The sequence below is a fragment of the Flavobacterium channae genome, from assembly GCF_021172165.1.
Lineage (GTDB): Bacteria > Bacteroidota > Bacteroidia > Flavobacteriales > Flavobacteriaceae > Flavobacterium > Flavobacterium channae.
Genome location: NZ_CP089096.1, coordinates 57,672 through 115,342, shown reverse-complemented (window position 1 = coordinate 115,342; position 57,671 = coordinate 57,672). Strand labels below are relative to the sequence as shown.

Annotated in this window: 55 protein-coding genes (2 of these 55 cut by a window edge); 24 read left to right on the top strand and 31 right to left on the bottom strand. The window is 32.5% G+C overall.

The genetic code is table 11. From position 1 onward, the window contains the following. Positions 1-481, bottom strand: partial view of an excinuclease ABC subunit UvrC gene (uvrC, locus tag LOS89_RS00530; protein WP_231835783.1) — the start only. Its footprint begins 1,328 nt before the window's first position; only the first 481 of its 1,809 coding nucleotides appear in the window; it begins with the start codon at positions 479-481; its stop codon lies off the left edge, out of view. A gap of 168 nt (positions 482-649) precedes the next feature. On the opposite strand from uvrC, the gene LOS89_RS00525 reads away from it, so the two are divergent. The 3 genes from LOS89_RS00525 to LOS89_RS00515 all read left to right on the top strand — a co-directional run bounded on the left by LOS89_RS00525 (position 650) and on the right by LOS89_RS00515 (position 3,474). Beyond that, positions 650-1,615, top strand: a complete 966-nt coding sequence (locus LOS89_RS00525; protein WP_231835782.1) for a succinylglutamate desuccinylase/aspartoacylase family protein — start codon at positions 650-652, stop codon at positions 1,613-1,615. 64 nt (positions 1,616-1,679) lie between these two features. Further along, on the top strand, positions 1,680-2,918 hold the full coding sequence (locus LOS89_RS00520) for a pyridoxal-dependent decarboxylase (RefSeq protein WP_231835781.1): 1,239 nt from the start codon (positions 1,680-1,682) through the stop codon (positions 2,916-2,918). Further along, positions 2,911-3,474 (top strand): 5-formyltetrahydrofolate cyclo-ligase, encoded by a 564-nt coding sequence (locus tag LOS89_RS00515; protein ID WP_231835780.1) that lies wholly within the window; start codon positions 2,911-2,913, stop codon positions 3,472-3,474. The genes LOS89_RS00520 and LOS89_RS00515 overlap by 8 nt, the downstream gene beginning before the upstream one ends. On the opposite strand, the gene LOS89_RS00510 is transcribed toward LOS89_RS00515, so the two are convergent. The 6 genes from LOS89_RS00510 to gdhA all read right to left on the bottom strand — a co-directional run bounded on the left by LOS89_RS00510 (position 3,471) and on the right by gdhA (position 12,589). After that, on the bottom strand, positions 3,471-4,103 hold the full coding sequence (locus LOS89_RS00510) for a lipoprotein signal peptidase (protein ID WP_231835779.1): 633 nt from the start codon (positions 4,101-4,103) through the stop codon (positions 3,471-3,473). The two genes, LOS89_RS00515 and LOS89_RS00510, sit on opposite strands and share 4 nt — an antisense overlap. An 82-nt stretch (positions 4,104-4,185) precedes the next feature. Next, entirely contained in the window at positions 4,186-4,566 is a 381-nt protein-coding gene (locus tag LOS89_RS00505; protein WP_073581819.1) for a TraR/DksA family transcriptional regulator, read from the bottom strand. Positions 4,567-4,615: 49 nt separating this feature from the next. After that, complete coding sequence (ileS, locus tag LOS89_RS00500; RefSeq protein WP_231835778.1) at positions 4,616-8,017, bottom strand: isoleucine--tRNA ligase; 3,402 nt, start codon at positions 8,015-8,017, stop codon at positions 4,616-4,618. A gap of 79 nt (positions 8,018-8,096) precedes the next feature. Next, positions 8,097-8,810, bottom strand: a complete 714-nt coding sequence (gene recO / locus LOS89_RS00495) for a DNA repair protein RecO (protein WP_231835777.1) — start codon at positions 8,808-8,810, stop codon at positions 8,097-8,099. A 26-nt stretch (positions 8,811-8,836) separates the two neighbouring features. Next, on the bottom strand, positions 8,837-11,125 hold the full coding sequence (porZ, locus tag LOS89_RS00490) for a type IX secretion system anionic LPS delivery protein PorZ (protein ID WP_231835776.1): 2,289 nt from the start codon (positions 11,123-11,125) through the stop codon (positions 8,837-8,839). A gap of 120 nt (positions 11,126-11,245) precedes the next feature. After that, positions 11,246-12,589 (bottom strand): NADP-specific glutamate dehydrogenase, encoded by a 1,344-nt coding sequence (gdhA, locus tag LOS89_RS00485; protein ID WP_231835775.1) that lies wholly within the window; start codon positions 12,587-12,589, stop codon positions 11,246-11,248. 258 nt (positions 12,590-12,847) lie between these two features. Between gdhA and LOS89_RS00480 the strand changes: the two genes are divergently transcribed. Next, positions 12,848-13,624 (top strand): THC0290_0291 family protein, encoded by a 777-nt coding sequence (locus LOS89_RS00480; protein WP_231835774.1) that lies wholly within the window; start codon positions 12,848-12,850, stop codon positions 13,622-13,624. 68 nt (positions 13,625-13,692) lie between these two features. Here the strand turns inward: LOS89_RS00480 and LOS89_RS00475 are convergent, their stop codons facing one another. Both LOS89_RS00475 and LOS89_RS00470 read right to left on the bottom strand, forming a co-directional pair. Then, complete coding sequence (locus LOS89_RS00475; RefSeq protein ID WP_231835773.1) at positions 13,693-14,835, bottom strand: cystathionine gamma-synthase; 1,143 nt, start codon at positions 14,833-14,835, stop codon at positions 13,693-13,695. A gap of 30 nt (positions 14,836-14,865) precedes the next feature. Next, complete coding sequence (locus LOS89_RS00470; protein WP_231835772.1) at positions 14,866-15,321, bottom strand: DinB family protein; 456 nt, start codon at positions 15,319-15,321, stop codon at positions 14,866-14,868. A gap of 77 nt (positions 15,322-15,398) precedes the next feature. On the opposite strand from LOS89_RS00470, the gene LOS89_RS00465 reads away from it, so the two are divergent. The 10 genes from LOS89_RS00465 (at position 15,399) to LOS89_RS00420 (ending at position 23,370) form a co-directional block, all read left to right on the top strand. Next, positions 15,399-15,749, top strand: coding sequence for an arsenate reductase family protein (locus LOS89_RS00465; RefSeq protein WP_231835771.1), 351 nt, complete (start codon positions 15,399-15,401; stop codon positions 15,747-15,749). Beyond that, complete coding sequence (locus tag LOS89_RS00460; protein WP_231835770.1) at positions 15,749-16,636, top strand: DMT family transporter; 888 nt, start codon at positions 15,749-15,751, stop codon at positions 16,634-16,636. The genes LOS89_RS00465 and LOS89_RS00460 overlap by 1 nt, the downstream gene beginning before the upstream one ends. A 77-nt stretch (positions 16,637-16,713) precedes the next feature. Beyond that, a complete protein-coding gene (locus tag LOS89_RS00455) occupies positions 16,714-17,574 on the top strand; it encodes a YicC/YloC family endoribonuclease (RefSeq protein WP_231835769.1) in 861 nt (286 codons plus the stop codon). Positions 17,575-17,593: 19 nt separating this feature from the next. Next, positions 17,594-18,289, top strand: coding sequence for a hypothetical protein (locus tag LOS89_RS00450; RefSeq protein ID WP_231835768.1), 696 nt, complete (start codon positions 17,594-17,596; stop codon positions 18,287-18,289). After that, on the top strand, positions 18,282-18,857 hold the full coding sequence (gmk, locus tag LOS89_RS00445; RefSeq protein ID WP_231835767.1) for a guanylate kinase: 576 nt from the start codon (positions 18,282-18,284) through the stop codon (positions 18,855-18,857). Before LOS89_RS00450 ends, gmk begins: the two co-directional genes overlap by 8 nt. Before the next feature lie 7 nt (positions 18,858-18,864). Beyond that, positions 18,865-19,446, top strand: a complete 582-nt coding sequence (gene nadD, locus LOS89_RS00440; RefSeq protein ID WP_231835766.1) for a nicotinate (nicotinamide) nucleotide adenylyltransferase — start codon at positions 18,865-18,867, stop codon at positions 19,444-19,446. A 12-nt stretch (positions 19,447-19,458) separates the two neighbouring features. Then, the gene (locus tag LOS89_RS00435) at positions 19,459-20,007 is read left to right on the top strand and encodes a hypothetical protein (RefSeq protein WP_231835765.1); all 549 of its coding nucleotides are present in this window, start codon (positions 19,459-19,461) and stop codon (positions 20,005-20,007) included. Between the two features lie 63 nt (positions 20,008-20,070). After that, on the top strand, positions 20,071-21,237 hold the full coding sequence (locus tag LOS89_RS00430; RefSeq protein ID WP_231835764.1) for an iron-containing alcohol dehydrogenase: 1,167 nt from the start codon (positions 20,071-20,073) through the stop codon (positions 21,235-21,237). Positions 21,238-21,366: 129 nt separating this feature from the next. After that, the gene (locus LOS89_RS00425; RefSeq protein WP_231835763.1) at positions 21,367-22,362 is read left to right on the top strand and encodes an NAD(P)H-dependent glycerol-3-phosphate dehydrogenase; all 996 of its coding nucleotides are present in this window, start codon (positions 21,367-21,369) and stop codon (positions 22,360-22,362) included. A 30-nt stretch (positions 22,363-22,392) separates the two neighbouring features. Then, on the top strand, positions 22,393-23,370 hold the full coding sequence (locus tag LOS89_RS00420; RefSeq protein WP_231837089.1) for a TerC family protein: 978 nt from the start codon (positions 22,393-22,395) through the stop codon (positions 23,368-23,370). Between the two features lie 79 nt (positions 23,371-23,449). Here the strand turns inward: LOS89_RS00420 and LOS89_RS00415 are convergent, their stop codons facing one another. The 15 genes from LOS89_RS00415 to LOS89_RS00345 form a co-directional block, all read right to left on the bottom strand. After that, positions 23,450-26,284 (bottom strand): GH92 family glycosyl hydrolase, encoded by a 2,835-nt coding sequence (locus LOS89_RS00415; protein ID WP_231835762.1) that lies wholly within the window; start codon positions 26,282-26,284, stop codon positions 23,450-23,452. 353 nt (positions 26,285-26,637) lie between these two features. Beyond that, positions 26,638-27,045 carry a hypothetical protein gene (locus LOS89_RS00410; RefSeq protein ID WP_231835761.1) on the bottom strand — a complete coding sequence of 136 codons (408 nt, stop codon included), beginning with the start codon at positions 27,043-27,045 and terminating at the stop codon, positions 26,638-26,640. A 49-nt stretch (positions 27,046-27,094) separates the two neighbouring features. Beyond that, positions 27,095-28,114: a phenylalanine--tRNA ligase subunit alpha gene (pheS, locus tag LOS89_RS00405; protein ID WP_231835760.1), complete on the bottom strand. Its 1,020-nt coding sequence runs from the start codon at positions 28,112-28,114 to the stop codon at positions 27,095-27,097. Positions 28,115-28,200: 86 nt separating this feature from the next. Beyond that, positions 28,201-29,163, bottom strand: a complete 963-nt coding sequence (locus tag LOS89_RS00400) for a bile acid:sodium symporter family protein (RefSeq protein ID WP_231835759.1) — start codon at positions 29,161-29,163, stop codon at positions 28,201-28,203. Between the two features lie 9 nt (positions 29,164-29,172). Beyond that, entirely contained in the window at positions 29,173-29,529 is a 357-nt protein-coding gene (locus LOS89_RS00395; RefSeq protein ID WP_231835758.1) for a hypothetical protein, read from the bottom strand. A gap of 267 nt (positions 29,530-29,796) precedes the next feature. Beyond that, positions 29,797-30,558, bottom strand: coding sequence for a tetratricopeptide repeat protein (locus LOS89_RS00390; RefSeq protein WP_231835757.1), 762 nt, complete (start codon positions 30,556-30,558; stop codon positions 29,797-29,799). Continuing rightward, positions 30,558-32,339 carry a BatD family protein gene (locus tag LOS89_RS00385; RefSeq protein ID WP_231835756.1) on the bottom strand — a complete coding sequence of 594 codons (1,782 nt, stop codon included), beginning with the start codon at positions 32,337-32,339 and terminating at the stop codon, positions 30,558-30,560. The genes LOS89_RS00390 and LOS89_RS00385 overlap by 1 nt, the downstream gene beginning before the upstream one ends. Before the next feature lie 18 nt (positions 32,340-32,357). Further along, positions 32,358-33,542 (bottom strand): BatD family protein, encoded by a 1,185-nt coding sequence (locus LOS89_RS00380; RefSeq protein ID WP_231835755.1) that lies wholly within the window; start codon positions 33,540-33,542, stop codon positions 32,358-32,360. 6 nt (positions 33,543-33,548) lie between these two features. Then, positions 33,549-34,319 carry a tetratricopeptide repeat protein gene (locus tag LOS89_RS00375; protein ID WP_231835754.1) on the bottom strand — a complete coding sequence of 257 codons (771 nt, stop codon included), beginning with the start codon at positions 34,317-34,319 and terminating at the stop codon, positions 33,549-33,551. Continuing rightward, positions 34,312-35,355: a vWA domain-containing protein gene (locus LOS89_RS00370; RefSeq protein WP_231835753.1), complete on the bottom strand. Its 1,044-nt coding sequence runs from the start codon at positions 35,353-35,355 to the stop codon at positions 34,312-34,314. The genes LOS89_RS00375 and LOS89_RS00370 overlap by 8 nt, the downstream gene beginning before the upstream one ends. A gap of 10 nt (positions 35,356-35,365) precedes the next feature. Then, positions 35,366-36,370 carry a vWA domain-containing protein gene (locus LOS89_RS00365; RefSeq protein ID WP_231835752.1) on the bottom strand — a complete coding sequence of 335 codons (1,005 nt, stop codon included), beginning with the start codon at positions 36,368-36,370 and terminating at the stop codon, positions 35,366-35,368. Next, positions 36,370-37,986 carry a BatD family protein gene (locus LOS89_RS00360; RefSeq protein WP_231835751.1) on the bottom strand — a complete coding sequence of 539 codons (1,617 nt, stop codon included), beginning with the start codon at positions 37,984-37,986 and terminating at the stop codon, positions 36,370-36,372. The genes LOS89_RS00365 and LOS89_RS00360 overlap by 1 nt, the downstream gene beginning before the upstream one ends. 5 nt (positions 37,987-37,991) lie before the next feature. Next, entirely contained in the window at positions 37,992-38,858 is an 867-nt protein-coding gene (locus tag LOS89_RS00355; RefSeq protein WP_231835750.1) for a DUF58 domain-containing protein, read from the bottom strand. Between the two features lie 83 nt (positions 38,859-38,941). Then, positions 38,942-39,946, bottom strand: a complete 1,005-nt coding sequence (locus tag LOS89_RS00350; RefSeq protein ID WP_231835749.1) for an AAA family ATPase — start codon at positions 39,944-39,946, stop codon at positions 38,942-38,944. A 168-nt stretch (positions 39,947-40,114) separates the two neighbouring features. Beyond that, positions 40,115-40,924, bottom strand: coding sequence for a DUF4382 domain-containing protein (locus LOS89_RS00345; protein ID WP_231835748.1), 810 nt, complete (start codon positions 40,922-40,924; stop codon positions 40,115-40,117). 96 nt (positions 40,925-41,020) lie between these two features. Here LOS89_RS00345 and LOS89_RS00340 point away from each other — a divergent pair, with 96 nt between their 5' ends. Beyond that, entirely contained in the window at positions 41,021-41,884 is an 864-nt protein-coding gene (locus tag LOS89_RS00340) for an aldo/keto reductase (RefSeq protein ID WP_231835747.1), read from the top strand. A 72-nt stretch (positions 41,885-41,956) separates the two neighbouring features. Beyond that, on the top strand, positions 41,957-43,096 hold the full coding sequence (locus LOS89_RS00335) for an ATP-binding protein (protein ID WP_231835746.1): 1,140 nt from the start codon (positions 41,957-41,959) through the stop codon (positions 43,094-43,096). 310 nt (positions 43,097-43,406) lie between these two features. On the opposite strand, the gene LOS89_RS00330 is transcribed toward LOS89_RS00335, so the two are convergent. From LOS89_RS00330 to LOS89_RS00315, 4 genes are read right to left on the bottom strand one after another with little or no spacing between them, the layout of a single operon-like run. Then, a complete protein-coding gene (locus tag LOS89_RS00330) occupies positions 43,407-44,078 on the bottom strand; it encodes a response regulator (RefSeq protein WP_231835745.1) in 672 nt (223 codons plus the stop codon). An 18-nt stretch (positions 44,079-44,096) separates the two neighbouring features. Further along, on the bottom strand, positions 44,097-46,103 hold the full coding sequence (locus LOS89_RS00325) for a tetratricopeptide repeat-containing sensor histidine kinase (protein ID WP_231835744.1): 2,007 nt from the start codon (positions 46,101-46,103) through the stop codon (positions 44,097-44,099). Between the two features lie 40 nt (positions 46,104-46,143). Beyond that, complete coding sequence (locus LOS89_RS00320; RefSeq protein ID WP_231835743.1) at positions 46,144-46,335, bottom strand: hypothetical protein; 192 nt, start codon at positions 46,333-46,335, stop codon at positions 46,144-46,146. A gap of 16 nt (positions 46,336-46,351) precedes the next feature. After that, the gene (locus tag LOS89_RS00315) at positions 46,352-46,609 is read right to left on the bottom strand and encodes a hypothetical protein (RefSeq protein WP_231835742.1); all 258 of its coding nucleotides are present in this window, start codon (positions 46,607-46,609) and stop codon (positions 46,352-46,354) included. Positions 46,610-46,749: 140 nt separating this feature from the next. Between LOS89_RS00315 and LOS89_RS00310 the strand changes: the two genes are divergently transcribed. The 4 genes from LOS89_RS00310 to LOS89_RS00295 all read left to right on the top strand — a co-directional run bounded on the left by LOS89_RS00310 (position 46,750) and on the right by LOS89_RS00295 (position 49,090). Beyond that, a complete protein-coding gene (locus LOS89_RS00310; RefSeq protein WP_231835741.1) occupies positions 46,750-47,484 on the top strand; it encodes a metallophosphoesterase in 735 nt (244 codons plus the stop codon). 38 nt (positions 47,485-47,522) lie between these two features. Continuing rightward, on the top strand, positions 47,523-48,020 hold the full coding sequence (locus LOS89_RS00305) for a DUF6646 family protein (protein WP_231835740.1): 498 nt from the start codon (positions 47,523-47,525) through the stop codon (positions 48,018-48,020). A 118-nt stretch (positions 48,021-48,138) separates the two neighbouring features. Next, positions 48,139-48,714, top strand: a complete 576-nt coding sequence (locus LOS89_RS00300; RefSeq protein ID WP_231835739.1) for a PhnA domain-containing protein — start codon at positions 48,139-48,141, stop codon at positions 48,712-48,714. Positions 48,715-48,784: 70 nt separating this feature from the next. Next, on the top strand, positions 48,785-49,090 hold the full coding sequence (locus tag LOS89_RS00295; RefSeq protein ID WP_231835738.1) for a hypothetical protein: 306 nt from the start codon (positions 48,785-48,787) through the stop codon (positions 49,088-49,090). A 153-nt stretch (positions 49,091-49,243) separates the two neighbouring features. Here LOS89_RS00295 and amaB read toward each other — a convergent pair whose 3' ends face one another. The 3 genes from amaB to LOS89_RS00280 all read right to left on the bottom strand — a co-directional run bounded on the left by amaB (position 49,244) and on the right by LOS89_RS00280 (position 52,644). Continuing rightward, the gene (gene amaB, locus LOS89_RS00290; RefSeq protein WP_374107725.1) at positions 49,244-50,794 is read right to left on the bottom strand and encodes an L-piperidine-6-carboxylate dehydrogenase; all 1,551 of its coding nucleotides are present in this window, start codon (positions 50,792-50,794) and stop codon (positions 49,244-49,246) included. Positions 50,795-50,889: 95 nt separating this feature from the next. Continuing rightward, complete coding sequence (locus tag LOS89_RS00285) at positions 50,890-51,432, bottom strand: 3-hydroxyanthranilate 3,4-dioxygenase (protein WP_231835737.1); 543 nt, start codon at positions 51,430-51,432, stop codon at positions 50,890-50,892. A 93-nt stretch (positions 51,433-51,525) separates the two neighbouring features. After that, positions 51,526-52,644 carry an endonuclease/exonuclease/phosphatase family protein gene (locus LOS89_RS00280; protein ID WP_231835736.1) on the bottom strand — a complete coding sequence of 373 codons (1,119 nt, stop codon included), beginning with the start codon at positions 52,642-52,644 and terminating at the stop codon, positions 51,526-51,528. Positions 52,645-52,783: 139 nt separating this feature from the next. Between LOS89_RS00280 and LOS89_RS00275 the strand changes: the two genes are divergently transcribed. The 4 genes from LOS89_RS00275 to hflX all read left to right on the top strand — a co-directional run. Beyond that, positions 52,784-55,561: a TonB-dependent receptor gene (locus LOS89_RS00275; protein WP_231835735.1), complete on the top strand. Its 2,778-nt coding sequence runs from the start codon at positions 52,784-52,786 to the stop codon at positions 55,559-55,561. 12 nt (positions 55,562-55,573) lie between these two features. Beyond that, positions 55,574-56,152: a choice-of-anchor J domain-containing protein gene (locus LOS89_RS00270; protein ID WP_231835734.1), complete on the top strand. Its 579-nt coding sequence runs from the start codon at positions 55,574-55,576 to the stop codon at positions 56,150-56,152. 5 nt (positions 56,153-56,157) lie between these two features. Next, entirely contained in the window at positions 56,158-57,480 is a 1,323-nt protein-coding gene (locus LOS89_RS00265) for a DUF5689 domain-containing protein (RefSeq protein ID WP_231835733.1), read from the top strand. A gap of 146 nt (positions 57,481-57,626) precedes the next feature. Continuing rightward, on the top strand, positions 57,627-57,671 hold the 5' end (the start) of the coding sequence (gene hflX / locus LOS89_RS00260) for a GTPase HflX (protein ID WP_231835732.1). The gene runs 1,179 nt beyond the window's last position; only the first 45 of its 1,224 coding nucleotides appear in the window; the start codon lies at positions 57,627-57,629; the stop codon falls past the right edge of the window.

Genomic DNA, 57,671 nt, shown 5'->3' with positions numbered 1-57,671 from the left:
TATTCGCTTTAGATAAATCGTAATTACACGTTCGAAGTGGGTACAATTCTTTAATCAAATCCAAAATTGTATGAACCGTTTTGAAACTTGTATAAGGTCCAAAATATTCTGAACCGTCTTTAATCATTTTTCGAGTAGAAAAGATACGCGGAAATCGTTCGTTTTTGATACAAATCCAAGGATACGTTTTATCATCACGAAGCAATACATTATAACGTGGTTGCAACTTTTTAATCAAATTGTTTTCCAACAGTAAAGCATCAGTTTCCGTAGGAACCACAATGTGTTTAATCGTAACAATCTTCTTAACTAAAACCGACGTTTTATAATTATCGTGATTCTTTGTAAAGTACGATTGAACGCGTTTTTTTAGGTTTTTCGCCTTTCCAACATATAGAATTTTCCCATCTTTATCAAAATATTGATACACGCCCGGATTATCAGGTAACGTTTGGATTTGAAGTTCTAAAGGTGTTTGCATTTTTTTTTGAGAAAAGAGGAAAGAACAAAGATAGAGATTTGTTTTAATTGAAACGGAAGCTTCACAATACTAAATTAGAACTTTTACACATTGAAAATTTGAATTTTATTTTGGAATTTGCTCTTAAACTTTAACTTTTCGTATTTTTAGCGCTTTATAATCAAACAGATGACTGCCTCAAAACCTCTTGTTATTCTTAAAGAAACTATTTTAGCTGGCGAAAGCAAAACCATTAACATGGAAATTGCCAAGTTGCACACCATGAACAAATTGAAAATTCCAATAATTGTGGAACGTTCAAAACTTGATGGGCCAACGGTTTTATTCACCGCTTGTTTGCATGGCGATGAAATAAACGGAACCGAAATTGTACGTCAGTTAATTGTTCAAAAAATCAACAAACCAAAAAGAGGCACAATCATTTGTATTCCCATCATTAATATTTTCGGATTTATTAATAAAACTCGAGAATTTCCTGATGGTCGCGATTTAAACAGAATGTTTCCTGGTAGCAAAACAGGTTCTTTGGCTAGTCGATTTGCCTACTATGTTTTGAAAGACATCATTCCGCATGTTGATTATGCTATCGATTTTCATGCTGGTGGCGCTAGCCGATTTAATGCTCCTCAAATTAGAATAGTACCAGAAAATCCAGAACTCAAAGAACTTTCCGATGTTTTCAATGCACCTTTTACCTTGTATTCAAAGAATATTTCGGGTTCGTTTCGAAATTCTTGTGATAAATTAGGTGTAAAAATGCTGCTTTTTGAAGGAGGAAAATCGTTAGACATAAACGAAGAAGTAACTACTGATGCAATTGAAGGAACAAAACGATTTTTAGCACATTTGGACATGCTAAATCCAAAGAAAAAAATAATTATTAAAACCAAAAAACCTATTTACATAGAAAAATCAAATTGGTTAAGAGCCAAATATTCTGGCATGTTTCATGGAATGGTAAAAATTGGAAGCTTCATCAAAAAAGGCGAATTAATTGCAACTATTTCGGATCCTTATGGAAAAGTTGAACATAAAATGAAAGCACCACATGATGGTTATGTTATCAATGTTAATGATGCACCAATTGTATATCAAGGCGATGCTATTTTTCACGTTTCAACTCATTTAGAATAGGAAACCTAACAATTATCATGTTTTTATTGGTTTTTGAAATGTAATTTCGCCAAAATTTTTAGGTATGCATTTCTGGAAAAAACTAACACAAGAAGAAAGAAAAGTCCGCATTGAAAAGGCTTTACACGATAATGTTAATTTCTCAAAAGACGCTTCATTAGGTTATCCTGCGTCAAAATTAGACGGTCGCGTTTTTTATGACGATGCGCCATTTTTAAAAGACGCACCAACACTTCAAACCTATGTTGCAAATCCAAACAACATTGGATGTCATACTTTTGGAACATCTGAAAAAGCCTTTTATGGCACTCAAGAAATAGAACGCGAAGTTTTAAATGTAATAGCTGTTGATATTTTTAAAGCTAAAGAAAACGAATTTGACGGCTATATCGCTCCTGGCGGAACAGAAGCCAATATTCAAGCTGTTTGGGTTTTTAGAAATGAATTTCTTCACAATTTCAATGCGAAATTAGATGAAATTGCCATTTTAGCTTCAGAAGACACACATTATTCTATTCCAAAAGCGTCTAATTTATTGCAAATTGATTGGTTAAAAATTCCTGTTGGGTTTGAAAATCGTGAAATTGATGCAGTTGCTTTAGACAACATTATTTCGGAAGCCAAAAATAAAGGTAAAAAATACTTCATCGCCGTTTCTAACATGGCGACTACTATGTTTGGATCCGTTGATGACCCTGACGTTTATACTTCGGCATTGGAAAAACATAGTGTTACTTATCGTTTGCACATTGATGGCGCTTATGGCGGATTTGTGTATCCGTTTAGCAATCAAAAATCCAAAATCAATTTTAGTAATCCAAAAATAAGTTCGATTACTATTGACGCACACAAAATGTTGCAAGCACCTTATGGAACTGGTGTTTTTATTTGTAGAAAAGGATTAATCGAAAACGTATTAACTAAAGAAGCCGAATATGTAGAAGGAATGGATTTAACGCTTTGCGGAAGTCGCTCTGGTGCTAACGCTGTTGCGGTTTGGATGATTTTGTTTACCTATGGTGCTTATGGTTGGTTTGAAAAAATCAGTATCCTACAAATGCGTACACAGTTTTTGTGTCATGAATTAGACAAACTAAACATTAAATACTTCCGTGAACCTTTTATGAATATTGTTACTATTCATGCGGAATCCATTCCGGAGAAAATTGCTGAAAAGTATGATTTAGTACCACAACAACATAACGAAAACAACAAATGGTACAAAATTGTGTTAATGGATCACGTAGAAGTAGAACATTTGACTAAATTTATAGACGAATTGAAAGCGTCTCTAAATGGATAAGAAATCGTTAAGGCAAAAGGCAAAAGCTGAAAGGCAAAAGTTAACTCAAGAGGAAATCGAAGACAAAAGTTTGGCGATTGCGAACCAATTGTTGCGAATGGACATTTGGGACAAATTGTATTATCATTTGTTTTTAACGATTGAAGAGCAAAAAGAAATCAATACCGAATATATTCTGCAAATTTTAGCGGGAAAAGATAAAGAAATCGTCATTTCGAAGTGCGAATTTTCCACTTTAGGAATGACGCATTTTTTATTAACGGATAATACCAAAATCAAAAAGAACAGTTACAACGTTCCTGAACCTGTTGATGGTTTAGAAGTGCCTGATGCGAAAATTGATGTGGTTTTTGTACCGCTTTTAGCCTACGACAAGCAAGGAAATCGCGTGGGTTACGGAAAAGGTTTTTATGATAACTTTCTAAGTAAATGTAAGTCTGAAACGATTAAAATTGGGTTGTCGTTCTTTCCTCCAGAAGAAAGAATTGAGGATGTTTCAACAAATGATGTGAAATTGGATTTTTGTGTGACGCCTGAGGGAATTTTCGAATTTTAATTTTCCTCAGCTAATGCTTCTTCTTTATCCGCATGAGCAAATGCTCTTTTGTTGAAGACAATTAAAATTCCAACACCAGTTGAAATCGCTACATCAGCCACGTTGAAAATAGCGTTGAAGAAAGTGAAGTGTTTTCCACCCCAAATTGGCAACCAAGAAGGTAAGTTTCCTTCCCATATTGGAAAATAAAACATATCTACAACTTCTCCATGGAACCAAGTGCCATAAGGCTGGTCTGAGAACATAGTTGCTACTTGATGATAACTATCGTTAAAAATAACACCATAAAAAACCGAATCGATAATATTACCTAAAGCACCTGTAAAAATTAAAGCAATAGCCACAATTAAGTAATTAGAAGCTTTCTTTTTTACCGAATCCCACAACCACCAAGCAATTCCACCAACTGCTACGATTCGGAATAAGGTTAAAATTAATTTCCCATGTTCGCCAGGAATTTCAGCTCCCCAAGCCATTCCTTCATTCTCAATAAAGTGAATTTGAAACCAATCTAAACCCATTACTTTTATGGATTCTCCGATAAAAAAATGCGTTTTGATATAGATTTTAGAAATCTGATCAATTAGTAAAATGGCAACAATTAAAATATAGGCTTTCTTTAACGACATGTTCAATTTTTTTGCAAAAATAGTGGAATTTATCAAATAAAAAACGCTCCAAACGGAGCGTTAGTATAATTTTGTAAAAAGATTAACGTTGCAAGTTTTTTGCTTCGATACTCATAGTAGCATGAGGAACGATTTTTAATCTTTCTTTACTTATTAATTTACCTGTAACTTTGCACAACCCATAAGTTTTGTTTTCAATACGTATTAAGGCATTTTTTAAATCTCTAATAAATTTTTCTTGACGAATAGCAAGTTGTGAATTGGCTTCTTTACTCATTGTTTCACTGCCTTCTTCAAATGCTTTAAACGTAGGCGATGTATCATCTGTTCCGTTATTTAAGTCATTCATGTAAGCACTCTTAATAAGCTCTAAATCACCTTTAGCTTTTTCTAATTTTGCTTGAATTAACGCTTTGAATTCAGCCAAATCAGCGTCTGAATATCTAATTTGCTCCTCTACCATAATTTCAATATTTTTTATAGTTATACGTCGATTAAAAACCTTTCGGTTCTTATTTTGAAATTAATATGCTCGTTTTAATATCATCAAACTCAATTTCCGTACCATTTTCAAGGTTTTCAACAAAAATTAACGTTTCAGTTAGTGTTTCTGACTTAATATACGTTTCATTTGCTAAAACGGCTTCTTCAACTTGAAGATTTTTTTCCATTTTAACAGTAATCTTGTCAGTTACCTCAAAACCTGAGTCTTTTCTGATATTTTGAATTCTGTTAATCAATTCTCGCGCGATACCTTCTTTTCTTAATTCTTCTGAAATTGTAATGTCTAATGCAACAGTAATTCCATTTGAATTGGCAACTAACCAACCTGGGATATCTTGAGAAGAAATCTCAACATCTTCTAATGATAAAGTTATACTTTTTCCTGAAATATCCATAACCAGCTCACCATCGCGTTCCAATTTAGCAATTTCTTCCTGACCAAAACCTTGTATCTCTTTGGAAATCAATCCCATATCTTTACCAAAACGTGGTCCAAGCGCTTTAAAATTAGGCTTAATTTGCTTCACTAAAACGCCAGATGCATCATCTAATAACTCGATTTCTTTAACGTTTACCTCAGCCTTAATTAAGTCTGAAACTGCCTCAATTTCAGCACGCTGATTTTCGTCAAGTACCGGAATCATTACCTTTTGCAACGGTTGACGCACTTTAATCATCTCCTTTTTACGAAGCGACAAAACCAATGAAGACACCGTTTGTGCTTTCAACATTTTGCTTTCTAACGACTTATCAACAAAGTTTTCAACCGAAACTGGAAATTTCGCCAAATGTACACTTTCAAAAGACTCAGAACCTGTAGCTTGTGTTAAATCTCTGTAAAGTTTATCCATAAAGAATGGAGCAATTGGAGCTGAAAGCTTAGCAACCGTTAACAAACACGTATAAAGAGTTTGATAAGCTGCAATTTTATCAGTTCCGTAGTCACCTTTCCAGAAACGTCTTCTACATAAACGTACATACCAATTACTCAAGTTTTCTTGAACGAAATCGGAAATAGCACGAGCCGCTTTTGTTGGTTCGTAATCGGCATACGCTTCATCCACTAATTGAATTAAAGTATGTAATTCCGATAAAATCCAACGGTCGATTTCTGGTCTTTCGTTTAATAGAACTTCAGCTTCATCATATTTAAAACCATCAATATTCGCATATAAAGCAAAGAACGAATACGTATTATAAAGTGTTCCGAAGAATTTTCTTCTTACTTCCGCCACACCTTCGATATCAAATTTTAAGTTATCCCAAGGATTTGCATTCGAAATCATGTACCAACGTGTAGCATCTGGACCGTATTCAGCCAAAGTAGTAAATGGATCCACCGCATTTCCTAAACGTTTCGACATTTTTTGTCCGTTTTTATCCAAAACTAATCCGTTTGAAACTACGTTTTTGTATGCGATTTTATCAAAAACCAAGGTTCCGATAGCGTGCAATGTATAGAACCAACCACGAGTTTGATCAACTCCTTCTGCAATAAAATCAGCTGGAAAAGCTTCATTATTATCGATATATGATTTATTTTCAAATGGATAATGCCATTGTGCGTAAGGCATTGCGCCTGAATCGAACCAAACGTCAATTAAATCCGTTTCGCGATTCATTGGCTTACCAGAAGCGGAAACTAAAACAATATTATCTACAATATTTTTGTGTAAATCAACTAAATCGTAGTTCGTTTCGTCCATATTTCCAATTTGGAAACCTTTGTATGGATTTTCGCTCATGAAACCAGCAGCAATTGCTTTTTCGATTTCATTGTACAATTCTTCTACTGATCCAATACAGATTTCTTCCGTTTTATCTTCCGTTCTCCAAATTGGCAATGGAATTCCCCAATAACGAGAACGTGATAAATTCCAATCGTTGGCGTTTTTCAACCAATTTCCGAAACGACCTTCACCTGTTGCTTTAGGTTTCCAGTTGATGGTATCGTTTAAGTCGAACATTCTATCTTTGATTTCTGTTACTTTGATGAACCAAGAATCTAATGGATAGTATAAAATTGGCTTGTCAGTTCTCCAACAATGTGGATAACTGTGTACATATTTTTCAACCTTAAAGGCTTTATTTTCTTCTTTTAAACGTATAGCGATTTCAACATCAACCGATTTCTCAGGTGCTTCACCATCATTGTAATATTCGTTCTTTACATATTTTCCTGCAAAATCACCCATTTGAGATACAAATTTTCCTTGTAAATCTACTAATGGAACTGGATTTCCGTTTTCGTCTAAAACTAACATTGGCGGAACTTCAGGTGTAGCTTCTTTTGCTACTTTAGCATCATCTGCACCAAATGTTGGCGCTGTGTGAACGATACCTGTTCCATCTTCTGTAGTAACGAAATCACCAGAAATTACTCTGAATGCATTTTCAGGATTTTGATATGGTAATGTAAATGGCAATAATTGCTCGTATTTGATTCCAACTAAATCAGCACCTTTAGCTTCCGCTAAAATTTGGTATGGAATCTTTTTATCATCAGATTTGTAATTAGTAAAATCTGCTTCTGATTCCGCAACAAAATATTTCCCTCCAAATTGTTTTCCAACTAAAGGTTTTGCTAAAACAACATTGATTGGTTCAAAAGTATATTGGTTGAAGGTTTTTACTAAAACATAATCGATTTTAGGACCAACGGTTAATGCTGTATTTGATGGTAACGTACAAGGAGTTGTCGTCCAAGCTAAGAAATGAACGGTTCCAAAACCTTGTAAGAAGCTTGGTAATGTTTCTTCTTTCGCTTTAAACTGCGCTACAATCGTTGTATCCGTAACATCACGATACGAACCCGGTTGGTTTACTTCGTGAGAAGATAATCCTGTTCCCGCTTTTGGCGAGTATGGTTGGATTGTATAACCTTTGTATAGTAAATCTTTGTTGTAAATTTGTTTTAACAACCACCAAACCGTTTCCATGTACTTGGATTTGTAAGTCACATACGGATCTTCCATATCAACCCAATATCCCATTTTTTCAGTTAGGTCGTTCCATACGTCAGTATAACGCATAACGGTTCTTTTACACGCTTCGTTGTATTCGGTAACTGAAATAGTTTTTCCGATATCTTCTTTAGTGATTCCTAATTCTTTTTCGGTACCTAATTCAACAGGTAAACCGTGCGTATCCCAACCTGCTTTACGCTTAACTTGGTAGCCTTTTTGAGTTTTATAACGACAAAAAATATCTTTAATCGCACGCGCCATTACGTGGTGAATTCCAGGCAAACCATTTGCAGAGGGTGGTCCTTCGAAAAACACGTAAGGAGTTGCTCCTTCACGAGAAGTTACCGATTGTTCAAAGATGTTGTTTTTTTTCCAAAAATCAAGAACTTCAGACGCTACTGTAGGCAAGTCAAGTCCTTTGTATTCAGTAAATTTTGTGCTCATTTTGTCGCTTTCTTAAATCAATTTGCGAAAGTAATGATTTAAAGGTAAAAGGCAAAAAGTAAAAGGCAAAAGTTAAGAATTAGGAAAAAACTTCTTTTAAAACCTCTAAGGATTTAGGTTTTTTGAAACCTTCAAGATGAAGTGCGTAGAAATCCAACAGTATTTTTAACAACATTTGACGTTCTGTTCCTGCAAAAACCTTTTGATCAGAATCAAATTTTAAATTCAAAATCCTTTTAAAAAGTTGTGATTCATGTGCTGAAATCGTATTTACAGATTGAAATGGAGTAAAATAGCCTTCTTTTATATCAAAAAAATCAAAATCCATTTCAGAAACATCAGGATAAAACCCTAAAAACTTTGTCATTTCTATCAATAAAATAAGATGAAAATTAAATGTTTCTTCATGTGTATCTAACCAAAGCAAAGCAGTTTCTAAAAAAGAAAATAAGTTTTCGTTTTTTTCTTCTTCGTGTATGCTGTGATGTAGAATTTCGGATAAAAATATTACAATAGTACTTTTAATTATATTCGTATTTATCGAATGAAAACTGTGTGCTAATTTTATTTCTTTGAAATGTTCAAGTGTGCCTTTATTTTTATGGTTGGCTTCAATTTCAATAATAGTTAGCGGCTGAAAATAAGCTATTTTTTGATTGGCTTTTTTATTAGAATAAGCACTTGGAACAAAGTAACTTTTCAAACCATCAGATTGTGTAAAGCATTTAACAATCAAGCTTTTTTCTTGATATTTTAAAGCAGAAATTACAATGGCTTTAGTTTTAACCAACATCTAAACAGGATTTTCTAGTTGGAATTTTATCTAACAATCATAACTTTTTTCACCGTTGAATCGGTTCCATCTTCAGATGCAACAAAAATCATGTAAACACCAGAGGCTACTTTGTATTTACCGAATGCTTTTGTATCCCATTCTATTGTTCCGCCAGACGAAGTAGTCTCATAAACTAAATTTCCTTCAATATCTGTTATTTTGATATTTGCTTTATCTGTTAAACCGCTAATTTTTACTGTTCCTACAAAATTTGGACGAACAGGATTTGGATAAACATAAACATCGCCTAGGCTATCACTTGGCTTGGTTGAAGTTCCCAAAAATGAAACAATTCCTTTATCGGTAGCAAAAAATACTTCTCCAGAAACACCATCAATTTCAATGTCCATAACATTGTTGCTCGGCAAAGGCGAATTGCTTTTATCGAAGCGATAAATTGTTTGCTGACCATTTGAAGAAACTAGAAAAACTCCTCCGTCAGCTATTGCAATCCATTTTCTGTTAGCTCCATCAACTGCAATATCTAAAATTGGTTGTTGGTAAAAAAGTTCTTGAGCCAAATCGCCTTCTTGAATAATTATTGGAAAAACATCAAGTTCTGTTTCAGAAATAAAACGATCTATACTCGACAAAACACGCAATCCAGCTGCTGTTCCAATCCACAATTGATTTCTGTTATCAATTGCAACACAATTTACAACCGTTGTGGGTAAATCAGCATTCTCTTGATTTATTGTTAAGAATTTATTGTTATAGTTTTCATTAAAAGCAACCACACCATCATTATAAGCTGGAATCCATTTGGTTTTATTTTTATCAATCGCCATTGCATTGTATCTTCCTGTACCAGAATTAGCTGTTACTCCGGATAAATTGTAGGATTGCCATTGACCATTAGATCTAAGTACTTTTATAGCTCTATCTACGTAGGCATTTGTAACCCATAAATTACCTTCTTTGTCAAATGCCGGACTATTGATTCGTATATCAATATATGATGGACTTCCAGGCACTACTAAAGATTCCAATCCATTAGGCCCAGTATTGGTATTATTTAGCAATTCCGTTGTGTCCCCAAAAATTTTCAACATCCCAGAAAAATAAGAAGTTACGTAAACCTGATTGGCATTTGAAGGGTTTATTGCAATATCTGACAACGATTTTGCACCAAATAAATCATCGTATGGTAAGTTTTCCCAACCATTATTTGAAGTATAGGTACTAATCCCAATTTCATCTAATGGATAAGGATTATATGATTGGCTATAATCGCCATGAACCACCCAAATTTTATTTGGGGATTTTTTTAATCTGAAAGTAGCATTTTGAATTGGGCCATTTGGAGACATCGCTGTAAAAACCGTTGGATTTGACAATGCAGTTGAAAATAGTCCGTCTTTTTCTGTTCCAATATATAAAAATTGATCAACTACAGTTGCAGCGGTAAATTGAACGTTATAATCAGGAATTTGGGTAACATGTGCCATTACATTAAAAGCCTGACCCAATACATAAACATGGTTCAATGTTGTAACGATTACTTCACTACCATTAGTTTTTAGTTTTAACCCAGCTTGAACATGATTTAATACTTCTTGAGGAGTAACACCATTAAATTTGTATGTTCTAGCATTATAGTTAGAAGCCACTAGCTGATTATTAAAAGTAACTATTCCAGACCAATATCCAGTGTCAAAAGTTTGCCATTGATTAAAATCATACAGATTTGGATTACTTAAACTTGCTTTTCTAATCCCAAAATATCGTGTTACAGCATAAATCTCATCATTAAGAACTGTTGTTTGCAAAACAGATGTTTCTTCGCCAGATGTTCCTATAAAATAAGTGGACACAAATTCTGATGTAGTAATATTTATAACCGAAATCCCATAATCTGTTGCTACATAAAGCAATCCGTTGTGTTCATAAAAATCATTGATTTTTTTAACATTAGGAGGAACTGGAACCTCAGATATTATATCAACTTTTGTTGAAACAGAACCATCAGCATTTATTATTAAAATTAAACCATTATTGTTACCAATAAAAGTTTTTCCTGACGATTCCGAATGGTGAATTGTCGTAATAACATCAGGTTTTAATCCTGTAATTGAATTGTAAATATTTAAATCGTTTGCTGTAATTAATTTTGAAAAAACGGCATTTTCAGTTGATGCAAAAACACTATTACTTGCCGATTCTACATCAACAATTTCATTATATGAAAAATATCCTTTCCACATTTGATTGCTTTGTTGAGCAAAAAAAAGTTGAGAAATTAAAAATAAGTAAATCTGAATTGTCTTTTTCATTTCAAGTCTTTAATACAAATATAATACAAACGTTTTAATTTTAATTTTGATATATTTTTAAAAGAAAAAAGCTCTTTTAGTTTCCCAAAAGAGCTTTTTTAAATTTATAAATGTTGTTTTTTAAACAACACCTTGAGCTAACATTGCATCGGCAACTTTTACGAAACCAGCAATATTGGCACCTTTTACATAATTTACATAACCATCTTCTTCAGTACCATATTTTTTACATTGATTATGGATACCTGTCATGATGTCTTTTAAACGAGCATCAACTTCTTCACTTGTCCAATTTAGACGGATAGAGTTTTGTGTCATCTCTAATCCAGATGCAGCAACACCACCAGCATTAGCTGCTTTTCCAGGAGCAAATAAAACTTTTGCATCTAAGAATTGTTTAATTGCATCTAAAGTACATGGCATATTTGCTGCTTCAGTAACACAAGTAACCCCGTTTGCAATTAATTTTTTAGCATCTTCCTCGTTTAATTCATTTTGAGTAGCACATGGAATGGCTATATCAACTTTTGCTTCCCATGGACTTTTCCCTTTATGGAAAACGGCACTTGGGAATTTTTCAGCAAAACTTTCTGCTCTATTATTTCCACTAGCTCTCATTTCTAACATAAAGTCAATTTTCTCACCAGAAATTCCGTCAGCATCATAAATATAACCATCAGGTCCAGAAATAGTAACTAATTTCCCTCCTAATTCATTAACTTTTAAAGCTACACCCCAAGCAACATTTCCAAATCCAGAAATAGCAACTGTTTTTCCAGAAATTGATTGCCCTACAGTATTTAACATTTGTTGTGTGAAATAAACAACACCATAACCTGTTGCTTCAGGACGAATTAAAGAACCTCCATAAGCCAAACCTTTTCCAGTTAAAACTCCAGTAAATTCATTTCTAATTCTTTTATATTGACCAAACATGTAACCAATTTCTCTCGCTCCTACTCCAATATCTCCAGCAGGAACATCCAAATCAGGTCCAATGTGACGACACAATTCTGTCATAAAAGATTGGCAAAAACGCATTACTTCAGCATCTGATTTACCTTGTGGGTCAAAATCAGAACCTCCTTTTCCTCCACCCATTGGTAAAGTAGTTAAACTGTTTTTGAAAACTTGCTCAAAAGCCAAGAATTTTAATACAGATAAATTTACTGTTTGATGGAAACGAATTCCTCCTTTATAAGGACCAATTGCTGAATTCATCTGAATACGGAAACCTCTATTAACTTGGATTTCACCTTTGTCGTCTACCCATGGCACTCTAAAAATAATTGAACGCTCAGGTTCTGCCATTCTTAAAAGTACATTTTTACCATCATACTTTTTCTCATTTGCAATAAAAGGCATTACTGTTTCAGCAAATTCTCTTACCGCTTGTAAAAATTCTGGTTCGTTTGGATTTTTGGCTTCAACAAGAGCCATAAAATCATTGATTTTTTGTTCCATTATACTATAAAACTTGTAGATAAACTAATTCGTTAAATATATTTTTTACTTATAAATTATCAATTTCTCAAAAATTGAGTGGACAAATATACATTTTAAAAATTACTTGGTATATTTTTAAGGAAATTTTATAATCATCGTAAATCAATATTTCATTCTTAACATAAAGTTAAGATTTTTATGCAAGAAAAACATTCTTTTTTTTTTGAAGTGCGGTTTGTTTTTATATATTTGTCCGATAATGGAAAAATTTTAGCGATGACTAAAAAAATTAAATACCTAATAATATTGCTTTTAGGAGCAAATCTTTCGATGAATGCTCAATTCGGTTTTTCACACGAAGTTGGGGCTTTTATAGGAGGCGTTGCTTTTCAATCTGACTTTGGAGTAAGACATGATTTTGAAACTAATGCTGGAAACACTGGTTTTGGTATTGGTTTAGTTCATTACATGAACTTTGCTTATCGTGCAGAATGTAACTGTTACATGCCAGAAACTTATTTTAACGATCACTTTAAAGTTCGCTCTGAGTTATCTTACAATAGTACTCAATTGCAACATTTTGGTAAATGGGTTGACAAAAACTCTTTTACAGCTGCGCAATTAAGAGCAATGAGAGGTGAAGCTAAAGTTACCGACATTGGTATGCAATTAGAATTTTTCCCATTAAGTATCCGTGAGTTTACTGCTACTGATGGTGCTTGGGCTCCATTTATTGGATTAGGTGCTCATTATTCATTTTTCCAAAACGGAACATATTCTGAACTTGGCGCAATGGATACTCCAATATCTACGCCTATTAAATATTATGGTGCATGGTCTAATGAAGGTGGAAGCACTTGGTCAGTTGTTGGAAGTGTTGGAACACGTTATAAATTAACAGAATTATCCGACTTATTTGCTGAATTAAGATGGCAATATTATTTTTCTGACTGGGTTGATGGTTTAAATCCTGATCCTCAAGTATATACAGAAAACAAAGCAAACGATTGGAACTTATGGTTTCATGTAGGATACATTTATTACTTAGATTAATAAAAACCAACTATATAAAAAAATCCCGATTCATAGAATCGGGATTTTTTGTTTTGTATTATTTTATACTATTTAAAAGCTTGTTCTAAATCTGCTAATAAATCTTCGATATCTTCGATTCCTACGCTTAAACGAACCAAATCATCTGAAATACCAACTTCTTTTCGCTTGTCTTCTGGAATAGAAGCATGTGTCATTAAAGCAGGATGATTAGCTAACGATTCAACTCCACCTAATGATTCTGCTAACGTAAACACTTTTAAATTTTCCAAGAATTTAATCGCATCTTCTTTTTTACCTGATTTAAAAGTAAATGTTACCATTCCTCCAAAACCATTCATTTGTTTCTTTGCAATTTCATGAAATGGATGCGATGCTAATCCAGGGTAATAAACGCGTTCTACTAATGGATGATTGTTCAAATATTCCGCAACCTTTTCACCATTTTCGCAATGACGTTGTACTCTCAAGTGCAATGTTTTTATTCCTCTTAAAACCAAGAAAGAATCCATTGGACCTAAAGTAGCACCAGTAGCAAATTGTTTAAAGTGTAATTCTTCTGCTAAAGTTTTATCTTTAATAATTAAAGCTCCTGCTATAACATCAGAATGACCTCCTAAATATTTTGTAGCAGAATGCATTACAATATCAGCTCCTAAATCCAATGGTTTTTGTAAATATGGTGTTGCAAATGTATTGTCAACAGCAAATAATAAATTGTGTTTTTTAGTAATTTGAGCAATTGCAGCAATATCGGCTAATTTCATTAAAGGATTTGTTGGTGTTTCAACCCAGACCAATTTTGTATTCTCATTGATTAATGACTGAAATTTGTCCAAATCATTCATATCGACAAAATGAAATTTTATTCCGCTATCTTTATATAATCTTGTAAACAAACGGTATGTTCCACCATATAAATCATCCATTGCAATGATTTCGTCGCCAGCTTTAAAAAGTCGTAATAAACAATCTGTTGCTGCTAAACCTGAAGAAAAAGCCAACCCTTTAGCTCCATTTTCGATACTTGCTAAAGCATCTTCAAGTGCTGTTCTTGTAGGATTTGCTGCTCTACTATATTCGTAATCACCAACTGGCTTTCCAGGACTCGATTGCACATAAGTAGAAGTCTGAAAAACAGGTGGCATTACTGCTCCTGTTACTTTTTCATGATGTTGACCACCATGTATCGTTTTTGTATTAAATTTCATTTTAATTTATTTTTTACAAAGGTAATAAGATTATAGGAATTTTTTGATTTGTAACATAATTCCTAAATGAATTCCTTCATGGTAATTGTTAAACTCGATTGCTTCTTCTAATGAGCCTAAATGAAAGCCTGTTTTAGTTTGATAGGGATTAAAATCTTTAAAAACTCCTGCTTTAAAATCTGATTTGGTTTTTAAAATCATTTCTAATAATAGTTTCTTTATTTCATCCACTTCCTCTTGTGTGGTTTTACCATCTGGTCTTGATCCGTTTTTGTATTTTTCAATCATTTCCGCCGAAATATTTTGTGGTAATCCAGATAATCCATAAACTAATCCTTGTTGTGAAACCACAATATGACCAATATTCCAAATTAGATTATTACTCATTCCTTCCGGAATTTTATTCAATTGATCGAGTGTGTAATTTTCTAAAAATTTCAAATAAATTCCTCTACTAGTTTCCCAAATTTTAAAAGTGGTTTCCATAAATATTATTTTTTTATAAAATTACTAATTTTTAGAATTGAAAACGCAGTATTTTTGCAACTCATAATATTAAAAAAATGAATAAAATATATTATTTAGCTTCATGCGATACTTGTCGAAAAATCATTAAATCGCTACCAAATACAGATAAATTAACTTTCATCGACATTCGCCAAAATCCAATTTCGGAAAGCGATTTAGATGAAATGTACCAATTAGCAGGTAGTTATGAAGCCCTTTTTAGCAAAAAAGCACAATTGTATAAATCGTTAGGCTTAAAAGATAAAAATCTTACAGAGCCAGATTTTAAAAAGTATCTTTTAGAACATTACACCTTTTTAAGTCGTCCCGTTTTTATCATTGATGGCAAAATATACATTGGAAATAGTCCAAAAAACATTCATGAAGTAATTACTGTTTTAAGCTAATGTCAAAAAGAAGTTGGGCATTATTTGCCGCTACCTTAGTTTCCATCATATACGGAGTAACCTTTACGATTGCCAAAGATGTAATGCCAAAATATGTTGATGCTTTCGGATTTATCGTAATGCGTGTTGGCGGTTCTGTACTTTTGTTTTGGCTTATCTCATTCTTTGGTCCAAAAGAAAAAATTGCGTTGGAAGATTTTCCTAGAATTGTTGCTGCCGCTTTTTTTGGCGTAGCATTCAATATGCTTACCTTTTTTAAAGGGTTGAGTTATACTTCTCCTATTATGGGTGCGGTATTAATGGTAACAACCCCAATGATTGTTCTAGTTTTATCTGCGTTTATCATGAAAGAACGCATGGAAAACAGAAAGGTTTTGGGAATTATTTTAGGATTAGCGGGAACCACAACTTTAATTTTGTACGGAAAGTCGATGGTAAATGCGCCAAATGCTTCTTTAGGAAATTTATTGGTTTTTGTAAATGCCGTTTCCTACGGATTTTACCTTATCATCGTGAAAAAATTAATGGATAAATACAACGCCTTCACCTTCGTAAAGTGGATTTATACATTTGGTTTTTTGATGGTATTACCATTTGGTTGGAGCGAATTTCAAGCCATAGATTTTGCTAATTTACCAACGGATATTTTCTGGAAAATTGGTTTCGTAGTAGTATTTTCGACCTTTTTGACCTATTTACTGAATTTAGTTTCCATGCGCGAATTAAAACCTACAACCGTAGCGGTTTTCATCTATTTACAACCACTTTTTGCCACTATTTTCGCTGTAAGTTTAGGTAAAGATGAATTAACATTGGTTAAAATTGCTTCTGCAGTTTTAATATTTATTGGTGTTTATTTAGTTACACAAAAGAAAGCCAATTCTTGAGCAAAAACGACTACTAAAGACTAAAAACCAAAGACTGAACACTTTTTCTTATCTTTGAAGACATTTTTATAAAATATATGATACAATCCATGACGGGTTTTGGTAAAGCATCTTTGCAATTACCAACCAAAAAAATTACCGTAGAAATAAAATCACTAAACAGTAAAGGTTTAGACTTAAATACGCGTATGCCTTCTGTTTTCAGAGAAATGGAATTGGGTTTGCGTAATCAAATTTCGCAACGTTTAGAACGTGGAAAAGTAGATTTTTCGCTTTATGTGGAAGTTACTGGTGAAGAAACGACTTCTAAAATCAATGTGCCGATTGTAAAAGGGTATATCAATCAAATGAAAGCTGTTATTCCAACTGCTGATGAAACGGAATTAATGAAAATGGCAGTTCGTATGCCAGACGCATTAAAAACCGAGCGCGACGAAATCGATGAAAACGAATGGAAAAAAATCCAAACCGTAATTGATGAAGCGTTGGAAAATATTGCAAGTTTCAGAAAAGACGAAGGCGCTTCATTAGAAAAAGAATTTCAATTACGAATTGCTAATATTGAAAAATTAATGAACGAAGCAGTTTCTTACGATGCCGAACGAGTTGAAACAGTAAAAACGCGTTTACGAACAACTTTAGACGAATTACAAGTCAATGTTGATGAAAATCGCTTTGAACAAGAATTGATTTTCTATTTAGAAAAATACGACATTACTGAAGAAAAAGTGCGTTTGGGTAATCACTTGAACTATTTCTTAGAAACGTTGAACGGAACAGAGGCTAATGGAAGAAAGTTAGGTTTCATTACACAAGAAATGGGAAGAGAAATCAATACCATGGGTTCTAAATCCAATCATACCGAAATGCAAAAATTGGTAGTAATGATGAAAGATGAATTGGAAAAAATCAAAGAACAAGTTTTGAATGTTTTATAAAACAAATTGTAATCTGTTAATGAACACAAAGAAATTTTTCATTGCTTTTTCTTTATTTTCACTTATTTCTTGTGGAACAGCAGTAAAAAAATTAGCTGGATTTAAAAATCCGAAAGTAGAAGATAAAAAAGAACTTGCTAATTACTTTTCTGAAGTTTTACCAAACGCTTCGACATATTTCATGAAAGTGAATGAAATTGGAAACGAGAAAGAAATTTTCAACAACATTGTAAGCGGATTAAATACTGAAATTTTACTTTTTAGTAATTCAGGAGAAAAGTATTGTTATTTAGGCACTGAAGAATGTTCGGGAATTCAAATGCAAAATGCTTTCAAAAATTTTACTGGAAATTATTCTCCTTGCAAAGAAAACAATTCTTTTAAATTAAATGATTTATTAAATAAAATAACTGATATTAAAGGAAATACTATTACAATAGATGATTTACCAAAAGCAGATTATTATATTTTTCAAAATTGGAATAAATATTCAGGCTCTAAGAAAAAGCTAAAAGAAGATATTGATTGGTTATTAGGTCTAAAAAAGAATTCTAATCTAAATATTGAAGTTATTTTTGTAAATTCTGATATGTTAGAAGATTGGGGATTAGAAGAAAAAGGTGAATTACCCATAAAATTTAAAAAAGAAGGAAAAGGATTTACCATGACTTTTGGTGAACTTCCTTTAAAAACAAAACAACAACACAATGACTAAAGGAAAATTATTAGTATTCTCTGCGCCTTCAGGTTCAGGAAAAACCACTATAGTACGACATTTATTAGCCCAACCCGATTTGAATTTAGAATTTTCGATTTCATGCACTACACGAGCGCCTCGTGGTGAAGAAGTTGACGGAAAAGATTATTATTTCATCTCATGGGATGAATTCAAAAAACACATTAAATCAGAAGATTTTGTAGAATGGGAAGAAGTGTATACGAATAATTTCTACGGAACATTAAAAGCTGAAGTTGAGCGTATTTGGGAGCAAGGAAAACATGTTATTTTTGACATCGATGTTGCTGGAGGATTGCGTATCAAAAGAAAATTTCCTGAAGAAACTCTAGCTGTTTTTGTAAAACCTCCAAGTGTTGACGAACTTAAACGCAGATTAAAACAACGTTCTACGGAAAGTGATGACAAAATCAACATGCGAATTGCAAAAGCACACGTTGAATTAGCAACCGCGCCTCAATTTGATACCATCATAAAAAATTACGATTTAGATACTGCAAAAGAAGAAGCGTATCAATTGGTTAAGGATTTTATAACTAAAGAGTAATTAAAAAATGAAAATCGGACTATATTTCGGAACGTTTAATCCCATTCATATTGGACATTTAATTATTGCCAATCATATGGCGGAACATTCTGATTTGGACCAAATATGGATGGTTGTAACACCTCATAATCCACACAAACAAAAGAGTTCGTTGTTAGACGATTACCATCGTTTGCACATGGTACATTTGGCGACGGAAAATTTTCCTAAAATTCAGCCTTCAGATATCGAATTTAAATTACCACAACCAAATTATACGGTTAACACCTTAGCGCATTTACAAGAAAAGTTTCCAAAAAACGAATTTTCGTTAATCATGGGTGAAGACAATTTGAACTCGCTCCACAAATGGAAAAACTACGAAGTCATTTTGCAAAACCACAATATTTATGTCTATCCGCGACTAAATTCAGGTGAAATTGACGAGCAATTTGTAAATCATCCAAAAATCCATCGAGTAGGCGCGCCTGTAATTGAATTATCTTCTACCTTCATTCGCGAAAGCATTAAAAAAGGTAAAAATGTGGTTCCGATGTTACCGAATAAAGTTTGGGAATATGTGGAACATAATTTATTTTATAAGAAGTAATTATAACAGAATATGAATACTGATTTTGAAAAACAAATCGAGAATTTACCAAAAAAAGGTAACTCAATAAAAGACAAACTTTTCAATAAAGATTACTTTTTGCGTTCAACTGAATTTGGTGTTTCAACAACTGAAAAAGAAGAAATTATTTTTGATACAAAAAAATCAAATAATGGAACATTAATAATAATTGGATTAGCAATTGTTTTGATATGTTTTAGATTTAAAGACAGTGATAATTTTATTCCAATTTTAATCTTTTCAGGAATTGTAATGATTGCAAATCTTGTTTATTTAAAATTCAAAAAAAGTAAGTTGATAAAAATTAACCTGTCTGGTTTTGAAATCGAAAATATCAAATTTGAATGGGATGATATATATGATTTTGGTGCGTTAATAAAACCAAATAGATATATTACTTACTACGAATTGATAGTTTTTTCAAATTCTAAAGGGAAAAAAGTCTACAATCTGTTTAGTTTTCAAAGTGATAAAGATGATATTTTAAAAAATTTGAATTACTTCAAAGGAAAGTTTGAAACTAATAAAAACATCTCTTAACATTCCTTTACCATTCGTTCCCAATCCCATTGCGTAACTTTGTATTCTTAAAAATAAAATGTTATGCTAAACTTCGAATTATACAACCCTGTAAACTATGTCTTTGGAAAAGGACAAATCGCAAAACTAACTGATTTAGTTCCCAATAATACAAAAATTCTGCTGGCTTATGGTGGCGGAAGTATCTTCAAAAACGGTGTTTACAACCAAGTGAAAGCTGCTTTACCCAACCACGATATTGTGGAATTTGGCGGAATCGAACCGAATCCTCGTTTTGAAACTTTGATGAAAGCCGTTGCAATTATTCGTGCTGAAAAAATTGGTTTCATCTTAGCTGTTGGTGGCGGAAGCGTGATTGATGGTGTAAAATTTATTTCGGCAGCCGTTAATTTTGAAGGCAATGAAGCGGATATTTTAAAGAAAAGAATTTTATTCAAAGATGTTTCCAAAGTGATTCCTTTTGGAACCGTTTTAACCTTGCCAGCAACAGGTTCGGAAATGAATTCAGGCGCTGTGGTTACGATTGAAGCTACACAAGAAAAACTAACCTTAGGCGGAAGTGCTTTGTTTCCAGTTTTCTCAATTGTTGACCCAACGGTCATTACTTCTTTACCTAAAAGACAATTGCAAAACGGTGTTGTGGATGCTTTCACACACGTTATGGAGCAATATCTAACCTATACACACGATGCTTTATTACAAGACCGAATTTCAGAAAGCATTTTACAAACGCTAATTGAAATTGGTCCAGATGTTGTAGAAAATCCGAGCGATTATAAATTGGCTTCCAACTTTGTTTGGAGTGCAACAATGGCATTGAATGGTTTAATTCAAAAAGGAGTTCCTTCCGATTGGGCAACACACATGATTGGTCATGAATTAACCGCTTTATACGAAATTGATCATGCAAGAACCTTGGCTATTATTGGACCTAACTTGTACCGCGTCATGTTCGATACGAAAAAAGAAAAATTAGCACAATACGGACAACGCGTTTGGAACATTCAAGGTAATTCAACGGAAGAAATTGCAGAAAAAGCGATTGAAAAAACGGTTGAGTTCTTCCACAAAATGGGCATGAAAACCAAAATTTCTGAAAACGCAGAAAACATCGAAAAAACAGCTGATTTCATCGTAAATCGTTTCGAAGAAAGAGGTTGGAAAGCCATGGGTGAAAAGCAAAACATCACGCTTGAAAAAGTGAGAGCTATTGTAGAAATGAGTTATTAAAAAATACCTATTCATCATAATAAAGGCACGGAGTTTTTCTTCGTGCCTTTGTATTAAAAAGAGTTTCGAAAACGTTTTTGTAAATCCTTTAGAATTGACTATTTTTGATGTTCTAAATTAATCAGTAAAATGGAAAAAAAGCCAAAGTTTGCAGTTATAGGTGGTGGAAGTTGGGCAACTGCAATTGCAAAAATGCTTTGTGAAAACCAAGACGAAATTGCTTGGTACATGAGAAGCACTTACGCTATAGAACATTTAAAACATCAAAGACACAACCCAAATTATTTAAGTTCGGTTGCGTTTGACATCAATAAATTAAAACTTACTAACGATATCAATGAAGCAGTTGCATATGCAGATTATGTAATTTTCGTTGTCCCATCTGCTTTTTTAAGCAAAGAATTAGAAAATTTAACGGAGAGTTTAAAAGACAAAATCATTTTTTCTGCTATTAAAGGAATTGTTCCGGAATCGAGTTTAATTGTTGGCGAACATTTTCATAGCAAATACGGCATTCCATTCGAAAATATTGGAGTAATCACGGGTCCATGTCACGCGGAAGAGGTAGCTATGGAACGTTTATCGTACTTAACGATTGCTTGTAGCGATAGAAAAAAAGCAAAATACGTTGCTAAAAATTTAAGTTCGCATTACATCAAAGCTAAAACTTCAGATGATATCATTGGAACTGAATATGCAGCTGTTTTAAAAAATATTTACGCTATTGCTGCCGGAATTGCTCATGGTTTAGGTTATGGTGATAACTTTCAAGCGGTATTAATGAGTAACGGAATTCGCGAAATGAAAAAATTCATTCGTAAAGTTCACAAAATGAAGCGAAACATTAACAATTCGGCTTATTTAGGCGATTTATTAGTTACGGGTTATTCTATATTTTCAAGAAATAGAATGTTTGGAAACATGATTGGAAAAGGTTACACGGTTAAATCTGCACAAATGGAGATGAGCATGGTTGCTGAAGGTTATTATGCCGTTAAAAGTGCTTACAAATTAAATCAGGAATATGGTGCCGACACACCAATTATTGACGCCGTTTACAAAATTTTATACGAAAACAAAGACGCAAAAACCGTTTTCAAGGCATTAACAGAAAAATTAAATTAATCCATGCTATTTTCACTAAAAACAGGTGCAATTGATCATTTAATTGATCATCCAGGAATTATTACGGCTTTTACCATTACCATCATTGCTATGTTGGTATTAGATTTAGGTGTTTTAAACAAAAAAGGTCACGTGATTTCCAATCGTGAAGCGGCTATTTGGTCGGTAATTTGGATTTCTTTAGCCATGGGATTCAGTGGTATTATTTATCACTACATGGGAGCCGAAAAATTCATGCAATTTCAAGGCGCATACTGGATTGAAAAAGCACTTTCGGTAGATAATTTATTTGTTTTTATTTTAGTTTTTGGTTATTTCAACGTAGCAAAAGAAGCCCAACACAAAGTGTTATTTTGGGGTGTGATTGGAGCTTTGGTTTTTAGAGCGATTTTCATTTTTGCGGGTGTTTGGTTACTGAATTATACCTATTTACCAGAAATGGAGCTTTTTGGACACATGGTTAAAATCAATTACTTGTTAACACTTTTCGGAATTATTTTGATTGTTGCCGGAATTAAATCGGCATTAAGTCAGGAAGAAGATGAAGGAAGTAAAGATTTTACAAAAAGTCCAGGTGCTCGATTTGTTTATAAATTTTTCAATGTAACCCATCAATATGATGGCGATAAATTCTTTACTATTGAAAACGGACTTAAAGTAGCAACGCCTTTGTTTGTAGTGGTTGCAATCGTTGAGTTTACCGATTTATTATTTGCGATTGATAGTATTCCAGCAATTTTTGCTATTGCTCCTGATGATCCGTTCATTTTGTACACATCGAATATTTTTGCGATTTTAGGATTGCGTTCGTTGTATTTCCTTTTGGCGAACTTTATGTACATGTTCAGTAAATTGAAATACGGATTAGGATTTATCTTGGCTTTTATCGGAACTAAAATGATTATAGCGCCGTTTTATCACGTTCCTACAAGTTTATCTTTATCTGTTGTGGGTGGAGCTCTAATCTTGTCTGTAATCGCTTCTTTATTATTTCCTGATAAGGATTAAATATTTGAACACAATATTAAACCGCAGATTCGCAGATTTAACCTAGTTAATCTGCGAATCTGCGGTTAATTTTTGGCTCTTACTTGATAGTAATTTCGTCTATAAAAATAAACGCATCGCCACCAAAACCTTGATGCCATTCTGGTAACTTACCGAAGTTTTTTGCGATTACTTTTACGTAACGTGCTGTTTTCTTCTTGTCTAAAAGAACTCCAAATTCTCTAGTAAATGAATTTTCATCTTTTGGATCAATTTCACTATATTTTGCAATATCAAGACTTCCAACAGAAGTAAAATTGACATTATCTGTTGAAATAAAAAACTCCAAATAAGTAGGCATCAAAATCCAAGAACGACTATCTTGTAGAAAATTTGCCTTAAACGAATATAACTCTTTTACTTCTTTTAAATCGACTACCGCTTCAAAATCTTGACTTTGATAGCCTTGCCAATCGCCTTTTCTCCAATTCTCCGTTCCTAAAATACCATCTAACAACCCTTCTGGACCACCGGCATGATATTGCGGATTGTAAACCGATTTTATGTTGATGCTGTAATTGTTTGGTTTTTTGAAGAAGGTTGCAGAAATAGTATCACTAGCTGTAGCTCCATTTTTTACAAAAGCATAAATAGTTGTCGTTTTAGTGATTTCAATTGGTTTTTTGTACAAGAGTGAAACCCCTACAATATTATTTTGACCATCTTCATTATAAGTCCAATAATAAATTTTATCCTCTGAATTTTGAGATTTCAATTCAATCTTCAAATTATCTTTAAACGCTTTACTTTCTGATTGAATTACAGGAACTGGAATAATACTATTTCGACTTTGTATATATACATTTGTGTTTAACAAACTTGAAAGATTTTCACTTGCTATAACCTCAAAATATTTAAACTCATCATTTTTAGAAATAATTTTTGAAGTATTATCTTCAAAAATTATTTTTGAGTTATCAAAATATGGTTTAGTTCTATTCCACAACGGTTTTCCTGGAGTCACCGAATAAATTCCCATCGAACTTAACACATACCAAGCACTCATTTGACCGCAATCTTCGTTTCCAATTAATCCATCTGGAGTGTTTGTGTAAAACTTATCTAAAATATACTTGACTTTTGCATTCGTTTTTTCGGGTTTTCCCACGTAATTATACAAATACGCCATGTGATGACTTGGTTCGTTTCCGTGTGCATATTGCCCAATTAAACCTGTAACATCGACTTGTTCTCTACCAGTAGTTTTACTTTCGCTGTTGAACATTTCGTCTAACTTGGCTTCAAATTTTTCAGGTCCGCCATAAGCTTCAATCATACCGTAAATATCTTGTGGTACGAAAAACGAGTATTGCCAAGAATTTCCTTCAGTAAAATTATTGTTGACTTCTCTTGGATCGAAAGGTTTGTCCCAACCGCCGTTTTTCTTTGGACGCATGAAACCGGTTTCCCTATCGAAAATGTTTTTCCAATTTTGAGAACGTTTCATGAAATATTGATAATCTTCTTGCTTATTTAAAAGTAAAGCCATTTGAGCAATGCACCAATCGTCATACGCATATTCTAAGGTTTTAGAAACGCTTTCGTGTTCGTCATCTATCGAAATAAAACCGTTTTTCTTGTACGCATCCAAACCTAAAACATCGCGCATAGCAGAAGCTTTACTGGCTTCAAACGCTTTTTCGTAATCAAAACCTTTTATACCTTTTACCATCGCATCTGCAATTACAGAAACGGAATGATAACCAATCATACAATCGGTTTCATTGGAAGCTAATTCCCAAACTGGTAACCTACCGCCTTGTTCGTATTGTTTTAAAAACGTGTTGATGTAATCAGAAGTTCGTTTTTTATCAATCAACGTATACAATGGGTGCGCACCTCTAAACGTGTCCCAAAGTGAGAACACCGTGTAATAATCAAATCCTTCGGCAACATGAATTTGGTTGTCTCTACCGCGATATTTTCCGTCTAAATCTTGCGCGATATTGGGTTGCATCATCGTGTGATATAAAGCGGTGTAGAAAATCGCTAATTTGTCTTTATCATCAGAAGTAACTTCAATTTTTGATAATTCTTTGTTCCAAAGTGCAATAGCTGCTTTGTGTGCTTTATTGAAATCCCAATGTTTGATTTCGGAACTGTTTAGTTTGGCTCCTTCATAACTTGTTGGCGAAAGCGAAACTTTTACGAGAATTTTTTCGCCTTTTTTGACTTGTTTAGAGAAACTTATTTTTAATTCTTCATCCCCTGTATATAAATCTTTTGGTTTGTTTTTTCCTCGAGCATTGCTTATTTTTAATGGTACATTAAATTCTATTCGTGCATAAACATATTGATCTCTAGCCCAAGCTTCACTTCTTCTTAAAACCTCAATCGTTTTATTGTCTACAACACGAATTCTTCCTTCTAAAAGTTTATCACGATGATTCAGATCTAAAATAATATTGGCTTGACCTGCTTTTTTAAACGTGTATTCATGAAAACCAACACGAGTTGAAGTGGTTAAACGCACATCGATATTGTGTTTGTCTAATTTTACGCTATAAAAACCTGCAGAAGCTTTTTCATTATCATGTGAAAAATTAGAAGAATATACTTTATTATCAAACGAAGGTTCGCCCATAGTTGGCATCAACATGATATCCCCATAATCCGAAACACCTGTTCCATTCAAATGCGTGTGCGAAAATCCGTAAATCACATTATCGGAATAATGATAACCACCGCAACCATCCCAACTGCCATCGATTCGTGTATCTGGAGACAATTGCACCATTCCATAAGGCAAAGTAGCACCTGGAAAAGTGTGGCCGTGACCGCCAGTTCCAATAAATGGGTTGACGTGTTTGGCGAAATCTTGTGCTTGGGAAATAATAGTAGTTAAAAAGGCTAAAGCAATAAGAAATGGTTTCATGTTGTTGTGTTGAAAAAATTTCTTAAAGGTAAAAATATTTTCTAATTGTTGTAAGGATAAGGGTGTGTTTGAGTTTTTACCACATAGAAACATAGGTTTTTCTAATTCTTTAGAGGTGTTACACTTTTTTGAGGCAACAATAGAATTGTGTTGAATTTTAAACATTTAAGTCATATAAGAAAGTATAAGAAGTTCTTTGTCTAGATGAGTTCATATAAGTTTTCCTATGTTGACTTTGTAAAATGAAATACCTAAAATATTCATAAAGTTAATCTATGTGCCTATGTGGTGGAAACAAAAAACCACGAATACATTTCTGAATTCGTGGTTTCAATATTATAATTTACGAAAATTTAATTCGCGAAAACGCCTCTTTTGTTGATAATAGGTAAATCGGCAGTGGCTTTTTCATTGATGGTATTCAAACGAAACACGAAGGTTTTATCGTATAATTGTCCGTTTGCGAAATACGATAACATGAATTCGTTATTCAATTGTAAGACGTTGTTTTCTAACAATTCTACTTTAACAGCAGTTCTCGGTTCTACTTTGGCAAACGCATGACGGAATGTTCCCGTTCTACGTTCTTCGCCATTGATTAAACCATAAGCGCGTGAAACTACCATAGCCATTTCCAACAAATTATCGGTGTCGTTTACTAAGTAAGCGTACCAAGAATTTTCCATAAAATCGTCGTTCCATTCTTGAAAAGCTACAATGTGAACGCCTTCTACTTTTGGGATGATAATGTCTTTTTTCATTGAAACAGTATTAAGATTAAAGAATTAAGTATTAAGACTTTATCTTAAATTATATACTCGATTTGAATTGTTCTAAGAAACGCACGTCGTTTTCATAAAACATACGGATATCGCCAATTTGGTACAACAACATCGCAATACGTTCTACTCCCATTCCGAAAGCAAAACCTGTATGTTCGTCTGGATTGATACCACAGTTTTTCAAAACGTTTGGATCTACCATTCCGCAACCACCAATTTCTAACCAACCAGTACCTTTGGTAATTCTGTAATCCGTTTCGGTTTTTAATCCCCAATAAATATCGATTTCAGCACTTGGTTCTGTAAATGGAAAATACGATGGACGTAAACGGATTTTCGATTTTCCGAACATTTCTTTCGTGAAATACAACAAAGTCTGTTTTAAATCGGCAAAGGAAACGTCTTTATCAATATACAATCCTTCTACTTGATGGAAAATACAGTGCGAACGCGATGAAACTGCCTCGTTACGAAAAACTCTTCCTGGAGAAATCGTACGAATTGGCGGTTTGTTGTTTTCCATGTAACGCACTTGTACTGATGATGTATGGGTACGCAATAAAACATCTGGATTCGTTTGAATAAAAAACGTATCCTGCATATCTCTTGCTGGGTGATATTCTGGTAAATTTAATGCTGTAAAGTTGTGCCAATCATCTTCGATTTCTGGACCTTCAGATACATTGAAACCAATAGTTGAAAAAATATCAATCATTTGGTTTTTCACAATAGAAATTGGATGACGCGAACCAATGTTCATTGCCTCACCCGGACGAGTAGTATCGCCATAAATTCCTTTTGCTTCTTCTTTACTTTCGATTTGTTCTTGTAAAGATGCTACTTTTTCTTCAGCAATAGTTTTTAACTGATTAATTACTTGTCCAAACTCTTTTTTCATTTCATTTGGAACCGTTTTAAAATCAGCGAAAAACTCTTTTAATAAGCCTTTGCTTCCTAAATATTTAATACGGAATTCTTCTATTTTCTCTTTATTATCAGCATGAAAAACTTTTACTTCTTCAATGTGATTTTTAATCTTATCAATCATTGCAAATCTTAAATTGACCGCAAATTTACAAATTAAATTTTTTTGATTTGATTTAATTGTAAAGATTCTCGTTTTATAACTAAAAACTACTTTTCTTCTCTAGCGCCAAGTTTTGAAGCAATTACGCTAATAATGAAGATTTGAGCCGCGTGAAATAACATCAACGGTAATAAAATTACGCCTGTTGGCATTGTTGCTGGAAAAAGAATTTTTGAAAAAACAGTTCCGTGAACCAATGATTTTTTTGTTCCACAAAATTGAGCAGTAATCTGATCTTCTTTGTTGAATTTTAATTTTTTCGTAATAAATCCAATTAAATAATAAACTCCGTAGAACAACAGAATATTAGCTACTAAAATCAGAAGTAAATCTGCTAAACTTACCGAAGTGAAGACTTTTTCTTCAAACGATTCTGAAAAGCTTTTGTAAATAATGATTAGAATAATTGTTTTATCGAATAACGTTAATTGCTTGTTGTATTTAGTTGTATATTTTCCTAAAAAACGCTGCAATAGTAAACCCAAGATAACAGGTAATAAAATCTCTGTCAAAAGTTTGATATAAATAACACCCAAATCGAAATCGGCTGTAGATTGTTGTAAAAACATTCCCATCCAAAGTGGTGTTAAAGCGATTCCTATTAAACCCGAAATACTAGCGTTAAAAATAGCAGCTGGAATATTCCCGTTAGCAATAGAAACCATAACAACCGAAGACGAAACCGTAGAAGGTAAAGCAGCTAAAAACAAGAATGCTAACCATAGCATTTCGGAATGTTCTGTGTGAATTAATGGTTTAAAGGCTAATACGACCAAAGGAAACAACAGAAACGTAGCCAATTGAACTACTATATGCAATTTCCAATTTTTGAGTCCGCTTTTGATTTTATCAGGATGCAGTTTTAATCCGTAGAAAAAGAAAATTAAAGAAATTCCTAAACTCCCTACGACATCTAAAGGGATTGGACTTTCTTTTGAGCCCCATTGCGGGAACAAATATGCCAACAATACAACTCCTATTATCGCTAAAACAAATTTGTCTATTTTCATTAAAATGAATTAATCAATAAGCTCTTTCTCTAAAAAATAACCAACAATTGCCTCTTTCATTAAAACAGCTTGTTCGCCAGCTTTTAATGGTGGTAATTCTTCTTTTACTTTGTAATGTGGCCAACCGTCGTTATCAAAATATTCGAATTCGTAATAACCGTAAGGTTCTAATAAACGACAAATGGCAATATGCATTAAGTTTACTTTTTCGTCTTTTTTGAAAGTTGCGTGAATTTTCCCTAATTCTTGAACACCAATAAGATAAATTATTCCTTCTAAATCAAGGGTTTCTCCATCTGCAAATTTATTTGATAATATAGTGACAACGCTTTCCCAGCGTTCTTTTAATTGTTCGTCTCTTGACATTTTCTAAGATTTTAGATGATGGGTGATGGGTGATGGATTCCTATGACCAATTACCGATAACCAATTATCAAATTTCTTGCAAAGATAACAACAGAAAACCACTTTCAACAATTCTTTTATCTTTGTTCTTTATTCTATATTATTGAAAGATGAGTTTTATTGATATTGTTTTCGCGGTTTTATTAGGTTTTGCGGTTTATAAAGGACTTAAAAACGATTAAATTTCCCATTTTTATTTTCTAAAAACTCTCAACTGATTACCGAATACTATTCCTTCACTTCTTTAATCGCTTCTTTGTCAATCCACGCTTTGGTTTTGTCGGTAAGTTCAACCTGTTTCCAATTACCTAATTCTTCTAAAACCAACACTTTTGTTCCTTCGTGAAGTGTTACCACATCTTCTGAACTGTTTTTAGGTTCGGCTTTTAAAGTTGTCGTTTCTGCGAAAACAATGGCAGGATTATAATTTGTATCGAATTTTTTCTGTAAGAATGCAGCTAAAACAGTAACTCCAATTCCAACTAAAAACAACAAGAATAAACTAAAAAAAGTACGTTTTAGAGCCACAGTATTTCCAAAATAGTAACCTAAAAAAGTAAGTAAACTTAACACTGCAATCCAAACAGCAATCCAAGCCCAAGTATCGTAATGCAATTTTGCTGTGAAATCTTTTACCATTTTCTTAAAACCAACTTCAGGAACAATTTTAATGTCGTCTATCGCCGTTTTTTGAGCAAAGTCAAGGTTGGTTTGAATCGCTTCGTCCTCAGGGCTTAAAAGCAATGCTTTTTCGTAATAATAGATTGAAGGCGCAACTTTTCCAAGTTTGTAATAACAATTTGCCATGTTAAAATACAAATCGGCCGATTCGTTTCCTTGATTTGCGATACTTTCAAAAGATTGTAACGCTTGTTCGTAATCGCCTTTGTTGTATAAATCGTTTGCTTTTTTGAAGGTAGCATCGATGGATTCACTTGCATTGGCAAATGAAATCAAAAACAAAAGGAATAGTATAATTTGCTTTTTCATTATTTCAATTGTTTTTCAAGTTCTGAAATGATAGTAATAGCTCTATCAAAATCGTTATGCATTGCGGTGTCTGTTGCTGGAGCATATCTCGCAAATTCGCAATCGTTCATTAATTCCATGAATCGATTAATACTTTCTTCGGATGCGTTTCGTTGTTGTAACAATTCGATGATATTTTCTTTGCTCATTTCAACCGTTTCGATATGTAATTTAGCTTTTAAGAAATTGTGTAATGCCTTTTCCATTGCCATATAAAACGGAACTTTGTCGCCCATTTGTTTTTTGGCTTCCGACAAATATTTCTTAACCAATTTGTTGTTTTGTCTGATTCTATTTCCAACCACATCTGCATCTTTTGCTTCTTTTTGTTTTCTAGCAATCATTACAATCGGAATTAATAAAAGTGGCGTTAACAATAAACTATAAAACAATCCCGAACCTAAGAAATCTTCTCTAGAAGCAGAAACAAATTCGGTTTTCAACTTGTTGAATTGAAATACTTCTTTTTTCTGAATGGTTTGTTTGTTGGTACTTGGTGTATTGGCTACAACCGTTCCATCTCCTTCGGCAACATCAATTGTGATTTCTTTTGAAGTGATGGTTTTATAAGACTTACTTACCAAATCATAGTACGAGAACTCCATTGGTTTAATCGTATATTTTCCTTTAAATTGAGGAATGATGGTGTATTTATCCGAAACTTTTCCCACCATTCCGGTTAATGGTGTTTGTACGTTTTCGGTATGTGATGGTTCGTACATTTCTAAAGCAGTTGGAACTACTGGTTTTGGTAAAGTAAATAATTTTAAGTTTCCTTTTCCCGAAACACTTACTTCTAAATCTAACGATTCGCCCGCTTTTAAAGCTGTTTTAGAAGGTATTACTTTGAAATCAAAATTTCCTACAGCTCCAGTAAAACTTGCTGGTTTTCCTTTTTCTGGAAGCGGTTTTACATTAATGGTTTGTGTTCCTGTTGAAAGTGATTTTTCAACCATACGCATTTCGTATTCTCCAAACCAATCACGACGACCAGTTGGAACCTCAGCATCTAAATCGATTTTGAATGGTTCAATGGTTTTAGCACCCGCTTCTAATGGATACAAAATTACCTTGCGCAGCACCACCATACTATAATCTTTTCCGTTGTATTTTCCACGTTCGGCACGCAATTGCTTCATGTCGATATACTGACTCCAGAAATCGTTATACTTTGGTGCTTTAAAATTTCTAAAATTTCCAACAGTAGAACGAGGTTCAAAATATAATTTATAAACTACAGTAACTGGTTCATTTACAAAAGGATTCTTTGTAGATAATTCGGCAACCAAATGAATTCCTTCTCCAAAATTCATATTATTAGGTTGACCTGGATAAGTTGGCATTTGGATAGGATCAGTAATTGTAATTTTTATCGGAGCTGATTTATAAACTGTTCCATCATATTCAATTGAAGCAGCGCCAATGGTAAAAGTTCCTTTTTTAGTAGGTGTTAAATAGTAAATAACTTGGGTTGAAATTTCTCGTTTTTGATTCACTCTACCATTTACAATCGTTATTGATGTTTGGTTTCCTTTATTGATGAATGGTCCTTCTGCTTTAAAACTAGGAAACTTTGGTGGTACAAAATTATCACCTTCGTTATTGATAGAAAAAACCAATTGAATTCGCTCATTTAAACCATAAGAACTTCTTTCTGTTTGCGCTTCAAATTTTACTTGAGCGGAAACAGATAAAGCCGATAGAAAAAAAAGTACAATATGTATTTGCTTTAAAAATTTCATTTTCGTTTTAGTCGTTCTTTATTTTACAATAATTGAAAACTCTTTAGACTTTATTGATTTGTGTTGTTGATTAATTTCGTCGTAAAAATAGAAATCTATTGATTTAAATTCTATTTTACCATCTATAATTGCTTTTAACTTATATGTTCTTGAGGCAATTGTTTTAATTTTAGTTTCCTCAATTGTATTCTCATTTTGTATTACATCTGAAACAACTTCAATTCCATTAGGTAATCTCAATTTAGGAATCATTTCATCTTCTAAAAAACCTTCTCCATAAACTTGAATCTGAACTTCAAAAATTTTATTTTTTCTAATTGAAGTTTTCTCTGGTTCTATAACATCAATTTTATAATTTCCGTAAGGATAAACATAATTATAGGGTAATCTGAAGTTTTCAAAGTTTTGAACCTTTATTCTCTCTGAAACCACTGGAATTATTTTTCTTGCTGCCTTTAAAATACTTTCGTTTTCAATTTCAGAAACTTCTTTATTATAATGAACAATAATTTTATTGTGGATATAGGTATCATATAACTCTTTAAATCGCAATACGTCAGTCCTGATTACAACACAATTATATTCTTTTCCGTTATAATTAGCTAGAAAAGGTGCATCGGCATTTTCTGAAATTGAATAAATAAAAAAATCGTCTACATATTCTTTTTCAAAATCTAACTGTATCGAAGATGGCCTAATATCTTTATCATAATACAATTTATATTTTACTGTAATTGGCTGATAGCGATGCGGTTTATAATTTGAAATTTCTGGAATTATAAAAAGTTTATTTTCTGTATTTAAAGGATCGTTTTCAATCGTTTCACCTTTAACGTTTATAATTATTGGATTAGATTGATACTTTTTACCTTTATAATCAAATGTTACTTCCTCTATTGTTGATAATCCTATTTTTTTTGGCTTTAAATAGTACTTGTGGGTTACTTTTGAAGTCTTGATTCCGTTTGTTATTGTGACTGAACTCGCTATACTTTTTTGAGAATAAAAATCAAAATCATTGAACGTTGGCTCAATCAATTCAGCATCGTTGGTGTTAATTTCAAATTCAACCGTTAGCACATCAAAAAAACCTATTTCTGTGCTTGAAACTTTTTCGGAAATAATTATTTTCTCTTCTTGAGAAAATCCCCATAGAGAGTTAAAAACAAGAAATAAAACAACTATTTTTTTTATAAAATTCATGATTAATTACCAATCTTTTTCATTTGAAACCGGACGTGCTTTCACTTTCTTCGCATTCACTTTGTCCTGAACTTTCTTCTCTGCATTATTAACCGCATCTAAAATATTATCGATGCGTTGTTTATCGGCGCCACTTGGTTTTGGGTTTTCGTTTTTGTCATCTTTCTTTTCTCCGTCGCCCTTACCTTCTTGCTTATCGCCTTGTTTATCTTTATTGTTCTGATTGTCTTTATCAGAATCTTTTTTGTCGTTTCCTTTGTCTTTATTGCCGTCTTTATCTTTTGGTTGCGGCTTGTTATCTTGACCTCCGCCTCCTTTGTTGTCTTTTTTATCGTCTTTAGGTGGTGGATTTTCTTTTTTCTTTCTTTTTGCTAATGCATAATTGTAACGCGTTTCTTCATCGTATGGATTATTGCGCAATGCATTTTTATACGCTTCTACAGCGGCATCATAATTTTTTTCTAACATAAAAGTATTTCCTAAATTATGATAGATACGATGTTTTTCTGTTTTTGTTTTTGCGTTTTCTAAGGCTTGTAAGTATTTAATTCTTGCTTCGCTTTGTTGGTTTTGACGGTAAACGCTATTAGCTAAGTTATAACCAGCAGTTGCTTTTTTAGGTGATTTTTTTGATTCGGTTACACGAAAATCAGCTTCGGCATCAGCGTATTTCTTTTCTTTAAATGACTGATTTCCATTGTAAAGATTTTTGTCTTTTTCTTGTCCAAAAAGCAAAATACTATTCAATAATAGCACTATGTAAAGTATCTTACGCATGTTTCTTTTCATTAAATAAGTTCAACTTTTGCACCCATGCTGTTTTTTTCTCCAAAAGGAAAACATCTACTAACAATAATAAAAATCCTAAAGCTAAAAACCATTGGTATTGCGATTCAAAATCAGCTATTTGTTGTGATTCGAATTCCGATTTTTCAATTTTATCTAACGATTTTTTTAGCTCTTCAACTATTTCTTTTGTACTAGTTCCTACTAGAGATTTCGACTTTGTTTTATCAGCAATTTTCTTTAAAACTTCAGGATATAATTTGGTAATTACCGTTTGTCCTTCTTGATCCTTTTTATACGAAGTGATAGTTCCTTTATCATCACGTAACGGAATTGGACCACCTTTTTCGGTTCCTACACCAATGGTAATAATATGAACGCCTTTTTCTTTAGCCATTTCCACTGCTTCATCAGCTCCTTCTCCATGATCTTCTCCATCAGAAACTAAAACAATAAGCTTACTAGTATCTTTTACATCAAAGAAATCAACTGCAAGTTTAATAGCATCATTAAAAGCGGTTCCTTGAGATGAAACCATATTAGTATTCATACTTTGCAAATACATTTTTGCAATGCTGTAATCGGTTGTCATTGGTAAAACTGGATAAGCACTACCTGCATAACCTACAATTCCAACTCTATCGTTTCCTAATTGATTGATGATTTGTGAAACAATCTGTTTGCTTTTCTCTAATCGATTAGGCGCCACATCTTCGGCCAACATACTTTTAGAAATGTCGATTGCAAAAACAATATCTATTCCTTGGCGTTTAACCGTTTCCATTTTAGTTCCCATTTTTGGATTAACTAAAGCAATAACAATACAGGCTATAGCTAATACCAAAACACCTAATTTTAAAACGGGTTTAAAACTTGATTTTTCTGGAGCTAATTGTTTGAACAATTCTAAATCGGCAAAAACAGCTTGTCTTTTTCTTTTCCAAAACATATTGAATAGAAAAAGAGCAACTAATACAGGTATTATTGCTAATAAATAAAAATATATAGGACTTTCTAATTCAAACATTTTTCTTTTTCTAAACGATTCCTCTAAAAACGGTGTTTCGTAATAACAATTCTAAACCTAATAATACAAAAGCAATCAATACGAATGATTTGTATTTTTCATCGTAATTGTAGAATTTTTTCTCTTGAATTTCCGTTGTTTCTAACTTATTAATTTCGTCGTATATGGCTTGTAATTTCTGATTTGATGTAGCTCTAAAATATTTAGCATCTGTCAATTTTGCAATTTCTTGCATTAATTTTTGATCGATTTCAACTGGCATCATTCTAAAAACTAATTTCCCATTTCCATCTCTTGCTACAGGAAACATTGCTTTACCATTGGTTCCAATACCAATAGTGTATACTTTAATTCCATATTCTTTAGCAATTTCAGCCGCAGTACGAGGATCAATTGTTCCTGAATTGTTTACACCATCTGTCAATAAAATGATAATTCTACTTTTTGCTTTGCTATCTTTAATTCGGTTTATTGCAGTTGCTAATCCAACGCCAATTCCGGTTCCATCAGCAATAATGGAATCATCATATTCGATGGTTTTTAACGATTGTAAAATGATGGTTTTATCTGAAGTTACAGGCGTTCTCGTGTAACTTTCGCCTGCATAAACTACTAATCCAATTCTATCGTTAATTCTATCTTGCACAAATGTTGAAGCGACTTTTTTCAAAGCTTCTAGACGATTCGGTTTTAAATCGTTGGCCAACATACTACTCGAAACGTCAATTGCCATTACAATATCGATTCCTTTTGTGGTTTTCGATTTTGAGGTTACGTCAACACTTCTTGGTCTTGCTAAGGCTATGATAATAGAACTCAAAGCTAAAATTCGTAATATGTGTAAAAACGGTTTTGCTTTGGCTAAGAATGTTCGGTTTTGTTTGAAAGGTGCTAATGAACTCATTTTAACCGTTGCCAAAAGTTGGTTTCTTTTATAAAACAGCCAACTTATTGCAATTGGTAAAACCAAAAACAACCACAAAAATTCCGGATTTAAAAAGGTTACTTTTCCCATTATTTCTTGGCTTTTCTTAGTTCAATTGAATTCTGAATTTTCTCGATAATTTCCTTAGCATACTTGTCATCTTCTTTGTATATCATGAAAAACTCTTGCGCACCGCCAGATTGTGATAACACCATTATATCGTATTCCATTTTTACATCTTCTTCTCTAACAGGGTCAAAAGCAGTAAATGTTCCGAATGCTTTTTTACCCGAAAGTCCTTTTACATTTTCGAATTCGCCCGTTTTTACGATAATATTTTTAGCTCCAAAATTTTCTAATTCTTTCAAATCCGCTTCCAATGCTAAATCTAAATCTATTTTAGTCGTGTCTTTATATGCAGTTGTAATTAAAACTATAGAAAAATTGTCAATGATGCTTCCATACATAAAACGACTCGTTGCTTTTACGTTTTCTGGAAGGTTGTTTTGAATTTTTTCATCAACCGTTCGTTTTAAAACTTTTGGTGTTGAAATGATGATAGCGGGTTCTCCATATTCGGAAGTTATCCATTCTTTTTCCAATAATTCTTCAGTCGAATGTCCGATGTAATTGTCTTTGATAAAATCGAATCCTACTGTGTAAGCAAAGATAACGATAGATGCAACCATTAAAAATGAAGCAATTCCTATTGATAAAACCATTCTTTTGAACTTTTGCTTTTGCAATTCTTTTCTGCGAACTTCTTCTGCAAATAAAATTGCTGCTTCGTCTTCTGTTCTTGGCAATGCTTTATCGATTATCAATAAAAATTTATCAATTATTTTTTTATCAGTTTCAATTTCAAATGGCAATGGTTGTGATTTAGCAAACTTAACTAAGTCTGAATTTTCTAACACTTTGTTGAATTTTTCTAAATCTTCGCGATTAACAAACATTTTCTTTTCAGAAATAGCCTTTTTTAATGCGTCCATTAACTCACTAGAAGTACTTTCCATTGCTGGAATATGAATCGATTCTTCAATATAAGTTCTGGTAATGTCGGTCATTTCAGAATAATATTCTTTGACATCACCTCTTTGAACCAATTGTTTTTTATCTAAATTTTGAAGGTATGCAATTGCTTTTTCTATTGGAGAAGCAAAAAACTCTTCTTCTTGTTTTTTACTTTTTTGTAATTTTTTAATGATAAAATACGATGCAAATCCAGAAGCAACAATCAACACAAACAAAATCAGCAACTTCCACCATTCGCTCATTGGTTTTTCTTCAGTAGCAATGATGTCTCTGATATCATACATTTGTTGTTTTGTCGTATCAACTTTTACATCATTTACAACAATAGAAAGTGAATCTGTGCGAAACTCTTTCTTGTTGATTTTAACCAATAATTTTGGAATTACATATCGTCCTGAATCAAACTGTGTTAATCCATATTTCTTGATTAATTCGTATTGATTATCATTTTTTACTGTATCAATTGGATATGATTCTAATATCTCTAAAGCTCCAAAAAACTTACCATCAGGGAAAACTACTTTATCTTTTGCGTTTACTTTTGCTTTGATAGTTAAATTAAACTGCGAACCTATTTTAATTTGAGTAGAATCTATAGAAGATGAGATTTGTTGGGAAAAACCCAAAAATCCAAACAATAAAGCAATATATAAGTAAAGTCTCTTTTTCATTTTTCTTAATTACGCGCTTTAAAGTAACCTAATAACTTGGTTACATAGCTTTCATCCACTCTCGAACTAATTGTTCCGGCACCACATCTTGAAAAAATATCTTTGAAATAGTTCACATTTTCATGATAGTATTTCTCATAATCCATTCGTACTTTCTTCGAATTGGTATCTACTAACAAAGTTTCTCCGGTTTCTGCATCCATCATGTTTACGATTCCAATGTTTGGAATACTTTCCTCTCTTTGGTCAAAAACTCGAATTCCGGTAACATCGTGGCGTTTTGAAGCAATTTTTAAAGTTTGTTCATAATCTTTCACCATGAAATCTGAGATTAAAAACACAATGGCTTTCTTTTTTAAAACTCCAGATAAGAATTTCAAGGCTTGGGATAAATCTGTTTTTTTACTTTTCGATTCAAATTCGATTAGTTCTCGAATAATTCTCAATACATGCGATTTCCCTTTCTTTGGCGGAATAAACAATTCGATTTGATCTGAAAATAACATCAAGCCAATTTTATCATTGTTTTGAGTTGCCGAAAAAGCTAAAGTTGCTGCAATTTCGGTAATCATATCGCGCTTTAATTGATTTTTAGTTCCAAAGCTTTCAGAACCAGAAATATCAACTAACAACATCATAGTTAACTCACGCTCTTCTTCAAAAACCTTCACAAAAGGTTCGTTGTATCTAGCTGTAACATTCCAATCGATTGCTCTAACGTCGTCACCATATTGATATTGGCGTACTTCTGAAAACGTCATACCTCGTCCTTTAAAAGACGTATGATATTCTCCCGAAAAGATATGATCACTCAATCTTCGGGTTTTGATTTCAATTTTTCGAACTTTCTTTAGAATTTCTTTGGTATCCATTTTAATTAGATAGCAGTCGCAGTTGACTGTCGCAGTATTAAAAAAGTATTATCTGTAAACTGGGACTAACACTGATAACTAGATTAAGGCACTTCGATTTCGTTTACAATTTTGCTTATGATGTCAAAAGTTGTTACATTTTCAGCTTCTGCTTCATAAGTAATTCCAATCCTGTGACGTAATACATCGTATACAACAGCACGAACGTCTTCTGGAATTACATAACCTCTACGTTTAATGAATGCATAACATTTTGCAGCTGTTGCTAAGTTAATACTTCCACGAGGTGAAGCTCCAAAACTAATTAAAGGTTTTAAACTTTCTAATCTGTATTTTTCTGGATAACGAGTAGCAAAAATAATATCTAAAATATATTTTTCGATTTTCTCGTCCATGTAAACTTCACGAACAGCTTCTTGTGCTCTTAAAATTTGTTCTAATGAAACTACTTGATTTACTTTTTCAAAAGCACCTTTTAAATTTTGACGAATTACCATTCGCTCTTCTTCCATTTTAGGGTAATCAATAACCACTTTTAGCATAAAACGGTCTACTTGAGCTTCTGGCAATGGATAAGTTCCTTCTTGATCAACAGGGTTTTGAGTTGCCATTACTAAGAAAGGCTTATCTAATTTAAACGTTTCATCACCAATTGTAACTTGTTTTTCTTGCATTGCCTCTAAAAGCGCAGATTGCACTTTTGCAGGAGCACGGTTAATTTCATCGGCAAGTACAAAGTTGGCAAAAATTGGTCCTTTACGAATTGTAAAATCGTTTTGTTTGATGTTGTATATCATTGTTCCTACAACATCTGCAGGTAATAAATCCGGTGTAAACTGGATTCTGCTAAAAGAGCCATGAACGGCTTGGGATAATGTATTAATTGCAAGTGTTTTTGCTAATCCAGGAACACCTTCTAGAAGTATGTGTCCTTGACCTAAAAGTCCGATTAACAATCGCTCTACCATTTGTTTTTGACCTACAATAACTTTGTTCATCTCCATTGTAAGCAAATCGATAAAAGCACTTTCTCTTTCTATCTTTTCATTGATTGCTCTAATATCGAGTGAAGTACTATTTTCTTCCATATCTAACGTTTTTTTCGAGGTACAATATAAGTTCAAAATTTTAACATTTCAAAATTGAAAAAAAAATTAGTGGTTTGTTGTTAATAATTGGTTAAAAAAACAAAGGCAACTACTTGATATAGCTGCCTTTTTGTGATATTTAAGATACTTTAACTTAAATATTTCTTATTAATTGGATATTGTGCTTAAACCGGTATCTGAATTGACTCCATTTACCACTTCAACATTTTCGATAATTAGTGGCGAAAAAGTCGATTGAGGATCTGGAGTTAAAGTTACTGTATAAATTCCTGCTGGGATTCCATGAAGATGAAAAATTCCTTCAGAATTGGTGTATGCACTTACTTCTACTCCGTTGACCATTACAGATGCTAAAACTTGGAATCCGCCTGCATCAACAGTTCCTGAAATTGAACCAGTATTTGCCAAAGAAATAACTCGTAAAACAGGATGTAAATTAAAGTTTCCAGAGCCACCTGCCTCTACAACTACCGAATAATTAACGTCAAAATCCAGTAAAAAATCATAGGTGAAATTAGGCTCTAGTGTTTGATTTACTTGCAATTTTAATCCTGATTGTTGTGCACTAGGCGTATTCAATGGATAAGTTACACCATCTTTTACAACAGTATTGTTTTCTCCTAAAATTAATCTGATTTGACCTAGAAAACCAGACGGAATCTCTGCGTCTGCTAATGCTGCGGTAACACCTCCTGTTAAATCCAAAAGATTGTAAACTCCTGGATTATCAATTCCGATACTTACCCAACCACTTTCATCAGTATTACTCGAATACTTAACTTTAACATCGATAATTTCAACGTTAACCTCATCATAATCACCTGGATTATCGGTTAAGCTCACTTTTAATCTTGAGGTACCACCAGAATTGTTATCTGATTCCGAGCAACTTGGGACAAAGAGGGCTAAAAATAGGATAGCAAACAAACTCAATAAAATTTTTTTTACCTTTTTCATGGGACAAATAGTTTTAATTAGTATATTCATAGGGTCTTTTAATAACACGACATTCTAATTCTTTATTGTAATTTTTAACATTATTAAACAAACTTTATGAAAACTTTATCAAGAATAATCGCAGGAACTATGAATTGGGGTATTTGGGATAAGAACCTTAATACAACCGAAATGATTCATTTGATTAATCTTTGTATCGAAAATAAAATAACTACTTTTGATCATGCCGATATTTACGGAGATTACACTACAGAATCTCAATTTGGAAAGGCTTTTCATGAAAGTAAAATTTCAAGAGACAAACTCCAATTAATCACAAAATGTGGAATTCAACACACGAAGGGAAGACCAAATAAAATTAAACATTACGATTATTCTAAAGATTATATCATTTGGTCGGTAGAAAATTCATTAAAAAATTTACAAACCGATTATTTAGATGTATTGCTTTTACACAGACCAAGTCCGTTAATGGTTGCTGATGAAATTGCTGAAGCGATAGAAAAATTAAAATCGGAAGGAAAAATAAAAGCTTTTGGGGTTTCTAATTTTACCTCTTCTCAAACAGAATTAATTCGTCAGAAAACTAAAATCGACTTCAATCAAGTGCAGTTTTCTGCCACTCATCACGAAGCTATGCTGGATGGAAGTTTTGACTATATGCAAATTCATGGTATTCAACCAATGGCTTGGAATCCACTTGGGACTGTTTTCAGAGAAAATACCGAACAAACATTTCGATTAAGACAACTTCTAGCTACGTTAGTAGATAAATATCATGTTGGATCCGATTTAATATTACTTGCTTGGATTTTACAACATCCAGCTGGAGTTTTACCAGTAGCTGGTACTGTAAATGTGGCGCGCATTCAACAATTATTTAAAGCATGTTCATTAGAACTAGAAAAACAAGACTGGTTTGAAATATGGACCACGAGCATGGGAAATAAAGTGCCTTAATTAAAAAGTAATTAGTAAAAGTGATTGGTTAATAAATGCTAATCACTTTTTTTCTTATATCTATTCAAAAAAATGATAAACAAACGCCTACTTGTTAAAAATCTGCTAGCTCATCATGATGAGAATAGTTTTTATGACAAAAAGCGTCAGTTGAATTTACACACAAAAGAAGGAAAGGCTAAGTTCTTAAAACACATTTGCGCACTTTCTAACTCCAATCCAAGTAATAATTCCTACATTGTCGTTGGAGTTGAAGACGAAAGCAACGAAATAGTTGGAGATGATTTTTTTGATGATAGTAGGATTCAGAATTTAGTAAATGCTTTTTTAGAAAACCCACCTAAAATTCAATATGAAAATGTGCCTTTTCCAAATCTTCCAAAAGATAAAGTCGTTGGTTTAGTAACTATAAAACCTAAGTCAAAAAATTCCTATTTCAAAAAAGGCATTCATACTATCGAAGCCAATAGTACTTTTGTTAGAAAAGGTAGCAACACTACTCCAACAACAGAAAAAATTCCATACTCAAAACAAAACGTAGAAACAGTTATAAGTATTGAGAATAGTTCACGTAACAGCATAGCTCATACGCTTGAAAGTGTGTTGGATTTCATTAATAACAGACATAAAGATATTGCAACGGGTTATCATGTCTTTAAAGAATTATTTGTGGTTTGCTGGGCAGGAAACAAGAAAAAAATTAGAGACAAGATTTATTATTCGAGAGTTGATATTGAGTTAATAAACGAACAAGTAAAACTTTTCTATTCGGCACTTGATGAAGTTTGTATCGAATATGACGAAAACACTTTTTCTATAACAGAATATATTTCTTTGGGTTTGAATGATAAAACTAGCTATTATCCCTTTGAAAAAGTAACGCTTACCTTCTTTGATAATGGTTATTACAAAATGAACTCCGAAATGTTGTTTGAACCTCCGCAATACAATAGAAAAATGTTGTATCACATTTATAATTCTAATTTATCAATATTAAACAAACTTCAAAAAGGATTGCCTTTGCAGAATACGGAACAACGCGATTTAGAGAATTTACCGCACATTTTGATGATTTGTTATTTGAATGGTTTTGAGGATGCCAAACAGAAACTTATAGATGCAAAAAGTCATTTAAAAACTTTAGAAGACCCAATGGTTTACGTTTCTTTTAAAGAAGTAATGAGAATCTTAAGAAAAATGAAATATGACTAATATACTTTATTGTTTTTCATAAAAACAATCACCACTAGATACGACACGAAAAGTACAATTCCGAGTGCGTAAACCAGCTTAAATTGTGTTTGAAAACCAATACAACTTGTCATAAACGTATTGCCATCTAAAAAAAGTGTTCCATACGTTAAATCAATGAGGGTATAAAGCCATACTAAACTTAAGACCAATAGAAACAATACTATTTTAGTGTGTAATTTCATCTTTAATTTACTATGAATGATAATGTAAATTTAAGTATGCTTTACAAATAGATTGCTGTAGTTTTTCTGCAGATTTTGTTAAAGTTCTAAATGAGCCCTCTTTTTTTGGCTTCTTTAATTATATCTTCATCAGAACCTTTTTCGATGTTAAAAAACTCTTTTATTTGAGCCTTTCTTTTATCAATGGCGCTAAGTGTAATGTTGATATGTTCTGGCATGTTTTTGGTTTTTATGCCTTGCGCTAAAAGCGTAATTATTTGCTGATAATTTTCATCTAATAAAAAGTCATTTGCCATTAACTCTTGTATGTTTTGCTGAACAGTGCGACTTTTATATTTATTTCCTGTTACAATTTGATTGAATGCAATTAATAACTCATCGGCAGTAAAATCGCTTTTTACTAAAAATCCTTCAGGTTCTATTTCACGGTGAATTTTATACAAGACAAAAGCTTCTACATGTGATGTCAGAATAATAATTTTAGAAGTTGGCATGTACAAACGGACCAAAGAGGCTAAATCTTGCCCAGATTTAATGTTTTGTTCTAAAAAAGGAGGCAAACTCAAATCGATGAAAACTACATCGTAAGCCGGTTTGCTTTGAATATCGGTTATTAAGTGATAAGCACTCTCACAATTATACGCAGGAGTAACATTTAAATCATAATCCAAATCATTAAATGAAAGAATACTCTTGTAGCCTTCAATCATTGATGGATGATCATCAATCATTAAAATGTTTAACTTTTTATTTTCCAATTGTATCGTGATTAATTTTTACAACTTAACTTTTAAACAAACCGAAGTTCCTTTATTTAATTCAGAATCAATTTCTAAAACCCCATTTATGGCTTCGGCGCGATTTATCATACTTTTTAACCCAATTCCATTTTTAGATTTCGATGAATTAAAGCCAACACCGTTATCCATAATCTTCAAAATCAATGAGTCGTTTTGAATATATAAACTTAATGAAATTTTTGTTGCTTTTGCGTGTTTGTTGATATTATTTAAGGTTTCCTGAAGAATTCTATAGACATTCATCTTTACTAAAGCTGAAATAGTATCGAAAGTTTCATCAGGATCAATATCGCATTCGCAGCTTGTTTTATAAGTTTCTTTTTGATTTTGAATTAGTTGTTCTAACAAACTACGGTAACTCCCATTGGTCATAAAAGATTCATTGTACAGCTCATGTGCAATGGTTCTAATTTCTTTTTCTATATCTTGAATACCATTTATGTGTTCCAAACATTTTTGAATGGTTTCTTCGTCTCTTTTTTTGGTCAATACAAATAAATTCAGTCGAGTTCCGGCCAATTTATTCATAACACTATCATGAAGTTCTTGAGAAATTCGAAGCTTTTCTTTCTTCTTCACTTCATCCATTTCTTCCTGTTTATCCAACATTAACTTGTAAATTTCTTCATTTGCTTTTTGTTGTTCCTGACTAAATAACAGCTCTTTGTGTTTGCCACGTAAATAAAGAATGATATAAAATAATACTCCAAAGAAAATAATTAATAATGAAGAAATTAGAATAATTCGAAATCGATTTGAAATAGCTTCTTTTTCTACTAAAATTTCGTCAGTTTCAAACTCTATTCTAGCCAATTTGTTACGCGTTAATCGCTCTTGTTGTTGCAAGCTATCGCTTAATCGAATGTATTCTTTGGCATATTTAAGTCCTTCCTTTGGTTTTAATTTCGTAAAAAAGTCTAAGGTTAATAAAACTTCTTTATTATAATTAGATTCTTTAGCTAAAGTATTGGCTTCCTGATTAAGTTGTAGTGCTTTTAGAGTGTCTTTTTTAGTTAGGTAATATTCCGTGAGATGAATCCTACTATTAATTTTACCATAAATATCATCTATACTATCTCTTATATTTAAAGCTTCTCTAAAGTTTGTTAGCCCTTTTTTATTATCTAATTTAAAATCACTATAAGCTAAATTATCTAAAATAGATGAATAAATAACTGGATGAATTTCTTTTATACTAGGAACGCTTAACCCATCCTGAAAATATTTTTTTGCTTTTCTAAATTCTTTTGCACTTATAAAAACAAATCCAATATTGTTTAAAGTTTGAGCTTTTAAAATAGGTATATAATTTTTGTCTTCTATTTTACTAATCTGGTCTAATGCTTTTAAATGATAATCTAATGACTTTTGATAATTTCCAAGTCCAGATAGTGAACTCCCAAGATTCACATAACATTCATAAATTAAAGAATTATCATTTATTTTCTTGGCTATGTCTAAAACTTTTATTGTCTCAGTTTCACTACCTTGAAAATCTTTTTCATAAAGTAAAATATAAGCCTTGTGTAAAATAGTATTGGCTAAGTTTTCCTTATCATCGATTAATTTAAAATCTTTCTCAGCTGAAAGATAATAATAATATGCACTATCATTTTTTGATTTAAAAAAATAATAATCTCCTATGTAATATTTAGATTTTGCAATATTTAATGAATCATTTACCAACTTACTTAACTCTAAAATCTTAAGTGAAGTAGATTTGTATTTTTCATATTCTAAAAGAATAAAATATCTATTAGCAATTTTAAAATAATTCCTTCTGTAAGCAGAATCGTTGACTCTTGTATTCTCTAACATATACTCTGCAGAATCTAAATTCTTTAATCTGTCATTTTTTGACAAAGAATTATCCGAAACTCTATCTAAATAAATATCAAATTTTTTATCATATAACGAATCTTCTTCATTTGATTTACATTTAATGAAGACTATTAGAATTACGAAATAGTAAAATATTTTCAACTTTGGAATTTCATTTTTAAAGATTAAATACAAATATATATTAATCTTTTTTCATAATCACCAAAGGGGTTCTTTCACTATTTGTATTTAAAAAAATGTTTTCTTTACCTTTAAAGTTTGAAACATCGTCACTAACTTTTTCAAATTGGTTTTCATTTTCTTTAACATGAGAATTAATAAATAATAAAATACTCAATAAAAATGTAATTGTAATAATTAAAATATTTTTCATGATAAACTATATTAAATTAATCTTTTTTTATGACTACTAATGGTGTTCCCTCAACAATATTTAAATTCAAATTCAAAGAATCTATAGGTGTTCTTACACCACCTTCATCTTCTTCTGTCTCTTCACCATTATCCCCGTATTTAAATTGGGCATTTTGAATATTTTCTGTTACTTTTACACTTTCTTCAAGTGCCGCATCGTATTCATCTGTTGTACACGAGAAAATTGCCAAGCTAACAAATGCTAAAGCAAATAATTTTACTGATTTTTTCATAATGTTTTGAATTTGAGTGTGTTTGTTTGTTTTTTTAAATGTTTTTTTACGGTAATTACAAATTTAATAGCTAGCGATTTTTAAATTGCTGTAGTTTTTCTATACTTTTTGTTAAAATTTGAACTGAATTTGAATAATTTATGAGGAAATTAGTTATTGGAGATATACATGGCGGACTAAAAGCAGTGCAACAAGTTTTGAAAAGAGCAAACGTTACTGATAAAGATATTTTAATCTTTTTAGGCGATTATGTAGACGGTTGGAGTGAATCTCCTGATGTTTTGGATTTTTTAATCGAATTGCAAAAAAAGCAAAAATGCTATTTCATTCGAGGTAATCACGACGAACTATTACTAGACTGGTTATTAGGTAATAACGAAAATATTGATGAAAAATTGTGGTTTACCCATGGTGGTGAAGCAACTGTTATTTCATATCAAAATGTTGATGCATTAACTAAAGAAAAACATATTGAATTCTTGCAATCTCTACAAGATTATTATTTAGATGATAAAAATCGATTGTTTATTCATGCTGGTTTTACCAATATGAAAGGTGTAGATCATGAATATTTTAAAGCGCTTTTTTATTGGGATAGAACACTTTGGGAAACTGCTTTAGCACTTAACAATCAACTTTCAAAAGATGCTATTACTTATCCAAGTCGTTTAAACATATATGATGAAATCTATATCGGACATACGCCAGTTACTAAAATCAACGAAACGACACCTATAAACAAAGCTTGTGTTTGGAATGTGGATACCGGAGCGGCATTTAAAGGAAAGCTAACTATTTTAGATGTAGACACAAAAGAGTATTGGCAAAGCGATTCGTTGCCAGATCTTTATCCGAACGAAAAAGGTCGAAATTAAAAATTAGTATATTTGCTTTCTAAATTAATATTGATGCCATGAAAAAATTTCTAATTATTGCTAGTTTTTTTGCTTCTATTTCATTTGTAAATGCTCAGGTTTTTACAGGAAAAGGAGATACTAAATTTCAAGTTGGAGCTAATTTCCAAGAATACGGTTCGGGTGTAATTGTTACCTATGACTATGGAATTGGTAAAAACATGTCTGTTGGTCTTACTTCACTATACTTACTTGGAATAAAGGAAATAAATAGTGAAAAACCAAATTTTGACGACCGTTTCGATTTAAGAGCTCGTTTTAGTGCCAACATTGCCGATGTCTTTAATATTGAAGAAAAAGTAGATATTTATCCTGGTTTGAACATTGGGGTTAAAAACTTTGGAGCTCACTTAGGCGCGCGTTATTTTTTCACACCTGGATTTGGAGTTTATTCTGAAATTCAATTTCCTATTGCAATGTATGATAATGATCCTATTGGATTTGAAAAATACAACAATCAATTCAATTTCTCAATTGGAGCTTCCTTCAATTTATAAAAAATAATTACCACTATATTAAAAAGCAACTCGTCAAAAAAGTTGCTTTTTTTTATGTCGTTTCCTTACAATTTATACCTTTGTTTCAAATTATTTATTTACGTAAAATCCATTCAAAATGAGTGTAATAGAAAAAAAACTGAAAGATCGCAGTGGTTCAGTTTGCGAGATTAGTGGTGCCGAACATGATTTAGTTGTGTACACGTTGCCACCTCACACTGCAGAAAGTTTAGAACATTCGGTTTTGGTTGCTAAACATTTGAAAGATCAAATTGAAAACCCGGAAACCATGAATGAAAACGATTGGAGAGGTTTATCAGATAGTATGTGGAATGAACATTTACCGGTTCAAATTTTATCCTGGCGTATGTTGGCTCGTTTAAAAAACAACGATTTGCTTGACATGATGTACCTAGATGAGGAAGCATTAGAATGGGCAAAAGCAACAGGTGAAGGCGAAGAAGAAGACGAAAACAAAATTGTACATAAAGACAGTAACGGAGCTATTTTACAAGATGGTGACTCCGTAGTTTTGATAAAAGATTTAGATGTAAAAGGGGCTACTTTTACCGCAAAACGTGGAGCTGCCGTACATAATATTAAATTAGTTTGGGACGACGCTAACTTGATTGAAGGTAGAGTGGAAAACCAAAGTATTTATATTTTGACGCAATACGTGAAGAAAACGAAGTAATTTTCAATGTGCAGATGTGGCAATTAAAAACAGCTAAACGTTTTAAATAAATTAAATTACTAATAATATTATGAAAAAGATAATTTTAGGTTTGGCTACCATATTATTTATTTTATTCTTTATAAGAAATTACATAAAAACAAGAGAAGATAATATTAATCAATATAACTTTATTGTTTCAAAAATAAAAATAAGAGATAATGGAAGTATAATGATTAATGACGCGTTTTATAGTCCGAATTTTATGTTAACTAAAGGGTATGACATAAAAATAAATGATTCTATTGTAAAACCATCAAAATCTAGAGAAATGTATGTTTACAGAAAAGAAAATTCAAATTATAAATTATTCTTAACTATTAAAAGTAAAAAATAATAATACACGAAAATTGTCTAATAAATACATACTAGTTAGCTCCTAATCAAATTCGTTTAAGAACTGTCCAAACAAAAAACCCTGCAATTGCAGGGTTTTTCTATATCCAAAAAGTAACTAATCACTAATTACTTTTCACTAATCACATAATTTTTACAAATCAAACTTAATTCCTTGTGCTAAAGGTAACGCTGTTCCGTAGTTGATCGTATTTGTCTGTCTTCTCATGTAAGCTTTCCATGCATCAGAACCTGATTCACGGCCACCGCCTGTTTCTTTTTCACCACCAAAAGCACCACCAATTTCAGCACCAGAAGTTCCGATGTTTACGTTAGCAATACCACAATCTGAACCAGCAGCAGAAAGGAATAATTCCATTTCTCTCATGTTGTTTGTAAAGATAGAAGAAGATAACCCTTGAGGAACTGCATTTTGCATTTCGATAGCTTCCTCAATTGTGCTGTATTTCATTACGTATAATACTGGAGCAAATGTTTCGTGTTGTACGATTTCGAACTCGTTTTTAGCTTCAATAATACATGGTTTTACATAACAACCACTTTCGTATCCTTTTCCTTCTAAAACACCACCTTCTACAATTACTCTTCCGCCTTCAGCTTTTGCTTTTTCAATAGCGTTTAAGTAATCTTGAACTGCTCCTTTATCGATAAGTGGTCCCACGTGATTGTTAGCATCTAATGGATTTCCGATTTTTAACTGCGCATAAGCTTTTGCTAAAACGTCTAATGTTTTATCGTAAACACTTTCGTGAACAATTAATCTACGAGTTGACGTACAACGTTGACCAGCTGTCCCAACCGCTCCAAATACTGCTCCAACCAATACCATTGATAAATCAGCTTCTTTAGAAACGATGATGGCGTTGTTTCCACCTAATTCTAAAATAGTATTTCCAAAACGCTCAGCAACTGTTTTTGATACGTGACGACCAATTCTTGTAGAACCTGTAAACGATACTAATGGAATACGTTTGTCGTTATTAATTAAATCACCAGACTCGTTACCCACTACTAAACAGCTGATTCCTTCTGGCAAGTTGTTTCTTTCTAATACGGTTTGAATGATGTTTTGACAAGCTACACCACATAAAGGCGTTTTTGAACTTGGTTTCCAAATACAAACATCACCACAAATCCATGCTAACATTGTGTTCCAAGACCAAACCGCTACTGGGAAGTTGAAAGCCGAAATGATTCCAACAATTCCAAACGGATGCCATTGCTCATACATTCTGTGCATTGGACGCTCAGAGTGCATTGTTAATCCATGTAATTGACGTGATAAACCTACTGCGAAATCACAGATATCAATCATTTCTTGCACTTCTCCAAGACCTTCTTGATACGATTTACCCATTTCGAAAGACACTAATTTTCCTAATGCTTCTTTATGTTTACGTAATTCTTCTCCCATTTGACGCACGATTTCACCTCTTTTTGGAGCTGGAACCAAACGCCATGTTTTGAAAGCTTCTTCTGCAGCACTCATAGCTGTTTCGTAATCTTCTTTTGTTGAAGATTTTACTTTTCCAATCAAATCTCCTGTTGCAGGTGAGTATGATTCGATGATTTTTCCGTTAGAAAACCACTTTGTTCCAGTAGATGTTCCTTCGTTAATTTCTTTAATGCCTAATTGTTGCAAAGCTTCTTGCATACCAAATTGAATTGCTGCTTCAGATATCATTTTATAACTTTTTATTTGGTTTTTGTTAAATTTTCACAAATGTAAAAAATATATTTTAATAAATGTGTGTCTCAGGTTACACAGCTGTTTTTTAACTATTTCTTAGTAGTAAACTTAGGATTGGTTTCCATTACAGTACCACATTTTTTACACGTTCTTTTTTCTTCTGAATTATAAAACGTACTGAAATGCGGTAAAAAGTCTTTTTCAATATCGTGTAACTCGAAATAGACTTCATGTAATTTGTGATTGCAATTGTCGCAAAACCACAACAACCCATCGTTAAATCCTTTTCCAGCGCGTTTTCTTTCGATTACCAAACCTACTGAACCTTCTGTTCTAGCAGGAGAATGCGGTACTTTAGCAGGATGTAAATACATATCGCCTGGTCCTAATTTCATGGCTTTCTTTTCGCCATCTTCTTGAACATAGACTGTGATTTCTCCTTCTAATTGATAAAACAACTCTTCGGTTTCGTTGTAGTGATAGTCTTTTCGTGCATTGGGTCCACCCACGACCATAACAATATAATCGTCTGAAGTTTCATCATAGATGGTTTTGTTTCCCACGGGTGGCTTCAAAAACTGTCGGTTTTCTTCAATCCATTGATTTAGATTAAATGGTTTTTTAATTTTCATCTTCTGCAATTTAAAAACGTAAAGTTACTAAAAAGAAAAAAGGTTAGCCGCATTTTATTGCAAACTAACCTTATTAAATTATTAAGACTGAAATTACTTCACTTCTTTCACTAGATAAATATAAACTGGGAAGTGATCTGAAAATCCTGGAACTCCATTTTGATTTCTCAGTGGATATCCTTTGTACTGTCCGGTTTTTTGAATTAAGAAAGGTTTGTTATAAATGCCCGCCTTCCAATATTTAAAAGTAGCATAATCATTATTATCTGCTGGAACTAATTGTTGGCTTACCATAATTTGGTCAAAAATATCTCCAGCGTCGCGATAAAACAAAGAAGAGTGACCGTCTTTCTGCATTTGCTCAAACGGATTGTAAACATCTCTTGGTTCTTTTAATTCTGTTTTTTTAAGTTTTGCTCCAACTCCTTGTTTTACAGATTTATTGTAAGGACCATCATTTAAGTCTCCCATCGTAATAAACTTTGCTTTTGGATTGATTTTGATGATAGAATCCATAATTTTTCTATTCAATCTTCCAGCAGCTTCTCTGTATGGGCTACTTTTTTTCTCTCCACCAGAACGTGATGGCCAGTGGTTAACAATTACGTTAATTTCTTCTCCGTCTAATAAACCAGTAACCAAAAGTTGATCACGTGTATAAATACGTTTTGTTTTTTTATCGTAGTTTACATTTTCCTCAACTTCTTTTTCTTCTTCTTTTGTACTTTTCTTATCAGAAGTTGTTTCTGTTTCATAAACATACAACGGCACATTTATGTAACTTGTTGGCTGAAAATACTTTTCTTGATATAAAAATCCAACGTCAATTCCACGTTTGTCTGGAGAATCAAAATGGACTACTTTATATCCTTTATTAATTAAAGTAGGATGCTTAACTAAGTCTTCTAGCACTCTTCTGTTTTCAATTTCACAAGCGCCAATAATTACTGGAGAATTTTTTTGACTTTCGCTTGTACCTAATTCGATAAGAACACGACTTAAGTTATCTAATTTCTTTTGATAATTCTTTTTTGTCCAACCATTTACAGGAGTATACTCTTCATCATAAGTATCTGGATCATTAATTGTATCAAATAAATTCTCAAAATTGTAAAATGCTACGGTATGCACTTTAAATTTTTTATCCTGTGAAACAGCGCTATTTACAGACAAAATCACAGTAAAAACAGCCAAAAGGTGTTTAATTTTCATAAATCAAATGTTATATTAATATCAAGTTTATTACAAATTGGGTGCCAAAGGTAAATAATATTATTAAAAGTTATACATTTGTAGGCTGTTAAGTTTGTAACTACTTAACATTAAATTAGTATTAATTTTAATATTCTTTATGAAAAAACTTGTATTGAGCACATTATTAGTGCTGCAAGCTGTTTTTGTTTTTGCACAGCAAAATCCAGCCTTAAAAGGTAAGGTTATCGATGCTAAAAGTCAAAAACCATTACAAAATGTTGTTGCAACCATTCAAAGTACGAACCAATCTACTTTGACTGATTTTGATGGAAACTTTGTTTTTCAAACTATCCCAACAGGTGAACAAGTGTTGACAATCAAAACTTCTGGATACACGCAACAAACTTTTATGTTAGAACCTTCTGCTAATGGCGAAACTCTTGATTTAGGAGTAGTTGTGCTAGAAGAAGACATTACATCTGAACAACAATTAAGTTTAGTAACAATTACTGAAAATGATTTAGGAGATGACAACAGTGGTTCTGAAAGTACTTCTGGGCTTTTACAAGCAACTAGAGACACGTATCAACAAGCTGCAGCATTTAACTGGGGTTTAGCACGTTTTAGAATTAGAGGTCTAGATAATGAATATGGAGTTACCATGATTAATGGTCTCACTATGAATAAATTATATGACGGAAGACCACAATGGAGTAACTGGGGTGGTTTAAATGATGCAACTCGTAATCAAGAATTCACTATGGGTTCTGGTCCATCTGATTATACATTTGGTAGCGCTTTAGGAACTCAAGAGATTAATACAAGAGCTTCTTTTTACCGTCCAGGAACAAGAATCTCTATGTCGGGCACTAACACCAACTATAGTTGGAGAATGATGGGAACTCACGCGTCTGGCATGAATAAAGACGGATGGGCATTTGTGGTTTCAGCTTCTAGAAGATGGGCAGAAGAAGGTTATTTTGAAGGAACTGACTATAGTGCAAATTCATTATTTGCAAGTGTTGAGAAAAAAATTAATGACAAACACAGTTTGAATTTAACTGCTATTTATGCTCAAAATAGTAGAGGAAAAAACTCTCCAAACACTAAAGAAGTGAATGATTTAATGGGAATTAAATACAATTCTTATTGGGGATGGCAAGATGGTAAAAAACGTAACTCAAGAGACAAAGATGTTGAAGAGCCAATTACAATGTTATCTCACTATTGGAAAATTACAGAAAAAACAACTTTAAATACTAACGTTGCTTTTCAAACGGGTAAAATTGGAAACTCTAGATTAGATTACCAATTAGGAAACAATCCAGATCCAACTTACTACAAAAACTTACCAAGTTACTACAGTAATTTAGGAGGTTATACTCCAGACCAATTAACTCAAATTGGAAATGGATTTAGATCAAATTCACAAATTGACTGGAATGCTATGTATATTGCAAACCAAAATAGTGCTTTTGCAGGAAGAAGTGTTTACGCTTTATACCAAGACAGAACTGATGACAATCAATTAAGCGCAAACAGTATCTTGAATTCAAGTATTTCTGAAAATGTTAGCTTAACAGCAGGAGCAAATTTCAGAAAATTACGTTCTCATAATCACCAAAACTTATTGGATTTATTAGGAGGACAGTATTTCTTAGATATCGATCCTTTTTATTCAGGAAATGCATCTCAATCTGACTTAAACAATCCAAACAGACAAGTTGTAGAAGGAGATACTTATGGGTATAATTATTTACTACACGCTTTAACATTTGATGGATTTACTCAATTTAAATTCACTTACGACAAAGCTGATTTTTATTTAGCTCAATCGTTCTCTAGATCAGAATACCAAAGAGAAGGTCTTTACAAAAACGGAATCTATGCTGACAATTCTTATGGAAAAGGAGAAAGCATTACTTTTGAAAACTTCGGGTTTAAAGGAGGTTTAACTTATAAATTGAACGGAAGAAATTATTTTGACTTTAATGGTTTATATCAAACTAAAGCACCAAGCTTAAGAAACTCTTTCTCAAATGCGAGAATGAATAATGTAATTACACCTGATTTAACAAGTGAAAAAATTACAAGTGCTGATGCTAGTTATATCTTAAGAGCTCCTAAATTCAAAGCACGTTTAACAGGTTTCTATTCTAAAATTCAAGATGCAACTGAAATCGCTTTCTTCTATGGAGAAGGAATTGGAGGTGATACTGGAGGTGATGAAGATACTTTTGTAAGTGAAATTGTTACAGGAATTGACAAACAAAATATGGGTGCAGAACTTGGTTTAGAATACCAAATTACTTCAACAGTTAAAGCTACTGTAGCAGCTTCTTACGGTCAATACATTTATTCAGACAATGCAAAATTAAGAACAAATGATGATGCATTAGCTGCTGATGGAAGAAATTCATTAACGGATTTTGGAACTGTTTATATTAAAGATTATCACCAACCAGGTATGCCACAAACAGCTGCTTCATTTGGTTTAGAATATAGAGATCCGAACTTCTGGTGGGTAGGAGCTAATATCAACTATTTAGCAAACAGTTACATTGATATTGCAAACATTTTAAGAACTGATAACTTCAGTATCGATGGAACTACAGGAGATAACTATTCTGGCGCAACTCCTGAAACGGTTAGAGCTCTATTAAAACAAGAAAAATTTGATAGTTTCGCTCTATTAAATTTAACAGGTGGAAAATCTTGGAGAATTAGCAAAGCTAACCGTAATACTGTAGGTTTCTTTGCTTCTATTAACAACTTATTAGACGTTGAATACAAGACAGGAGGTTTTGAACAATCAAGAAAAGCAACTTTCCCTGATTTACAAGCGGACCAAGCTAACGGAACACCCTCTTTTGGTTCTAAGTATTTTTATGGATATGGAAGAACATTTTTTGTTAACTTCTACATAAACTTCTAAAAAAAATATACTATGAAAATAAAATTTTTAAAAACAATGTTCTTGTTGGCACTTGGCACAGGTGTTTTGACAAGTTGTGTAGGAGATGACGATTATGTTATTCCTACAGTTTATGAGTATGCATTTACAGATGGATTTGAAACGAATTGGGCAGACTGGACAAAATATAGTGCAACAGGCGCTCAAGTATGGCAACTAGATACACAATACGGAAATCCAGGTAATTGTGCAAAAATGTCTGGTTATGCAGGTACAAGCAATGCAAACGAGGATTGGTTAATTTCTCCTGAAATTGATTTAAGCGAGTTAACATCGGCAAGTTTATCTTTTCAAACGGCTTCAAAATTTACTGGAAATGTTTTAGAAATAAAAATTTCTTCAGATTATGCAGGTGGAGATCCTAATGCAGCTACTTGGACAGATTTATCAGCTACACTAGACGCATCTAATGCTTACACTTGGACAAATTCTGGAAATATTGATATTTCCTCTTTTGTAGGTGGAAATGTATACGTAGCATTCAAATACACTTCAACTTCATCCGCTTCAATGACTTGGGAAGTTGACAATGTTAAAATTACTAAAAACTAATAGCTATGAAAAATTTAAAATTAGTATTAACAACTGCTATTTTTGCAACTTTAACAAGTTGTGTAAATGGTGATGATTATGGTACACCAAATTTGTCTGAAGATTGTATCACTATAGCTGCAACTAAATCAGTTCAAGATATTGCTACTTTGGCTAATGGTACAGCTCAGCAATACACAAATTCTGACTATATTGAGGCTTATGTTACTTCTAGTGATGAAGGTGGAAATTTTTACAAATCGATATCTTTTGTTTCTGTAGATGGAGCTAAAGGATTTACAATGCCTGTTGATGATTATAACTTATACACGAAATATGAGCCAGGAAGAAAAGTAACTATCAACATGAAAGACCGTTATTTTAATTTTGATAGCCAAATATCTTCTTTAGAAATTGGTTCTCTTTTTGAAGGTAACGTTGGAAGAATTTCAGGTGTTGAGTATAAAGATGCTATCTTAAGAAGTTGTGATAAAGTTGATGAAGAAACTTTAGTACAACATATTTCACTTTCTCAAATTAACGATTCCTATTTACACAAAATAGTAGAGTTTGATGAGGTGCAATTTGCAGATGCTTCTTTAGGACACACATATCATGATGAAGCATTATCTTATGTAGGTGCCTCTGCTACTAATCATTCTGTAATTGATGCAGCTGGAAATTCAATAACTGTACGTAATAGTGCGTTTGCTACATTTGCTACAGAAGAAATCCCAAGTGAAAGTGGTAAAATTCGTGGTGTTTTAACTAAATATAATGGAACTTTCCAATTAATGTTAAGAACACTTAACGATGTAAAATTAACCAATGCAAGATTACACCCTGCAATCGAAAACTTTGAGTCTTTTGCATCAAACACTAGTACATTCCCTAACTATTCAAATATTATGGTTCAAGGAACTAATAATTGGTTTGTAGGGACTTTCAATGGTAATAAATATTTACAAGCAAGAAAAGGATCTAGCTCAGGGGCTACTAAAATTTTCTTTGTAATGCCTTTCGATTTTGATACTCATACAAAAGTTTCATTTAAAACATTGTATGGTTACATGTCTCAAACTTCAACACCAATTATGAAAGTGTATTATTCTACAAACTTCAATAGTAGTAACCCTACAGCAAATCTTGTAGATATTACAGGTAGTTTTGCTTTCTCAACTCATACAGGTACAGGTTGGGCTCCTACTTTCACAGATTCAGGTGTTCATACGTTTACAGGAATGTCAGGTCAAGGCCATATCATTTTTGCCTATGATGTAGCTACAACATCAACTACTAACGCAGAAACGAGACCAGGAGCTCAAATAGATAATATTTTATTTCAATAATTAAATATTAAAAATATTTAAATTATTAAATGAGCTCGATATAATATCGAGCTCATTTTTGTTTTTAAACAATTCAAATCCACAATGTTCAAGAGCTTTTTTTGTGTTCTGTATTTAACTACCTTTGCAATCTATAAAGAACGATTATGTTAGAAAAAGAAGTTATTGACTTTGAAAAATCAATTATAGTA

Coding starts and splice junctions, on each gene's coding strand:
- LOS89_RS00525 (WP_231835782.1), top strand. CDS start 650: ATGACTGCCTCAAAACCTCTTGTTATTCTTAAAGAAACTATTTTAGCT.
- LOS89_RS00520 (WP_231835781.1), top strand. CDS start 1,680: ATGCATTTCTGGAAAAAACTAACACAAGAAGAAAGAAAAGTCCGCATT.
- LOS89_RS00515 (WP_231835780.1), top strand. CDS start 2,911: ATGGATAAGAAATCGTTAAGGCAAAAGGCAAAAGCTGAAAGGCAAAAG.
- LOS89_RS00510 (WP_231835779.1), bottom strand. CDS start 4,103: ATGTCGTTAAAGAAAGCCTATATTTTAATTGTTGCCATTTTACTAATT.
- LOS89_RS00505 (WP_073581819.1), bottom strand. CDS start 4,566: ATGGTAGAGGAGCAAATTAGATATTCAGACGCTGATTTGGCTGAATTC.
- ileS (WP_231835778.1), bottom strand. CDS start 8,017: ATGAGCACAAAATTTACTGAATACAAAGGACTTGACTTGCCTACAGTA.
- recO (WP_231835777.1), bottom strand. CDS start 8,810: ATGTTGGTTAAAACTAAAGCCATTGTAATTTCTGCTTTAAAATATCAA.
- porZ (WP_231835776.1), bottom strand. CDS start 11,125: ATGAAAAAGACAATTCAGATTTACTTATTTTTAATTTCTCAACTTTTT.
- gdhA (WP_231835775.1), bottom strand. CDS start 12,589: ATGGAACAAAAAATCAATGATTTTATGGCTCTTGTTGAAGCCAAAAAT.
- LOS89_RS00480 (WP_231835774.1), top strand. CDS start 12,848: ATGACTAAAAAAATTAAATACCTAATAATATTGCTTTTAGGAGCAAAT.
- LOS89_RS00475 (WP_231835773.1), bottom strand. CDS start 14,835: ATGAAATTTAATACAAAAACGATACATGGTGGTCAACATCATGAAAAA.
- LOS89_RS00470 (WP_231835772.1), bottom strand. CDS start 15,321: ATGGAAACCACTTTTAAAATTTGGGAAACTAGTAGAGGAATTTATTTG.
- LOS89_RS00465 (WP_231835771.1), top strand. CDS start 15,399: ATGAATAAAATATATTATTTAGCTTCATGCGATACTTGTCGAAAAATC.
- LOS89_RS00460 (WP_231835770.1), top strand. CDS start 15,749: ATGTCAAAAAGAAGTTGGGCATTATTTGCCGCTACCTTAGTTTCCATC.
- LOS89_RS00455 (WP_231835769.1), top strand. CDS start 16,714: ATGATACAATCCATGACGGGTTTTGGTAAAGCATCTTTGCAATTACCA.
- LOS89_RS00450 (WP_231835768.1), top strand. CDS start 17,594: ATGAACACAAAGAAATTTTTCATTGCTTTTTCTTTATTTTCACTTATT.
- gmk (WP_231835767.1), top strand. CDS start 18,282: ATGACTAAAGGAAAATTATTAGTATTCTCTGCGCCTTCAGGTTCAGGA.
- nadD (WP_231835766.1), top strand. CDS start 18,865: ATGAAAATCGGACTATATTTCGGAACGTTTAATCCCATTCATATTGGA.
- LOS89_RS00435 (WP_231835765.1), top strand. CDS start 19,459: ATGAATACTGATTTTGAAAAACAAATCGAGAATTTACCAAAAAAAGGT.
- LOS89_RS00430 (WP_231835764.1), top strand. CDS start 20,071: ATGCTAAACTTCGAATTATACAACCCTGTAAACTATGTCTTTGGAAAA.
- LOS89_RS00425 (WP_231835763.1), top strand. CDS start 21,367: ATGGAAAAAAAGCCAAAGTTTGCAGTTATAGGTGGTGGAAGTTGGGCA.
- LOS89_RS00415 (WP_231835762.1), bottom strand. CDS start 26,284: ATGAAACCATTTCTTATTGCTTTAGCCTTTTTAACTACTATTATTTCC.
- LOS89_RS00410 (WP_231835761.1), bottom strand. CDS start 27,045: ATGAAAAAAGACATTATCATCCCAAAAGTAGAAGGCGTTCACATTGTA.
- pheS (WP_231835760.1), bottom strand. CDS start 28,114: ATGATTGATAAGATTAAAAATCACATTGAAGAAGTAAAAGTTTTTCAT.
- LOS89_RS00400 (WP_231835759.1), bottom strand. CDS start 29,163: ATGAAAATAGACAAATTTGTTTTAGCGATAATAGGAGTTGTATTGTTG.
- LOS89_RS00395 (WP_231835758.1), bottom strand. CDS start 29,529: ATGTCAAGAGACGAACAATTAAAAGAACGCTGGGAAAGCGTTGTCACT.
- LOS89_RS00390 (WP_231835757.1), bottom strand. CDS start 30,558: ATGAAAAAGCAAATTATACTATTCCTTTTGTTTTTGATTTCATTTGCC.
- LOS89_RS00385 (WP_231835756.1), bottom strand. CDS start 32,339: ATGAAATTTTTAAAGCAAATACATATTGTACTTTTTTTTCTATCGGCT.
- LOS89_RS00380 (WP_231835755.1), bottom strand. CDS start 33,542: ATGAATTTTATAAAAAAAATAGTTGTTTTATTTCTTGTTTTTAACTCT.
- LOS89_RS00375 (WP_231835754.1), bottom strand. CDS start 34,319: ATGCGTAAGATACTTTACATAGTGCTATTATTGAATAGTATTTTGCTT.
- LOS89_RS00370 (WP_231835753.1), bottom strand. CDS start 35,355: ATGTTTGAATTAGAAAGTCCTATATATTTTTATTTATTAGCAATAATA.
- LOS89_RS00365 (WP_231835752.1), bottom strand. CDS start 36,370: ATGGGAAAAGTAACCTTTTTAAATCCGGAATTTTTGTGGTTGTTTTTG.
- LOS89_RS00360 (WP_231835751.1), bottom strand. CDS start 37,986: ATGAAAAAGAGACTTTACTTATATATTGCTTTATTGTTTGGATTTTTG.
- LOS89_RS00355 (WP_231835750.1), bottom strand. CDS start 38,858: ATGGATACCAAAGAAATTCTAAAGAAAGTTCGAAAAATTGAAATCAAA.
- LOS89_RS00350 (WP_231835749.1), bottom strand. CDS start 39,946: ATGGAAGAAAATAGTACTTCACTCGATATTAGAGCAATCAATGAAAAG.
- LOS89_RS00345 (WP_231835748.1), bottom strand. CDS start 40,924: ATGAAAAAGGTAAAAAAAATTTTATTGAGTTTGTTTGCTATCCTATTT.
- LOS89_RS00340 (WP_231835747.1), top strand. CDS start 41,021: ATGAAAACTTTATCAAGAATAATCGCAGGAACTATGAATTGGGGTATT.
- LOS89_RS00335 (WP_231835746.1), top strand. CDS start 41,957: ATGATAAACAAACGCCTACTTGTTAAAAATCTGCTAGCTCATCATGAT.
- LOS89_RS00320 (WP_231835743.1), bottom strand. CDS start 46,335: ATGAAAAATATTTTAATTATTACAATTACATTTTTATTGAGTATTTTA.
- LOS89_RS00315 (WP_231835742.1), bottom strand. CDS start 46,609: ATGAAAAAATCAGTAAAATTATTTGCTTTAGCATTTGTTAGCTTGGCA.
- LOS89_RS00310 (WP_231835741.1), top strand. CDS start 46,750: ATGAGGAAATTAGTTATTGGAGATATACATGGCGGACTAAAAGCAGTG.
- LOS89_RS00305 (WP_231835740.1), top strand. CDS start 47,523: ATGAAAAAATTTCTAATTATTGCTAGTTTTTTTGCTTCTATTTCATTT.
- LOS89_RS00300 (WP_231835739.1), top strand. CDS start 48,139: ATGAGTGTAATAGAAAAAAAACTGAAAGATCGCAGTGGTTCAGTTTGC.
- LOS89_RS00295 (WP_231835738.1), top strand. CDS start 48,785: ATGAAAAAGATAATTTTAGGTTTGGCTACCATATTATTTATTTTATTC.
- amaB (WP_374107725.1), bottom strand. CDS start 50,794: ATGATATCTGAAGCAGCAATTCAATTTGGTATGCAAGAAGCTTTGCAA.
- LOS89_RS00285 (WP_231835737.1), bottom strand. CDS start 51,432: ATGAAAATTAAAAAACCATTTAATCTAAATCAATGGATTGAAGAAAAC.
- LOS89_RS00280 (WP_231835736.1), bottom strand. CDS start 52,644: ATGAAAATTAAACACCTTTTGGCTGTTTTTACTGTGATTTTGTCTGTA.
- LOS89_RS00275 (WP_231835735.1), top strand. CDS start 52,784: ATGAAAAAACTTGTATTGAGCACATTATTAGTGCTGCAAGCTGTTTTT.
- LOS89_RS00270 (WP_231835734.1), top strand. CDS start 55,574: ATGAAAATAAAATTTTTAAAAACAATGTTCTTGTTGGCACTTGGCACA.
- LOS89_RS00265 (WP_231835733.1), top strand. CDS start 56,158: ATGAAAAATTTAAAATTAGTATTAACAACTGCTATTTTTGCAACTTTA.